At 66.2% G+C, this 56,248-nt stretch carries 54 protein-coding genes, 1 tRNA gene and 1 pseudogene (1 of these 56 cut by a window edge); 20 read left to right on the top strand and 36 right to left on the bottom strand.

Translation table 11 applies throughout. The features are described 5' to 3' along the window. Positions 1 to 1,478: the 5' portion of a penicillin acylase family protein gene (locus ABZ004_RS25215; RefSeq protein ID WP_355683342.1), read on the bottom strand. 1,063 nt of this gene lie to the left of the window's left edge; only the first 1,478 of its 2,541 coding nucleotides appear in the window; the start codon lies at positions 1,476 to 1,478; the stop codon falls past the left edge of the window. A gap of 77 nt (positions 1,479 to 1,555) precedes the next feature. Between ABZ004_RS25215 and ABZ004_RS25210 the strand changes: the two genes are divergently transcribed. Further along, the gene (locus ABZ004_RS25210; protein ID WP_355683340.1) at positions 1,556 to 2,023 is read left to right on the top strand and encodes a DUF1203 domain-containing protein; all 468 of its coding nucleotides are present in this window, start codon (positions 1,556 to 1,558) and stop codon (positions 2,021 to 2,023) included. Here the strand turns inward: ABZ004_RS25210 and ABZ004_RS25205 are convergent. Next, positions 2,012 to 4,225, bottom strand: a complete 2,214-nt coding sequence (locus tag ABZ004_RS25205) for a hypothetical protein (protein WP_355683338.1) — start codon at positions 4,223 to 4,225, stop codon at positions 2,012 to 2,014. The genes ABZ004_RS25210 and ABZ004_RS25205 overlap by 12 nt on opposite strands. Before the next feature lie 241 nt (positions 4,226 to 4,466). On the opposite strand from ABZ004_RS25205, the pseudogene ABZ004_RS25200 reads away from it, so the two are divergent. The 3 genes and pseudogenes from ABZ004_RS25200 to mscL all read left to right on the top strand — a co-directional run. After that, positions 4,467 to 4,745, top strand: a pseudogene (locus tag ABZ004_RS25200) (FmdB family zinc ribbon protein); the annotation flags it as partial. A 149-nt stretch (positions 4,746 to 4,894) separates the two neighbouring features. Further along, the gene (locus ABZ004_RS25195; protein WP_355683336.1) at positions 4,895 to 5,530 is read left to right on the top strand and encodes a hypothetical protein; all 636 of its coding nucleotides are present in this window, start codon (positions 4,895 to 4,897) and stop codon (positions 5,528 to 5,530) included. Positions 5,531 to 5,669: 139 nt separating this feature from the next. Further along, positions 5,670 to 6,089: a large conductance mechanosensitive channel protein MscL gene (mscL, locus tag ABZ004_RS25190; RefSeq protein WP_355683334.1), complete on the top strand. Its 420-nt coding sequence runs from the start codon at positions 5,670 to 5,672 to the stop codon at positions 6,087 to 6,089. A 172-nt stretch (positions 6,090 to 6,261) separates the two neighbouring features. Here mscL and ABZ004_RS25185 read toward each other — a convergent pair whose 3' ends face one another. Both ABZ004_RS25185 and ABZ004_RS25180 read right to left on the bottom strand, forming a co-directional pair. Further along, positions 6,262 to 6,750, bottom strand: coding sequence for a GNAT family N-acetyltransferase (locus tag ABZ004_RS25185; protein ID WP_355683332.1), 489 nt, complete (start codon positions 6,748 to 6,750; stop codon positions 6,262 to 6,264). A gap of 44 nt (positions 6,751 to 6,794) precedes the next feature. After that, entirely contained in the window at positions 6,795 to 6,935 is a 141-nt protein-coding gene (locus ABZ004_RS25180; RefSeq protein ID WP_355683330.1) for a hypothetical protein, read from the bottom strand. A gap of 288 nt (positions 6,936 to 7,223) precedes the next feature. Here ABZ004_RS25180 and ABZ004_RS25175 point away from each other — a divergent pair, with 288 nt between their 5' ends. From ABZ004_RS25175 to ABZ004_RS25155, 5 genes are all read left to right on the top strand, one after another. Further along, positions 7,224 to 7,838: a hypothetical protein gene (locus tag ABZ004_RS25175; RefSeq protein ID WP_355683328.1), complete on the top strand. Its 615-nt coding sequence runs from the start codon at positions 7,224 to 7,226 to the stop codon at positions 7,836 to 7,838. 134 nt (positions 7,839 to 7,972) lie between these two features. Beyond that, positions 7,973 to 9,307, top strand: coding sequence for an alpha/beta fold hydrolase (locus ABZ004_RS25170; protein WP_355683326.1), 1,335 nt, complete (start codon positions 7,973 to 7,975; stop codon positions 9,305 to 9,307). 92 nt (positions 9,308 to 9,399) lie between these two features. After that, positions 9,400 to 9,894 carry a SigE family RNA polymerase sigma factor gene (locus ABZ004_RS25165; RefSeq protein ID WP_355683325.1) on the top strand — a complete coding sequence of 165 codons (495 nt, stop codon included), beginning with the start codon at positions 9,400 to 9,402 and terminating at the stop codon, positions 9,892 to 9,894. Then, on the top strand, positions 9,891 to 10,487 hold the full coding sequence (locus ABZ004_RS25160; protein ID WP_355683323.1) for an META domain-containing protein: 597 nt from the start codon (positions 9,891 to 9,893) through the stop codon (positions 10,485 to 10,487). The genes ABZ004_RS25165 and ABZ004_RS25160 overlap by 4 nt, the downstream gene beginning before the upstream one ends. A gap of 92 nt (positions 10,488 to 10,579) precedes the next feature. Further along, positions 10,580 to 11,872, top strand: a complete 1,293-nt coding sequence (locus ABZ004_RS25155; RefSeq protein ID WP_355683321.1) for a hypothetical protein — start codon at positions 10,580 to 10,582, stop codon at positions 11,870 to 11,872. A 50-nt stretch (positions 11,873 to 11,922) separates the two neighbouring features. On the opposite strand, the gene smpB is transcribed toward ABZ004_RS25155, so the two are convergent. Continuing rightward, positions 11,923 to 12,402, bottom strand: a complete 480-nt coding sequence (gene smpB / locus ABZ004_RS25150) for an SsrA-binding protein SmpB (RefSeq protein WP_355683319.1) — start codon at positions 12,400 to 12,402, stop codon at positions 11,923 to 11,925. 578 nt (positions 12,403 to 12,980) lie between these two features. On the opposite strand from smpB, the gene ABZ004_RS25145 reads away from it, so the two are divergent. Both ABZ004_RS25145 and ABZ004_RS25140 read left to right on the top strand, forming a co-directional pair. Continuing rightward, positions 12,981 to 14,489, top strand: a complete 1,509-nt coding sequence (locus ABZ004_RS25145) for a toll/interleukin-1 receptor domain-containing protein (RefSeq protein ID WP_355683317.1) — start codon at positions 12,981 to 12,983, stop codon at positions 14,487 to 14,489. A gap of 274 nt (positions 14,490 to 14,763) precedes the next feature. Beyond that, positions 14,764 to 15,447, top strand: coding sequence for a hypothetical protein (locus ABZ004_RS25140; RefSeq protein WP_355683316.1), 684 nt, complete (start codon positions 14,764 to 14,766; stop codon positions 15,445 to 15,447). Between the two features lie 151 nt (positions 15,448 to 15,598). Here the strand turns inward: ABZ004_RS25140 and ABZ004_RS25135 are convergent, their stop codons facing one another. The 3 genes from ABZ004_RS25135 to ABZ004_RS25125 all read right to left on the bottom strand — a co-directional run bounded on the left by ABZ004_RS25135 (position 15,599) and on the right by ABZ004_RS25125 (position 16,774). Further along, the gene (locus tag ABZ004_RS25135) at positions 15,599 to 15,883 is read right to left on the bottom strand and encodes a helix-turn-helix transcriptional regulator (protein WP_355683315.1); all 285 of its coding nucleotides are present in this window, start codon (positions 15,881 to 15,883) and stop codon (positions 15,599 to 15,601) included. Between the two features lie 391 nt (positions 15,884 to 16,274). Further along, a complete protein-coding gene (locus ABZ004_RS25130; protein ID WP_355683313.1) occupies positions 16,275 to 16,535 on the bottom strand; it encodes a Txe/YoeB family addiction module toxin in 261 nt (86 codons plus the stop codon). Continuing rightward, the gene (locus tag ABZ004_RS25125) at positions 16,532 to 16,774 is read right to left on the bottom strand and encodes a type II toxin-antitoxin system prevent-host-death family antitoxin (protein WP_355683311.1); all 243 of its coding nucleotides are present in this window, start codon (positions 16,772 to 16,774) and stop codon (positions 16,532 to 16,534) included. The genes ABZ004_RS25130 and ABZ004_RS25125 overlap by 4 nt, the downstream gene beginning before the upstream one ends. Positions 16,775 to 16,984: 210 nt before the next feature. On the opposite strand from ABZ004_RS25125, the gene ABZ004_RS25120 reads away from it, so the two are divergent. Next, complete coding sequence (locus tag ABZ004_RS25120; RefSeq protein WP_355683310.1) at positions 16,985 to 18,028, top strand: M48 family metalloprotease; 1,044 nt, start codon at positions 16,985 to 16,987, stop codon at positions 18,026 to 18,028. 25 nt (positions 18,029 to 18,053) lie between these two features. Here the strand turns inward: ABZ004_RS25120 and ABZ004_RS25115 are convergent, their stop codons facing one another. From ABZ004_RS25115 to ABZ004_RS25095, 5 genes are all read right to left on the bottom strand, one after another. Next, positions 18,054 to 19,100, bottom strand: coding sequence for an ATP-dependent DNA ligase (locus ABZ004_RS25115; protein WP_355683308.1), 1,047 nt, complete (start codon positions 19,098 to 19,100; stop codon positions 18,054 to 18,056). 164 nt (positions 19,101 to 19,264) lie between these two features. Continuing rightward, entirely contained in the window at positions 19,265 to 19,465 is a 201-nt protein-coding gene (locus ABZ004_RS25110) for a hypothetical protein (protein ID WP_355683306.1), read from the bottom strand. Positions 19,466 to 19,634: 169 nt separating this feature from the next. Beyond that, on the bottom strand, positions 19,635 to 20,249 hold the full coding sequence (locus ABZ004_RS25105) for a hypothetical protein (RefSeq protein ID WP_355683304.1): 615 nt from the start codon (positions 20,247 to 20,249) through the stop codon (positions 19,635 to 19,637). Between the two features lie 52 nt (positions 20,250 to 20,301). Further along, entirely contained in the window at positions 20,302 to 20,538 is a 237-nt protein-coding gene (locus ABZ004_RS25100; RefSeq protein ID WP_355683303.1) for a hypothetical protein, read from the bottom strand. Continuing rightward, on the bottom strand, positions 20,538 to 20,879 hold the full coding sequence (locus ABZ004_RS25095; protein ID WP_355683301.1) for a hypothetical protein: 342 nt from the start codon (positions 20,877 to 20,879) through the stop codon (positions 20,538 to 20,540). Before ABZ004_RS25095 ends, ABZ004_RS25100 begins: the two co-directional genes overlap by 1 nt. Before the next feature lie 102 nt (positions 20,880 to 20,981). On the opposite strand from ABZ004_RS25095, the gene ABZ004_RS25090 reads away from it, so the two are divergent. The 3 genes from ABZ004_RS25090 to ABZ004_RS25080 all read left to right on the top strand — a co-directional run bounded on the left by ABZ004_RS25090 (position 20,982) and on the right by ABZ004_RS25080 (position 25,780). Next, positions 20,982 to 24,416 carry an error-prone DNA polymerase gene (locus ABZ004_RS25090; RefSeq protein ID WP_355683299.1) on the top strand — a complete coding sequence of 1,145 codons (3,435 nt, stop codon included), beginning with the start codon at positions 20,982 to 20,984 and terminating at the stop codon, positions 24,414 to 24,416. Positions 24,417 to 24,541: 125 nt separating this feature from the next. Continuing rightward, a complete protein-coding gene (locus ABZ004_RS25085; protein WP_355683297.1) occupies positions 24,542 to 25,282 on the top strand; it encodes a hypothetical protein in 741 nt (246 codons plus the stop codon). Positions 25,283 to 25,354: 72 nt separating this feature from the next. Next, a complete protein-coding gene (locus ABZ004_RS25080; protein ID WP_355683295.1) occupies positions 25,355 to 25,780 on the top strand; it encodes a hypothetical protein in 426 nt (141 codons plus the stop codon). An 88-nt stretch (positions 25,781 to 25,868) separates the two neighbouring features. Here the strand turns inward: ABZ004_RS25080 and ABZ004_RS25075 are convergent, their stop codons facing one another. The 16 genes from ABZ004_RS25075 to ABZ004_RS25000 all read right to left on the bottom strand — a co-directional run bounded on the left by ABZ004_RS25075 (position 25,869) and on the right by ABZ004_RS25000 (position 41,527). Continuing rightward, a complete protein-coding gene (locus ABZ004_RS25075) occupies positions 25,869 to 26,729 on the bottom strand; it encodes a bifunctional DNA primase/polymerase (protein WP_355683484.1) in 861 nt (286 codons plus the stop codon). Between the two features lie 50 nt (positions 26,730 to 26,779). Beyond that, positions 26,780 to 27,010, bottom strand: a complete 231-nt coding sequence (locus ABZ004_RS25070) for a hypothetical protein (protein ID WP_355683294.1) — start codon at positions 27,008 to 27,010, stop codon at positions 26,780 to 26,782. Continuing rightward, a complete protein-coding gene (locus ABZ004_RS25065; RefSeq protein ID WP_355683292.1) occupies positions 27,007 to 27,438 on the bottom strand; it encodes a hypothetical protein in 432 nt (143 codons plus the stop codon). Before ABZ004_RS25065 ends, ABZ004_RS25070 begins: the two co-directional genes overlap by 4 nt. 81 nt (positions 27,439 to 27,519) lie before the next feature. Beyond that, entirely contained in the window at positions 27,520 to 29,244 is a 1,725-nt protein-coding gene (locus tag ABZ004_RS25060) for a DNA cytosine methyltransferase (protein ID WP_355683290.1), read from the bottom strand. 84 nt (positions 29,245 to 29,328) lie between these two features. Next, positions 29,329 to 29,493, bottom strand: coding sequence for a hypothetical protein (locus ABZ004_RS25055; RefSeq protein WP_355683288.1), 165 nt, complete (start codon positions 29,491 to 29,493; stop codon positions 29,329 to 29,331). 8 nt (positions 29,494 to 29,501) lie between these two features. Beyond that, positions 29,502 to 29,678 (bottom strand): hypothetical protein, encoded by a 177-nt coding sequence (locus ABZ004_RS25050; protein ID WP_355683287.1) that lies wholly within the window; start codon positions 29,676 to 29,678, stop codon positions 29,502 to 29,504. A gap of 295 nt (positions 29,679 to 29,973) precedes the next feature. After that, a complete protein-coding gene (locus ABZ004_RS25045) occupies positions 29,974 to 30,405 on the bottom strand; it encodes a hypothetical protein (protein WP_355683285.1) in 432 nt (143 codons plus the stop codon). 25 nt (positions 30,406 to 30,430) lie between these two features. After that, a complete protein-coding gene (gene mobF, locus ABZ004_RS25040) occupies positions 30,431 to 35,029 on the bottom strand; it encodes a MobF family relaxase (RefSeq protein WP_355683283.1) in 4,599 nt (1,532 codons plus the stop codon). Positions 35,030 to 35,273: 244 nt separating this feature from the next. Further along, positions 35,274 to 36,710, bottom strand: a complete 1,437-nt coding sequence (locus ABZ004_RS25035; protein WP_355683281.1) for a DUF2637 domain-containing protein — start codon at positions 36,708 to 36,710, stop codon at positions 35,274 to 35,276. Beyond that, positions 36,707 to 37,414, bottom strand: coding sequence for a hypothetical protein (locus ABZ004_RS25030; RefSeq protein WP_355683279.1), 708 nt, complete (start codon positions 37,412 to 37,414; stop codon positions 36,707 to 36,709). Before ABZ004_RS25030 ends, ABZ004_RS25035 begins: the two co-directional genes overlap by 4 nt. Then, a complete protein-coding gene (locus ABZ004_RS25025; protein ID WP_355683278.1) occupies positions 37,414 to 37,650 on the bottom strand; it encodes a hypothetical protein in 237 nt (78 codons plus the stop codon). Before ABZ004_RS25025 ends, ABZ004_RS25030 begins: the two co-directional genes overlap by 1 nt. After that, positions 37,647 to 40,028 carry a TraM recognition domain-containing protein gene (locus ABZ004_RS25020; protein ID WP_355683276.1) on the bottom strand — a complete coding sequence of 794 codons (2,382 nt, stop codon included), beginning with the start codon at positions 40,026 to 40,028 and terminating at the stop codon, positions 37,647 to 37,649. Before ABZ004_RS25020 ends, ABZ004_RS25025 begins: the two co-directional genes overlap by 4 nt. Beyond that, positions 40,028 to 40,273 (bottom strand): hypothetical protein, encoded by a 246-nt coding sequence (locus tag ABZ004_RS25015; RefSeq protein ID WP_355683274.1) that lies wholly within the window; start codon positions 40,271 to 40,273, stop codon positions 40,028 to 40,030. The genes ABZ004_RS25020 and ABZ004_RS25015 overlap by 1 nt, the downstream gene beginning before the upstream one ends. Further along, entirely contained in the window at positions 40,270 to 40,779 is a 510-nt protein-coding gene (locus ABZ004_RS25010; protein WP_355683272.1) for a Pycsar system effector family protein, read from the bottom strand. The genes ABZ004_RS25015 and ABZ004_RS25010 overlap by 4 nt, the downstream gene beginning before the upstream one ends. Next, positions 40,776 to 41,174, bottom strand: coding sequence for a hypothetical protein (locus tag ABZ004_RS25005; protein ID WP_355683270.1), 399 nt, complete (start codon positions 41,172 to 41,174; stop codon positions 40,776 to 40,778). The genes ABZ004_RS25010 and ABZ004_RS25005 overlap by 4 nt, the downstream gene beginning before the upstream one ends. Positions 41,175 to 41,281: 107 nt before the next feature. Beyond that, positions 41,282 to 41,527, bottom strand: a complete 246-nt coding sequence (locus tag ABZ004_RS25000; RefSeq protein ID WP_355683268.1) for an excisionase family DNA-binding protein — start codon at positions 41,525 to 41,527, stop codon at positions 41,282 to 41,284. Positions 41,528 to 41,663: 136 nt separating this feature from the next. Between ABZ004_RS25000 and ABZ004_RS24995 the strand changes: the two genes are divergently transcribed. Together ABZ004_RS24995 and ABZ004_RS24990 are read left to right on the top strand one after the other, a co-directional pair. Then, on the top strand, positions 41,664 to 42,041 hold the full coding sequence (locus ABZ004_RS24995) for a winged helix-turn-helix domain-containing protein (protein ID WP_355683266.1): 378 nt from the start codon (positions 41,664 to 41,666) through the stop codon (positions 42,039 to 42,041). 168 nt (positions 42,042 to 42,209) lie between these two features. Then, positions 42,210 to 43,706 (top strand): helix-turn-helix transcriptional regulator, encoded by a 1,497-nt coding sequence (locus tag ABZ004_RS24990; RefSeq protein WP_355683264.1) that lies wholly within the window; start codon positions 42,210 to 42,212, stop codon positions 43,704 to 43,706. Between the two features lie 86 nt (positions 43,707 to 43,792). Here the strand turns inward: ABZ004_RS24990 and ABZ004_RS24985 are convergent, their stop codons facing one another. From ABZ004_RS24985 to ABZ004_RS24975, 3 genes are all read right to left on the bottom strand, one after another. After that, complete coding sequence (locus tag ABZ004_RS24985) at positions 43,793 to 44,935, bottom strand: hypothetical protein (protein WP_355683262.1); 1,143 nt, start codon at positions 44,933 to 44,935, stop codon at positions 43,793 to 43,795. Between the two features lie 137 nt (positions 44,936 to 45,072). Further along, the gene (locus tag ABZ004_RS24980) at positions 45,073 to 46,446 is read right to left on the bottom strand and encodes a hypothetical protein (protein WP_355683261.1); all 1,374 of its coding nucleotides are present in this window, start codon (positions 46,444 to 46,446) and stop codon (positions 45,073 to 45,075) included. 171 nt (positions 46,447 to 46,617) lie between these two features. Beyond that, on the bottom strand, positions 46,618 to 47,808 hold the full coding sequence (locus tag ABZ004_RS24975) for a pentapeptide repeat-containing protein (protein WP_355683259.1): 1,191 nt from the start codon (positions 47,806 to 47,808) through the stop codon (positions 46,618 to 46,620). Positions 47,809 to 48,350: 542 nt separating this feature from the next. Here ABZ004_RS24975 and ABZ004_RS24970 point away from each other — a divergent pair. Then, complete coding sequence (locus tag ABZ004_RS24970) at positions 48,351 to 49,151, top strand: hypothetical protein (RefSeq protein ID WP_355683257.1); 801 nt, start codon at positions 48,351 to 48,353, stop codon at positions 49,149 to 49,151. 225 nt (positions 49,152 to 49,376) lie between these two features. Here the strand turns inward: ABZ004_RS24970 and ABZ004_RS24965 are convergent, their stop codons facing one another. The 4 genes from ABZ004_RS24965 to ABZ004_RS24950 all read right to left on the bottom strand — a co-directional run bounded on the left by ABZ004_RS24965 (position 49,377) and on the right by ABZ004_RS24950 (position 54,084). Then, the gene (locus ABZ004_RS24965) at positions 49,377 to 50,258 is read right to left on the bottom strand and encodes a hypothetical protein (protein ID WP_355683255.1); all 882 of its coding nucleotides are present in this window, start codon (positions 50,256 to 50,258) and stop codon (positions 49,377 to 49,379) included. A gap of 1,447 nt (positions 50,259 to 51,705) precedes the next feature. Beyond that, positions 51,706 to 53,046, bottom strand: a complete 1,341-nt coding sequence (locus ABZ004_RS24960; protein WP_355683253.1) for a tyrosine-type recombinase/integrase — start codon at positions 53,044 to 53,046, stop codon at positions 51,706 to 51,708. Between the two features lie 158 nt (positions 53,047 to 53,204). Beyond that, a tRNA-Arg gene (locus tag ABZ004_RS24955) sits at positions 53,205 to 53,277 on the bottom strand. 258 nt (positions 53,278 to 53,535) lie between these two features. Continuing rightward, positions 53,536 to 54,084: a hypothetical protein gene (locus tag ABZ004_RS24950; protein WP_355683252.1), complete on the bottom strand. Its 549-nt coding sequence runs from the start codon at positions 54,082 to 54,084 to the stop codon at positions 53,536 to 53,538. A 317-nt stretch (positions 54,085 to 54,401) separates the two neighbouring features. On the opposite strand from ABZ004_RS24950, the gene ABZ004_RS24945 reads away from it, so the two are divergent. Both ABZ004_RS24945 and ABZ004_RS24940 read left to right on the top strand, forming a co-directional pair. Continuing rightward, positions 54,402 to 55,289: a hypothetical protein gene (locus ABZ004_RS24945; RefSeq protein WP_355683251.1), complete on the top strand. Its 888-nt coding sequence runs from the start codon at positions 54,402 to 54,404 to the stop codon at positions 55,287 to 55,289. Positions 55,290 to 55,372: 83 nt separating this feature from the next. After that, entirely contained in the window at positions 55,373 to 56,095 is a 723-nt protein-coding gene (locus ABZ004_RS24940; protein ID WP_355683249.1) for a DUF2993 domain-containing protein, read from the top strand. The last annotated feature ends 153 nt before the right edge of the window (positions 56,096 to 56,248 follow it).

Below are 56,248 nucleotides of genomic sequence, written 5' to 3'. Positions count from 1 at the left end.
GCCTGGTAACCGATGTGGCCCTCGCGGTCGGCGTACACGAGGTTCTGGGACGGGACCTCGAACATGCTCGCGGCGGTCCGGAACGCGGTCCAGCTCTGCGCCCGGTCGATGGCGAAGATCGCGTCCGCGCTGCGGCCCGGGGTCAGCGCCGTCCAGCGCAGCGCGACGGCCAGCGGGACCGGGCTCTTGCCCTTCGCGGCGAGTTCACCGGTCTCCCGCTCGTCGTCGCCGACGTCGGAGATGATCGGGCCGTGCCGGGACTCCCGGACGGTGATCTTCTCCTCCTCGTCCTGGCCGGCCACCTTGAAGGTCTCCACCCGGGTCTTCAGCGGCTCGAGTTTGCCGTTGTAGAGCGCGGACTCGCCGTCCAGCCGTTCGAGGTACAGGTCCATCACATCGGGGTCGAGGTTCGTGAAACCCCAGGAGATCGCGCTGTTGTGGCCGATCACCACACCGGGCAGGCCGGAGAAGCTGAAGCCGGACACGTCGAACGGGCACTGCGGGCTGAACTTGCGGCAGTGCAGCCCGACCTGGGTCCAGATGCCCGGCATCGTCGCGCCCAGGTGCGGGTCGTTGGCCAGCAACGGCTTGCCGGTGGTGGTGTGCTCACCGGAGACCACCCACGAGTTGGAGCCGATCCCGTCGCCGCGGCCGATCAGCTGCGGCAGGCCCTTGGCCACCTTCTCGACGGTGTCCAGCGACTTCAGGAAGCCCTTGCCGAGCATCCCGCGACGGGCTTCGTTCTCCACCGGCGCGCTGGTGAACTTGCCGTCCGCGCCGACCGAGGCGGTGGAGATGATCGGCGCGTTGCGATCGTACGGGTAGGCCGGGTAGAGGCTGTTGATATTGCGCTGCGGGAGCGTCGCCGCGAGCTTGGTCCGGTCGATCTCGTCGGACATGTTGCCGCCGAGGTCCCAGGCCATCGCCTTCAGCCAGGCGAGCGAGTCGGCGGCCGTCCACGGCTCCGGGCGGTAGTCACCGTTGTTGATCGACAGTACGGCGTACTCGAGGCTGAGCCCTGAGCCGGAGTGCTTGTCCAGGTACGCGTTGACGCCGCGCGCGTAGTCGTCCAGGTATTGCCGGGTGGAGGGGCTGAGCAGCCCGAGCTCCTTCTCGGCGACCCGGCGCCAGCCCAGCGTCCGGACGAACTTGTCCGTCTCCAGCGCGTCCTTGCCGACCAGCTCCGCCAGCCGCCCGGCGGTGACGTGGCGGCGGAAGTCCATCTCGTAGAACCGATCCTGAGCGGCCACGTAGCCCTGGGCGGCGAACAGGTCGGCCGGTGTGTCGGCGTAGATCTGCGGGATGCCGTTGTCGTCGCGGACCACCTCCACGTCCGCGTCCAGCCCGGTCAGTTCGACCGACCCGTCGTAGCTCGGGAAGGAGTGGCGGACGATGAAGATGCCGGTACCGGCCACCACAAGCAGCAGTGTGGCAAACCCGATACCGCCGAAGATGAGGACTCGAAGCAGGCGACGCACGGACCCAACCGTAGAGAATGCCGGGGCGCACCCCAAATGCTGCCTCACAAGTTCAGCACCGTGACCGTTCTACGGGCATGAACAGCGACCTCGAATATCTCCCCGTCCCGGCGGCCGGCCTCGACCGGATCCGCTGCAACGGCCATGACGACTACGGCAACCCGGTGGTGGCCCGGACCGCCGACGCCGGTACGCCGCTGCGCTGCTGCCTGCGCCTGTCTGCTGCTGGTGAGCAGATCGCGTTGATCGCCTTCCAGCCGTCGGCCCTGGGCGGACCGTACGCCGAGATCGGCCCGGTGTTCATTCATGTGGACGAGTGCCCGGGTCCGGTCGACGACGGGTTCCCGGCGGACTTCTTGGACCGGCGGGCGATCCTGCGGCCGTATGACGCCAGTGGGTCGATGCTGGACGGCGTACTGGCTGAGCCGGGGATGAGCGAGGGTGAGCTCAAGCGGCTCTTCGACGACCCTCAGGTGCAGGTGGTGCAGGTGCGGAACGTCATCGCGGGCTGCTGGAACTTCTCCGTACGCCGCTCAGCTAGCTGACTTGGTTGGTGCCGGCAGCTCGTAGACCTGGACCGTGCCTTTGCTGAACCGCCAGTGGGACCGGAGTTGCTCCGGCGGGCTCTGGATTTTGGTGTCGTAGACCAGCCAGCGCACGCCGTACTCCGTCCGCAGGCGGTCCAGCTTTGTCGGGTCCCGGAACGCCTCGTCGTTCAGGGCGAGGAGTTCCGGGTCCCAGAACGGGCCGTTGGTCGCGTTCTTGCTGCTCTGCGCGGTCGGTGTGTAGGCCCAGCCCTCGACGAGCACCCTGCGTTCGGCGTACGCGGACAGCCAGAAGTTGCGCGTGTCACAGCGGGCCGGGTCGTACGCGGGCATGCAGTGCGAGTTGGTGGCGAGCCGGTCGGTGACAGCGGAGTGATCGCGGATGTAGCGAGCAGCTTCGGCGCCGCCGTCGGGAATCTGCCTTCTCGTGTGCCTGCAGTCTGGTTTCTCGGGGCCGGAGACGCAGACCTTGTCGCCTGCTGTGGTCACTACGGTCTCCGGCAGAGCAATGCAAACCACGCCGAGGATGACTGACACGCCTAGGCCTCCAGATCTCCAGGTTTCCGGTGCTCTGTGCAGCAGGAGGGTGATGATCGCTGCGACGAGTAGGACGGTCAGCCAAGGCGCGATGACCTGCAGGCTGACCATTGCGATGCCCTGAGTCCTGAGTGGTCTGTCTGGAGTCGCTGCGCTGAGGACCTTGGCCAGTACCGCGCCTGCCGCTGCCGCCAGGAGCATGCGGGGCAGGGCGACCTTGTCGAAGAGAAGGGTGAGGCCCCAGGCCGAGCCTGCGATGGCGAAGGGGAAGGCTGCGCGGACGAAGTACAGCTGGCTGAAGCCTGGATGGCGTAGAAGGGCGCCAGCTGCTAGGCCGGCAACTAGGAAGCCGATCAAGAAGATCGCTACTGGGTCCTGCCATCTGCGCTTCTGCAGGAAGGCGAGCATGCCGATGCCGGAGATCGCCCAGGACACCACGAGCGTGGCGCCCGTAGTACCGAGAACTACTACTGCCGCTGCGTGACTGCGGTAGTGACTGCTGAAGCCCACCTGGGTTGCTAGTGCTCGGAAGCTCTGGCCTGGCTCAAGGCCGATACCTGATGAGCTTGCACTGAACAACGCGACTTGGGCGATACCTAGAGCGAGCAGGCCGACCACCGTCAGGCCGACTTGAGTCCGGTCTGGTTTGCGGCCTGTGACCAGTTGAAGTACGACCACCAGCACCATCGCGGCGACCAGCATAGGGACGAAGGACGCCTTCGCTCCTGCCAGCGCTGCGATGCCTACTGCGAACAGGATCCAGTTTCCCTTTCGGCTGTCGTGCCGGAGGAGGCAGACGATCAGCCAGACGACTGGGAAGGCCAGGACGACCGCGAAGGCGTGGGTGAGGCTGTACATGAGCACTGCCGTGGCGAACGGGGCCTGGCTGATCAGCTCGCGTCCGCCCCAGCCGTAGACGTCGAAGCTGCTGACGAGCAGGAGGAGCCAGGCGGCTAGCGGACCTGCCCAGGAGCGCTTGGCGAGTCTTGTGGCGAGGGCTGCGACCGAGAGGATCGGTAGGAGAGCACAGAGCATCGGGAAGAGCCTGCGGAGCAACAGGTCCATGTCGATGCCGGTCTGCCAGCTAGTGGCGGCGACCTCGGCGTGCAGGAACCAGTGGTAGTTCAGGGACTGGCCGATGACGTATGGGATCTCTCCCGGCATGTGGTTCTTCAGCTCACCGGCGAGAGCGAGTTGGTAGGACATGTCGCTGTACTGGAACGCGGCGTCCGGGAAGGCGATCGGCTCGATCGCTAGGCCGTTGCGGGTGATGACCCAGAGTCCGAGCACCGCGGCTGCCGATACCGACCAGGCCCACCAGGGTCTTGCCGGAGCACGCTGGGTCCGCCAGTTGGTTCGTAGTACGGGCACTGCCAGGAAGGCGACCAGGGTGGCGGCGGGGACGACGAGAGGCAGCAGCGGTACGCCGATGGCGCGGCCGGGGATGTAGGTCAGGATCGAGAGCGCCAGGCCGGTGCCCGTGCCGAAGGCGAAGTCGGCCGCGAAACCGTCGACGTTACCGCGCAGCCACCGCCAGATCAGGACTCCGGGGAGCGAGATGCCGGCACCGAGGTAGAGCGAGAACAGCAGGATGGCGCCCCACGGGGTGCCGTAGCCGGCCAGCAGCAGGCAGGCTGCCGCCCAGATCAGTGCCCCCGGCGTCACTCTCAGTATCCGCCCCAGTGGTCCCACACGGGGAAGACGTTCTGAGCCTTGCTCTGGGTTGCAGGATTTGCCGGTTCTTGCAAAAACTGGTCCATACCGGCAAGCCTGCCCGGTCCGCCGGGCAGGGTCCGGCGCCCGATCGGGTGGCGCGGAATCTGGGGACAAATTGGAATACTTCGGGCCCGTGGCGCATTATTAGCAGTCGAGTAGTAGGAGTGCTAGCGGCCTGAAGGGAATCAACGTGCCGACGTACCAGTACCAGTGCACCGAGTGCGGCAACTCGCTCGAGGTCCGGCAGAGCTTCACGGACAGTGCGTTGACGGTCTGCCCGGAATGCGACGGCGTGCTGCGCAAGGTCTTCAACGCGGTGGGCGTAGTCTTCAAGGGCTCCGGCTTCTACCGGAACGACAGCCGTTCGACCGGCACCAGCACGGTGCCCGCCAAGAGCGATTCCTCTTCCTCTTCGTCCTCCACTTCCTCGGCGCCGCCGTCCTCGTCCTCGTCGTCGGACTCGGGGTCGTCGTCTTCGAACGGCTCGTCGTCCAACGGGTCGTCGTCCTCGTCTTCGACGGGCTCCTCCTCGAGCAAGACGAGCGCTGCCTGATCCGCTCTCCGGCCCCTGTGGACAACCGGGGCTGACCAGCCGGCGAAACTCGTACTTTCTCTGGCATGAACCGCTCACACTCGTTTCTCCGCAACCTCCGCAAAGCGGTCCGCTGGCATCGCCGGTTACTCGCCGGCGTGTCCGCGGCCGCTGCCGTCTACTTCGCCCTGGCCGCCGTCTCGCCCGAGCCGCCGCAGACCGTCGCGGTGCTGGCCGCATCCCGCGATCTCCCCGGCGGAGCTGTGCCTTCGTCCGGTGATCTCCGGACTCTCCACCTGCCACGCGACCTCGTGCCGACCGGCGTACTCCGCCCAGGTTCTGACCTCGCTCGACGGATCCTCGCCACCCCGGTGCGCTCCGGCGAACCGCTCACGGATGCCCGGTTCCTCTCCCCCGGCACGCTCGGCGCCGACCTGGTCGCGTACCCACTCCGCCTCGACGACGCCGACATCGCGGCCCTCCTCCGCGTCGGCGACCAGATCGCCATCTACGGCGCGACCAGCACCGCCACGCCAGCAGCCAGTCTGTTGGCCGAGGACGTCCGAGTCATCACCCTCCCCAACCCTCGAGCCTCTCCCACCAACGCGGCCGGTGCTCTGATAGTCGTTGCCGTCTCCTCCGAAACAGCCGCCCGGTTGGCCCAGGCAACGACCAACTCCCGTCTCACCATCGCCCTCACCGCACCCCCGAAAGCCCCATAACCCCGGCCCGGTCGACCCCGTTCTCTCTGCGGACACATCTCGACGCGATCCACCGCGTCCGGCGCGGGCTCTCGCCTGCACCGCCCGATGGTCCTACGTTTTGCGGGTAAGAACCGCCGCAGGCAGTCAGGTCCCGATCGTGGAGGCAGCGAAAATGCTCAAGGGCTTCAAAGAATTCATCATGCGCGGCAACATCCTCGACCTCGCCATCGCGTTCGTGATCGGCAGCGCGTTCGCGACCGTCGTCAAGACCGTGGTCGACAACCTGGTCGCCCCGCTGATCGCCTCGATCGGCGGCAGCAACGTCAACGGGCTCGCCTTCCACATCGTGGATGGCAACGAGAAGTCGCTCGTCGACATCGGCGCGATCATCAACGCCCTGATCGTGTTCGTCCTCACCGCCGCCGTCGTCTACTTCGTACTGGTCGTGCCGATGAAGAAGATCCAGGACCGTCGCGCCGCGGCAGCCGCCGCCGGCGTGGAGCCGGAGCCCGAGCCGCTGACCACCGACCAGCAGCTGCTCGTCGACATCCGCGACGCCCTCCGCGCCCGCCCCTGATCCCTCGCACCGGCGAGGCGTGCCACATCGGACGCCTCGCCCCTCGATCGGACAAGCCCGGCGCAAACCGACCGCACGCCTCGCTCCCGACCACACAAGCCCGGCGCAGCCCGACCCCTCGGCCGGGTGGGACTAGCCCTCGCCCGATCTGCCGGACCGGCGGCAGGAACTACTACTCCTGTTTCTTGGTCGGATATTGGAGCCAGGTGTAGTCGATCGGCTGTGGTTCATTCCATTCGGCAGCCAGCTGAGCATCGACCGGCTGGAAGCCCACTCGTAGATAGGTCTTGATCGCACGCTCGTTGTCCGGACGAACCCGCAGAAAGACGTCCGCGTACCCGGCTGCAAGAGCAGGTTGCAGTAACGCCTGGACGAACGCAGTGCCGATCCCACGCCCCCGGAGACTCGGCGCAACGATGATGCGGGCGAGTTCAACCTCATCTTCCTCGTCGTCCAGCCACAACTCGCCATACCCGACCGGCTCCGCACCATCGAAGTACAGGTACGCGCTGATGTCGTCCGCGACCTTCCGCCAGCCGCCAACCAACTCCGCCGGAAACGGGAACTCCTCCCGCCCGCACAGCAGCGCAACCTCCTGAGTACTACTCGCCCATCCAGCGACCACCGCCGTCTGCGATTCCTCGAACCGCTTCAGCTCCATACCCAACCCCCTCCGACCTCTACCCGCGAAGCAAAGGGTTCTGGTCATCCGTGATGCGGCGGAACCTCGCGCAGAATGCGTTCGTCATCGTCATCGCTCTGCGGGTTCTCGCCCCAGGTCCGAGGGTCGTCGTCCCGCGTCTGCTCCGGCAGCAACGGATCGTCGTCTTCGTACGGGCTACTCATACCCCCAGATTACGCGAGCCAACGACATCCCCACCCCGCAGTATGTGAGCCGCAAGCTCATCCGCCTCGGAGTATGTGAGCCGGCAGGCTCATCCGCCCGGGAGCCGGCGTCGGGATCCAGACCGGCGCGAGCACCCCGAACAGGGCGCAGAGGTTACAGGTCTGCTGCGTTTGACACTCGATCCGGCTCGTGACCGGATAGACGCCGCGCCGTGACAGGAACTACACGGCCAGTGAGATGCGCGTCGAGCATCATGGGACTCCTTGCCAACCCGGAAGGACCGAGTCGTGAGTGCATCAAGGACACGGGGCCTCATCGGAGCATCGATCGTCGTCGCCGTCCTCGGAGTCACCGCCGCCTGCGGTACCGAAGACAGCGCGAGTCCCGGTGCCCAGCCCACCCAAACGCCGACCACCACCGGCACACCGACGCAGCCCAGCACCACCCCGCCCACCCCCAGCGGAACGCCGAGCATGGACTGCCCCGACACCATCGCCGCGGTGAAAGCCGCCACGGACAAGGCGATCTGGGGCAAGGGCGCGGCCAAGTCAGCCTTCCACCCGGTCAGTGTGACCATCTGCCAGTACGATCCAACGGCAACTGGCCAGGCCTACGCAACAGTCAAGACCCAGCGGATGGCAGCGAAGGCGACCGCGCTGTTCGACCTGGTCAACAGCGCGAAGCCGGTACCCAAGAAGCCGAACATGTGCACCAAGGAACTCGGCCCGACCTACGTGCTGCGGTTCACCGACAACGATCGCGGCGTGCTCTCCTACACAGCCGAGGTCTTCGGCTGCCGCAGACTGGTGGCGACTTCTCTGGAAGGCCAGGGCAAGCCCGGCGAACTCGCGGCGCCACGGCAGGTCTCCCCCGAACTGGTCAAGTCGCTCGGCCTGCGCTGACCCTCCCTCGGACGCGCCCCCCGAAGCCGTCCGGGCCTGGGTCACCGCCCGGCTTGCGGGTCGCCCACGACGGCGACCCGCAAGCCGGGTGCCAGAGTCTTGTCAGGGATTGTTGGTGACTGCACGCTGACCGCATGCGGCTGATCGTCATCCTGTTCCTGCTCTGCACGGCCGCCTGCTCCAGTTCACCAGCGCAGCAGCAATCCTGCGCAGGCGTCGAAGGCTTCACCTGTACGACGTTGCGCGTGCCTCTCGATCACCGACAGCCGACCGGCAAGAGCCTCGACCTCGCCGTCGTCGCAGCGGACAACGTCGACGCACCCCGTGGCGTACTCCTGATCCTCACCGGCGGTCCCGGCCAACCAGGAGTCGGCCTACTACGACGCGTCCACACATCTGTTGATCCATCGTTGCTTGATCAATATCGACTAGTAATGATGGATCAACGTGGCACAGGTGAATCAGGCATCAATTGCCCATCCCTGCAGACCGCTATCGGTGGCTCCGACTTCCTCACTCCACCGACCAGTGCCGAACAAGACTGCGCCCGCCGGCTAGGCCAGGCCCGCGATTACTACGGCACACCCGACACCGTCGAGGACATCGAGCTCCTCCGCCAGTCGCTCAACCAGGATCGCCTGACGCTCAACGGCACGTCGTACGGGAGCTTCACCGCGGCGCAGTACGGACTGAAGTATCCGAACCACGTCCGCTCGATCGTGCTGGACTCCGTCGTGCCACACGGCGGCATCAACCCGTTCGGCCTCGACCTGATGGCCGCGACCGGCCCGATCCTCGCCGCGACCTGCCGGCAAGACCCCGCCTGTACTACGGATCCCGTGGCTGACCTGGCCTGGTTGGTGCAGCACGGCAAGGTCAGCGGCGTCGACATGCTCGAGTCGCTCTCAGTCCTCAGCCTCAACGCGGTGAACCCATCACTCAAAGGCATCCCCGCGACGCTGCATGCAGCCCGAGATGGTGACGACGCCGGCCTCAAAGAGCTCCTCCAACAGGCAACCAGCCGCAACATGGCGTACGACGATCTGTCGGCCGGGCTGCACCTCGCGACCTTCTGTTCAGACCTCCGCTTCCCGTGGGGAACCTCCGCAACGCCGATCGCAGAGCGCCCTGCAGCACTGAAGACGGCATTAGCCCGTTTGAATCCAGCCCAGCTCTACCCGTACGACGTGGCGACCGTGCGGAACCAGCTGATGGTCGACGGCTGTCTGAGATGGCCGCCCGCACGCGCCTCGGCGTACCCGGCCAGTCAGACGCTGCTCCCCCGCACCTTGATCCTGCAGGGCAGCAACGACCTCTTCTGCCCGGCGGCCTGGGCTACCTGGGAGCGGGACCATGCGCGGGACGCCCGACTGGTCGTAGTACCGGGGAACGGGCACGGCGTACAAGGCAGCCGGAGCGATCCGACCGGGCGGAACGCGGTGCGCGAGTTCCTGCTCTCCGACGGGTGAGACGCAACTGTGTGTGAAAGGTTGCAGCACCCTGGGTAGCTCACTGCGTCTAATAGGTGTGAGGTGTTGTACGCCCGAGCTGGGAGTTGCGAGTGGATTTCGAGGAGTACGCGTCCGCGCGCGGACAGGAACTGGTGCGTCTCGGCTTCACCGTCTCCGGCGACTACCAGCGGGCGGAGGATCTGGCCCAGATCGCGCTGATGCAGGCGTTCCGGTCCTGGCGGAAGGTGGAGCGGGCCGACGACCCGCACAACTACGTCCGGCGGATCCTGATCAATTCGTACCTGTCGATGACGCGTCGCCGGTCCTTCACCGAGGCCCCGGCGGCCGAGATCGACACCGACCACACGGTGCCCGACCCCGCCACCGACATCGTGAACTCCGACCACCTCTGGCGAGCCCTCGCCACGTTGTCGGCCCGGGAAAGGGTCGTCCTGGTCCTGCGCTACTACCAGGACATGGACGACCGGACGATCGCCGACCTGCTCGGCATCAAACCGTCCTCCGTGCGAGCGACCGCCAGCCGGGCGCTCGCAACGCTGCGGAGAGCGAAGCAGTCCCACCGTGTTGATGAGAGGTTGCCGTGAGCAAGACCGAACTCGAGGAAGACCTGCGCGCCACGTTCGAGCGTGCGGCTGCTTCCGTCCCGCTGGCTCCTGATCTAGCCGGCCGCGCGACCACCGGCGTACGGCAGGCCCAGCGCCGTACCTGGATCGCGTCCGGCGCTGCCGCCGCCGCGATCGCCGTGGTCGCCGGTGTCGGCTTCAGCCTCAACCACGGCAGCACCGCCACGCCACCGGCCCCAGCGGCCAGCAAACCGGCGCCGGTCACGGCCGCCGTCATCCCCGCCGCCCAGGCACTCCCCGGCACCTGGCGACCGGTGAAGCTGAGCGGTTTCAGCACGCTCAAGGAAGGCCGGCCCGAGGATCCGACCCTGACTTTCCGCACCGACGGCACCTGGATCGGCTCGGACGGCTGCAACAGCCTCGGCGGGACCTTCACGATCGGACAGCGCGGCGAGTTCACCAGCCACGCGAAGGGTCAGCGGCTGGTCGAATGCGGCAATGTGCCGCACACCACAGTTCTTGCCACGGCCCGGCGGATCACCGCCGACCAGTCGACGCTGACCTTCTACGCCGGCGACGGGCGTGAAGTTGCGACTTACGCTCGCGCACGGTAGTCAAATTTGCTTGCGGACGGTGATCGGCTATTGACTATGGGTCGTCCGGACCCGGACCATTCACGGAGGCCGTCCACCGATTGGGGAGCTTAGTGCGACTCTCAGCTACCGTCCCGCTGCTCGCGCTCTGCTCGCTGTCACTCACTGTCGCCTCGGTGTCGACGCTGCCCACCTCCGCCTCGACGGCAGCTCCGGCCACCTGTTCGCATGCGGATCCGACCACCACGTCGCAGAACGCGGCCCGGCTCTCCCAGCCGACCAGCGCCAACGACGCGCGCCCGCTCGGCCAGGCGCTCGGCGAAGGCGTCTCGGCCGCCGTCCGCTCGATCGAGCCGCTGACCAACACCGGCCGGCCCACCTCGGGCCTGCCGTACGGGTTGAGCCAGGGCATCGTCGGCATCCTCGGCTCGCCCGAGACCGGCTACAAGGTCGTCCTCGACGACTCGGTCACCGACGATTCGAAGTACAAGGCCGCCGTGAGCCGGAAGGTTCCGGAGCCCGGGCTGAAGATGCTCACCGTCGAGCGTAGTTGCCGCTCCGCCCGCTCGATCGCCGCCGCGTGGAACAAGATCGGCGCCCGCAACTGGTCCCCGGACGCCGCGAAGACCTCGTTCACAGCAGACCTCGACCCGGCCAGCGAGAACATCCTGGTCGAGTACGACAAGGCCACCACCTCGGCCGCGAGCATCGCCGGCCTGCGCGCCATCGACGGCGTCTCGATCGTCGCCGGCAGCCCGCAGCGGACGACGCGGCTCAGCGACACTGCGACCGGCGGCCACTGGGGTGGCGCCCGGATCACCTCGACCACGAAGAACTGCAGCGCCGGATTCTCGGTCGTCATCCAGGCCAGCAACACCCGCGGTACGGTCACGGCCGGCCACTGCGGAGGCGTCGGCACTATCTGGCACTCCGGCTCGAACTACTACGGCACCACGACGGTCCGGACCAACTACCCCGACTACGACCAGTCCCTGCTGTCCGGTAGCTCGTACGGCGCCAAGATCTGGACCGACGGCCCCGGCGACAGCGTCGACACCCGCACGGTGACCGGCGGCGGCGACCCGGCGGTCGGCACGAAGATCTGCCAGTCCGGCTCCTTCAGCACCTCGCTGTGCAACATCACGGTCCGTTCCACCAGCGCGAAGTACTGCGACGCCGACGGCTGCACCACCTACGTCATCCGCGCCACCCGAGGCGGCCTGGTCACCATCGTCAGCGGCGACTCCGGCGGCCCCATCTACACCCGCCCCAGCGCGACCACCGCCACCATCCGCGGCCTGGCCTTCGCCGGCTCCGGCTGCACCGCCGGCCGCTGCACTACCCTGTACGCCGAACGCTACGACTCCATAGCCGGCCACCTCAACGTCCGAGCCCTAGTCGGCTAAGCAACCTCACACCTCGCTCCCCCACCTCGCCGAAGGCCCGTGCCGATCGGTCAGTCCGAGCGGCCCTTCAGCCGACGGCTCACAGCTCGCTCGGCCTCGCGGTTCGCCTCGCGCTCGGCGAGCACCTGCCGCTTGTCCCACGTCTTCTTGCCGCGAGCCAGCGCAATCTCGACCTTTGCCCGACCGTCCTTGAAGTACAGAAGCACCGGGACGATCGTCAGCCCGCTCTCGTTGACCTTGCGCTCGATCTTGTCGATCTGCGCCCGATGCAACAGCAACTTTCGCTTACGCCGCGAACCGCCCTCGAACCACCGCGATTGCGAGTATTGCGGAATGTGCACGCCGTGCAGCCAGATCTCCCGCTCCTCGACCATCGCGAAGCCGCCGACCAGAGAAGCCCGCCCAGCCCGAAGCGCCTTCACCTCCGGCCCCTGCAACACGATCCCGGCTTCCCACGACTCCCCCAACTGATACTCATGGGCAGCCTTCCGGTTCCGCGCAACCACCGGCTCAGCCTCAGGCTTCTTCACCGGCAGCTCTCCCTCAACCCTCAACCCCGCGGCCAGACGCCCACCGACGCAACCGCCGACCCGCAATTCCGTAGGTGCCCCCGGCAGGATTCGAACCTGCGGCACATGGTTTAGGAAGCCGTTGGACCGCATGAACTGCGCTCAACAGGGCCATCCCTGGCCAACTCTGCTACGCCCGGAAATCACTCTGGTCGCGTCCACTTGACCGGAGTTTATCCCCAGAAGCATCCCCAGGGGGCAGGCCTATCGCCTCGATCTCACGGTGTCAGATCGGATCAGATCGTTTGGCTTGGCTCCTCGCTCTGCCGCGGCGCGGCCGATCTACTACTTGCCTTGTCCCATGCTCATCCCTCAGGTGATGAGCGCAGACGTCGGGACCGGAGGTGCGCACTGCGCCCGATCGTGAGAATCGCCGGGGACGGAACTGGAAGACCGGCCAGTGGCCGTCGCTCGTGGCCGGCGGGGAAAGCCGGACGCCGGCGCGAGGACCGGACGGGCGTCAACAGAGCTGTCTGAATCAGTGACTACAGGTTCGCTTGCAAGGCATCAGTTGGCGTCCGCGACCTAGACTGCCAGGCATGAGCCGCGACGAGGGCAAGCACGTCTTTGTGTCATATGTGCACGAGGACAGTACTGAGGTAGACAAGCTCTGCACGGTGCTGGAAGCGGCGAAGGTCCCCTACTGGCGAGACCGGAACTCGTTGGGTCCGGGCGACGCCTGGAAGGCGAAGATCCGGGAAGCCATCAGAGGCGGTTCGCTGGTGTTCCTGGCGTGCTTCTCGGACAACTCCCGCGGCAAGGGCAAGTCCTACATGAACGAGGAGCTGACTCTCGCGGTCGAGGAGTACCGGAAGCTGCCTCCGGGGCGTACGTGGCTCATCCCGGTCCGCTTCGACTCGGGCGCCGTCCCGGAATGGGACCTGGGCGCGGGTAGGACCCTCAGCGATCTCAACTACTCCGATCTGTTTGGAGACGGCTACGCCGCCCAGGCTGCGTCGCTGGTGACCACGATCCATGGCGTGATGGGTGACAAGCAGCTCGGGTCCGCCGCTGCGCTTGAAGCAGTTGAGCAGGCAACCTCCGCCGATCGCGCCGACCTGCTCAAGAAGCTCACCAAGGAGATGTTGGTCGACCCCACGCGGCGCATCGAGCTCGACGACCTGGTCTCGCAGGAGGTTCAGCGGGTCTTAGGTGCACTCAGCGATCCTGACCACGTGAGTGGGCCGCTCGGTGGGAGCAGCGACGAACAGGTGATCCGGCTCGCCACGGAGGCGCAGCAGTTGTGGGAACTCACCAAGCCGTTCTGCGGGTCGCTACAGGTGGCTGCACGGTGGGGGACGCCCGATTTGCTGGGCCCATGGTCCAGCGGGTTGAGAGCGTTCGTCCAGGCGCCGCTCAAGATTCAGGGCGGCGTACAGGCGCTGCTGGCGCTTCGACACCTCCCAGGCATGGTGGCGTTGATGACTGCTGGGCTGGCAGCTGGATCGGCTCGGAGGTGGGAGAACCTAAAGGCACTCCTAGTTGATCCCTCGGTGCGGGATCGTCACGAGTCCAGGCCACAAGCTTTGCTGGAGGCAACGAACCCGTGGGCGCCGTTCGACGGCAACGACTGGCTCCCCAACATCCTCGCCAGGAGTGAACTGAAAGAGAAGCCGTTCGATGATGCTCTTGCAGACTTCACCGAGAATCGCGCCACCAAGTACTACACGCCCACTGCAGAGTGGCTCCACGCTATCCTGCGGCCCATCTTTCTAGATCAGTGGCCGGACGATGAGGCCTACGCGGCCGAGTTCGACCGAGCGGAAGCCATGCTTGGGGTGCTGGCGCAGGACGCTGTCAACGTCCGTATCGCTGCTGCTGGCGACGGACGAGCCTGGGGTCGGTCGCGTTGGTTCGGACGCTCGACCTGGCGGGCCGCGCACTTTCACGGGAACCCAGTGGAGGACATGCAGCATGAGTTCGGGACTGAAGGCTCCATGTGGGGACCACTGCGCGGTGAGCTCTTCGGCGGCGACGTCGGCCGCGCCAAAGCGGCCCTAGACAGATACGCAGCGGACTTTGCGGCGCAAGTGGGACAGCGCTTCTGAAAGTTGCAGGTCAGCCACCGCGATGGTCACCTGTCGACGGGCTTCGTGCTTGGCGGCCGGAAGGTCCCCGAGCGGGTATGTCCCACACGGGCCGGCGAGACGTTAACCGATCGATGAAGGGTGGGAGTGGTAGCCCGCAGGATGCTGCGAACTGTTTCGTGCTAGCGCCTGACGCCGGTTGCGTGTGGACACGCGGTACGCCGTACCCAACGTGTTCCTGTCTGGACACAATGGCCTGACTTGCGCAGCTGACGTCAGGGGTGGGGAGACGCCGATGCCGGATTCAGCAGGATTCGCGTCCTGGTCGACTGTTGTCTCGATCGCCTTCGGTTCTTCCGTCCTGGGAACGCTCGCGGGCAAACTGCTCGACCGGGGCGGTGCTCGCAGTGAGACCATCCGTGACGGGTACGCCGACGCGGTGAAGGCCATGAATGCGTGGGGGCAGTTCCCGCTGCGGGTTTATCGGCGGGTTGACGATAGTGCCCAGACGCTCGTGCGGCTGGAGGCTCTTGCTGCGGATAGCAAAGAGGCGTTGGCTTACGCCACTGGCTGGGTGAGTGGTGAAAGCGTTGAACTGGGCCGCGTCTATAACGCGCTGGTCCAACTGCTGCGCGCCGAGGTCACCATCGCCGCACGATTGGCGTGGTCAAGTCCGCCTGTCTCAACAGGGAATGGCATGAACATCGGCGCCATCGCAGAGGCGGATGACCGAGCCGCCCCAGACGCCGGCCAGATGCCTGCAGAGTGGATGATCTTGCAAGAATTCTCCAGCCTCATCCAGTACCGGATCGGCTGGCGCCGCTACTTGTGGACCCGGCCCCTACTTCGCCGCAGGATCGCTCAGCGGCGAATCATCGAGCGGGCCAAGGCAGAGTTCGCGAACCACTCTGCCCGTCTGCTCAACATGCGCCTGGTGATGGCAGCACAAGAACGCGGCGAGGCTGTAGATCGAGGCTGACGTTGACGGAGATCCTCTGATCCATCGCTGGCCCAGCAGCCGATCCAGTGGCTACTCTTCGCCAGAGGTGCCAGTGGTCCCCGGCGAACTCGCTTCCCACGGCCTGCCTAGCCCGCGTGGCGCCTGAACCCCGCGTCGCGCTAGTCGGGCGTCACCCCCGTCGGCGGTCGAGCCCCAGCACGCGTAGATCCTCCTCATCCACGCCGCGCAGCAGCTCGCGGAGGTCGACCTCAAGAACGCGGCACAGCTTGATCATGTCCGCCATCGTCACGCGCCGGCGGCCATTCTCCAGATCACCCACCACCGGCGGGGACCAGCCGAGATCGGCCGCAAGATCGGCCTGACGCTCCTGTCGTCGGGCGCGGATGGCGCGCACGTTAGCCGCGATCAGCGCATCGACCGGCTCGGGCTTGGCAGGCACATCCTCATCGTTCACAATCCTTCTCCCGTTAGCGACTCGCCAATACCGCCATCTGATAGCTCTGAACAGATAGAGAACGCTTATGCTTTCATCAACAAGACATTAGCGTTCTCTAAGCGGTAAATCCGCTCTATCGATCGGGGAGACGAACTTGAGACGTGGAGCCGAGCTGCCATGACTCCGAAGCACACTGACTCTGAGTACTATTCGGATGCGCAGTGGGAGTCCATGTGGATCGCGGAACATCGTGGGCACAAGGTGGACCTCGGCACCGGGAATCACCTCGTGTGTAGCACCTGCGGCGCCCTTCTGAACGTGACCACGCGACCATTGACCGAGGCTTTCGAGGCAGTCTGCCGCTAGCTTGCCTGGGCCGCCTTGGGGCCCAGTCAAGAAGGGCAAGGCTCTACTTGCCGTAATGAAACCTCGCCTGAAGTACAACCAGGTCGTCGCCATCGACCAGGTACACGAGTCTGTGTTCCTGGTCGATGCGCCGCGACCATGCGCCTTGAAGTACATGCTTCAGCGGCTCCGGCTTCCCAATGCCGCTGGTCGGGTCACGCAGGGCGTCTTCGATCAGGCGATTGATCCGCTTGACCTGGGCGCGATCGCTGGTCTGCCAGAAGGTGTAGTCCTCCCAGCCGTTGGGGGTGAAGACGAGCCTCACGTCAGCGGGTGCTCCTCGCGTTGGCCAGCCTTGGCCTGATTCAGGCTCTCCAGCAGCCGCTGCGCGTTCGCGGGCGACCGCAGAAGGTAGGCCGTCTCCTCCAAGGCGGTGTAATCGGACAGCGACATCAGCACCGCATTGCCAGCCTTCGACGTGATCTCCACTGGAGTGTGGTCGTCGTTGACTTGCTCGATCAGCGGGAACAGCTCCCGCCGTGCTGTGGATGCGTTGATCGCCATGAGGGTTGCCTCCGTCAGAGAGTGGTGACCCGTTGACCCGTTGACCCGTTGGCGCGAGTCGTACCAAAAACGGTACCACTTGACGAGAGGTGAGGCAATCCGGTGCTCGGCACCCCAGCCCAAGTCAGCGGCCTCAGTCAAGAGGGACATGGTTGCAACAAGGTGCAAATCGCTGGGCTGGATCGGTTGATCGTGCCTACCCTGCGTTGCATGACTGGGGCCGACAGCAACAATCCGGAGCGCGCGCCGATCAACCTCCCGCAGCCTGTCTCGCAGCCGCTACCCGCGCGGCCTGCAACGTTCGCCGCTAGAGCCGCCGCACCGCCTGCACTGGCGCGCCGGCCGCGACACGTTGGGGCCTGGACCGATGCCCTGCTCGCTGGGCCGTGGATCGTCTGGTCGTTCCTCGCCGTGGTCTTCTTCTTCGGTTGGTTCGTGGACTTCGACGACGGGCCGGGCTTTTGGATCGTCATGGGCGTCTGGATCGGCTCCGGGCTCGCGACGCTGCACCCGGCCACCGAGGACTTGATAGCCCGCTACGTCTACCGGCTCCGGGACCTGAACAACGCTGAGCACAACCGGATCGGGCTCGTCTGGTACAACGTGTGCGCGGCGGCCGGGGTGAACCCGAGCGCGTTCCGGATCTGGATCTGCGACGCCGACCAGATCACCGCGCCGGCCACCAGCGGCCACACCATCGCCTTGACCCGCTGGTCGCTCTACACCCTCGACCTGCCCCGCCTCCGCGCTGTCCTCGCCCACGAGCTGGCCCACCATCTCGGCACGACGCCGCGCCTGTCCGCCCTGGTCGCCTGGTACGCGATCCCGGCCCAGGCCGCCGCCGTCGTGATCCGGCGCGTCTGGCCGGTACTACGCCGCCACCCCGTCCTGCTCTTCGCGATCCTCGCGTTCTGGACCATGGCGCTCGCCGGCCTCGTGCTCCGCGGACTCGTCTTCGGGTTCTCCCCGATGGACTTCATCTGGTTCACGCCGCTCGCGGCGCCGTTCGTCCTGGGGATCGCCGGGAAGGCTGCCGAGCGGTACGCCGACCGGCAGGCCGCCGACCTCGGTTTCGGCCCCGAGCTCGCGGACGTGTTCCAGGGCTGGCAGACCCAGGCCGCGCACGACCAGGCCGTCTACAAGCGGGCCCGGATCACCTCGGCCGACCCGACCGTCGCCACCCGGCTCCGAGCCTTAGAGAAGCACCTCGGCCGAGGCAGAACTTCCCTAGGCACTACGCCCGGCCGGTACTGAGCAAGAGCGAGGCCGCGGGCAACCCCTAGGGAGGATCAGGAAGGGGCGGGAGGTCCTCTGGACGCAACTCCGCGCGTAGGCGGACGAAGCGCATCCCATGGCGTATCTGGCCGGCCTGGGTCGCGGCATCGGCACTGACCTCGGCGACGACGACAGGGTTGACCTTGATGAGCGGCTTCTTGCTGTCACGGCCGCCCCAGCGGTACGACGTGATCTCGTCCGGCCACGGATGCCCGGGCCCGGCGGGCTCCAGGACTGCGGCCAGCTGCCGGGATTGATCAGGTTTGAGCGCAACGGTCCGCCCAACGACGGTCAGCTCGCCTTCGCTGGTGTAGAGACCGGCGATAACAACTTCGGGGTGTGTGATCGAGCCGAGGACTCCGCCGACGAGGACCTCTCGGGTCTCGCGGTGCTTCACTTTCAACCACGCATCCCTGCGACCGGGCGTGTAGCGGCTGGCCGCCCCCTTGCACACCAGTCCTTCGATACCCATCGCCGCAGGTAGGACGTCGAACCATTCGCGGGCCTCTTCGAAGTCGTCCGTGGCGGGCGTCACCTGCAACGGCGGCGCCCACTCGGCGGCGATCTGCTCCAAGCGGCGTCGGCGGACGGCGTACCGCTGGCCGCGCAGATCGACGCCGCCGGTGGCGAGGAGGTCGAACGCGGCAAAGGCGGCAGGCAGCTCCGCTGCCTTCGCGCGAGCTCGGCTCGGCGCGGTCACGAGCCGCTGCTGCAGCGCGTCGAAACTGAGCCGTCCGTCGGGGCCGAGGATCACCAGCTCGCCGTCCAGAACGGTCCCGTCGGCGAGCTGCCGTGTCGCGGCGGCGACGATGTCGGGGAACCGGTCGCTGATGTCGTTCTTGTTGCGGGTCCACAGCCGCGCCGACGCGCCGTGGCGGACGGTGACGACGCGGTAGCCGTCCCATTTCACTTCGTACCTGGTGCCGCCGGGCAGCTCGCTCGGGCCGGGGATCTGCTCGACCGATTTCGCGAGCGCGACCTCCACCGGGCCGGTCAGCCCTGCCGGGATCCGGACCGGGCCTGGGTCAGTCCCGCGGCGACCGGTCGGCATCACGCCTCCCGTACCCGGAAGGTGGCCATACGGCCGCGACGATGCGTTTCACGGTGAGGCGCGGGTCGCGCTGGGGGCAGAACCGGTGGTGCTCCGGAACGTTCGCTCCGTCGCATTTCCCGCACCGCCAACGGCCGGCCACGACACCAGCATGCGCCGAGAAGTCAGCTCATGTCGCCGTACGGCGACCGATTCGGCGGAGACAGCGAGATCCCTTCGGCCCGAGCCTTGGACCGGATCGCATCCTCGGTCCGGTTCAGCCTTATCGACATCACCCCGACCGGAGTGTTGCCGCCGGCCAACTCTCGCAGCTGCTGGACCTCTTCGTCGGTCCACGCGTCGCCGCTGTGCGCCGTGTCCGGCATGATCTGCTCCCTTCACCGTCGCGCGGGGTTTGTTGCCCATGGCCCCGGTACCCCAGCAGGCGGTTCCGGAATCGCGCCTCGGCAAGTCACTGCCCGCAGGCATCGGGGTGCGTACGTACGGTCGCCATCCGCGCAGCCGGGTCGGCGTTGCGGCCTGCTGAGCTGAGGACTAGGGACCGGGTTGTCGACGGGCGGCGACCGCATCCCAGGCTTTCCGGACCAGCGCGACCTGATCCTGCCGGAACCAGTACCTGCCCGAGTTGTCCTTCCACGTCGGCAGGCGGCCGTCTGTGGCCAGCTGACGCACACGGCTCTCGCTGCGCCCAAGGATCCGCGCCGCGGCAGCCGTATCGACAAAGCCTGTTGGCGGCTGCCCTGGCCTCGATCGCGGTGGCGGCAGCCCGAGGGCGTGGACGAGCTTGTCCACATCTGATCGGTACACCGGCCGCCGTGCCCTGGCCGCGGTGATCAGCCGGCCGGCAGCGATGTGTTGGCGGACTTCGGCGATCGTGCAGTGGAGAAAGCGAGCGGCCTCGCGAAGGGTGATCTGCTCGCCCAGATCGCGAAGGCGCTTCACGTCGGATAACAGGAGCTGTCGCGTCGTTCCTGGCCGGCCGTGCTTGGGCAGGCGCCCGAGATCCATGAGCCGGTGCACCTGCCAGACCTCAAGGCCGAGGATCGCTGCGGCTTGGGCAGGTGTGATTCGAGGATCGGGAACCAGCCACTGCTCCGGCGACCCGCTCTCGCCTGACTCGTCAGCTTGATCGGCCTCGTCCGCCAGCATACGAGCAAGCCTCGCATGCGACAGCGCGATCAGGTCGGTAGCGGCCCCGCGCCTAAGTGACGGCTCCTCGGTCGGGGAGCAGGTCAGGGTGGCAGTTGACGCCGCGCCATTGCCAGACGTGTCCGGCGGTCGGTCGTTGGTAGCCGAGTGCCCAGCCGGCGTGGTCGGGTTTGGTGCGACCCATCCGTTGAGCGGCGCGGATACGTTCGAGGAAGTCTTCTTCGTAGAACTGTTGCCCGTCGCCGGGGCCGCCGTTCAGCCGGATCACCGGTCCACGGTTCTCGGCCATTACTGGTCCTCGATCCGCCGGAGGTCGGTGTGCGGGATCCAGGTGTATTCGCCGTCGTGGCGGCGGACCCGGCCGATCCATTCACCGTTCTCGCGGACCCAGGCATCGAGGCGGCCGGCGGGCTGGAAGACCTCGACCGGGACGGGCGGGTCGACGGTACGGACGGTCGCTTTGTCGCGGTAGCCGTGTGCGTCGTACTGCAGCTCCAGGTCGGCGGCCTCCTGCGCGGCCTGCTGTTTGGTCAGGCCGGAGCCGCGCTGGCCGTTGGCGGCGTTGTCCCAGATCAGCCAGTCGTGGTCGCCGCCGCCGTCGGGCAGTCGTGGGTTGAATCGTCCGACCATGACCCCAGAATGCCACACATTCGAAAGCATGTTCTACTAGCGGTGGGTCGACAGATCGCACCGCCTACGGGTGGTGCACGGGGTGTGGTGGAGGTGTTGGCGGTGGGTTACCAGAATCCGCCGATCAAGTGGTCGGAGCTAGAGCAGAAGCTGTCGGACCGGTCCCGGCCGGCGTCGAACGGTGGCCGTCCGGTCACCGCGGACGGCGGCGACTCGCCAGCTTGGTCGCAGCACCGCGGCCCCTACGTGCCGCCGGTCGAAGACCAACCACGCCGCCCGGACGGGCCGGTGACGCCGTACGCGGAGCTGCATGCGCATTCGAACTTCAGTTTCCTGGATGGCGCCTCGTCGCCGGAGCACCTGGTCGAGCAGTCGGTGCGGCTCGGGCTGCACGCGATCGCGCTCACCGACCACGACGGCTTCTACGGTGCGGCGCGGTTCGCGGAGACTGCCGCGACCTACGACGTGACCACCGTGTTCGGCGCCGAACTGTCGCTGGACCTGCCGGCGCCGCAGAACGGGGTCGCCGACCCTGAAGGTTCCCACCTGTTGGTGCTGGCGGAGCGGCAGGAGGGGTATCACCGGTTGTCCGGGGCGATCACCGAGGCCCATCTCGCGGGTGAGGAGAAGGGCCGCCCGCTGTACGACCTGGAAGAGCTCGCCGCCCGCGGCCGAGACCACTGGCTGGTCCTGACCGGCTGCCGCAAAGGCCCCGTCCGCCAAGCCCTCGCTGCCGGCGGCCTCGCGGAGGGGCCGGCGGCTGCGGCACGGGAGCTGGACCAGCTGGTGGCGTTGTTCGGGCGGGACCGGGTCGTGGTCGAGCTGATCGACCACGGACTGCCGCTGTCGTCGACCGAGAACCGGATCCTCGCCGATCTCGCGAAACAGGCCAGGCTAGCGACGGTTGCTACCGGCAACGTGCACTACGCGGCCACCCGCGACTTCAAGCTCGCCTCGGCGGTCGCGGCTGTGCGGGCGAGGCGGAGCCTGGACGAGATCGACGGCTGGCTGCCCGCCGCGGCGACTGCGTTTCTGCACTCCGGCGCCGAGATGGCCTACCGGTTCCGACACTTCCCCGGCGCTGTCGCACGGTCGGTGCAGCTGGCCGACCAGCTGGCGTTCAACCTGCGCGCCGCGAAACCGAAGCTGCCGAAGATCGACGTCCCGGCCGGGCACACCCAGATGTCGTGGCTGCGGCACCTCGTGTTCGACGGCGCTCTGGAACGCTACGGGACCAGGGAGCTCCGCCCGGACGCCTACCAGCGACTCGAACGCGAACTCGACGTGATCGAGGAACGCGACTTCCCCGGCTACTTCCTGATCGTGTGGGACATGGTCCGCTACGCCCGCGACAACCGGATCCTGTGCCAAGGCCGCGGGTCGGCCGCGAACTCCGCGGTCGTGTTCTGCCTCGGCATCACCGCGGTCGACAGCATCTTGTACGGGTTGCCGTTCGAGCGGTTCCTGGCCGCGACCCGGACCGAGGAACCCGACATCGACGTCGACTTCGACTCCGACCGGCGCGAAGAAGTCATCCAGTACGTCTACGACAAATACGGGAGACGCAACGCCGCCCAGGTCGCCAACGTCATCACCTACCGCCCCAAAATGGCCGTCCGGGACATGGCCAAGGCCCTTGGCTACTCCACCGGCCAGCAAGACGCCTGGTCCAAACAAGTCGACGGCTGGTCCCCTGAGGTCACCTCCACCGACCACGACATCCCACCCATGGTCATCACCCTCGCCACCGAACTCTTGAAAGCGCCGCGCCATCTGGGGATCCACTCCGGCGGGATGGTGCTGACCGAACGGCCGGTCGGTGAGGTGGTGCCGATCGAGCACGCCCGGATGGACAAACGCACCGTCCTGCAATGGGACAAAGACGACTGCGCCTACATGGGTCTGGTCAAGTTCGACATGCTCGGCCTCGGCATGCTCGCCGCCCTCCAATACACCATCGACCTCGTCGAAACCCGGCTCGGCGAAGCCTGGGAACTCCACACCATCCCCAAAGAAGAACAAGGCGTCTACGACCAGCTGTGCCGCGCCGACTCCGTCGGGGTGTTCCAGGTCGAGTCCCGCGCCCAGATGGCCACCCTCCCCCGGCTCCGCCCCCGCCGCTTCTACGATCTCGCCTGCGAGATCGCGCTCATCCGCCCCGGCCCGATCCAGGGCGGTGCGGTGCACCCGTTCGTGCGGCGGATGACCGGCCAGGAACCGATCACCTACCCGCACCCGCTGTTGGTGCCGGTGCTGGAGCGCACCAAAGGGGTGCCGCTGTTCCAGGAACAGTTGATGCAGATGGCGATGGCAATCGGCGGCATCGACGGCGACGAAGCCGACCTGCTGCGCCGCGCCATGGGCTCCAAACGCGGCATCGAGAAAATCTCCTCCCTCAAGGAGAAGCTGTACGCCGGCATGGCGAGCAACAGCATCACCGGCGACACCGCCGACGCCATCTACGCCCGCATCGAAGCCTTCGCGAACTTCGGGTTCGCCGAATCCCACTCCATCAGCTTCGCCCTCCTCGTCTACGCCTCCACCTGGTTCCGCCTCCACTACCCCGCAGCCTTCCTCGCCGCCCTCCTCCGCGCCCAACCCATGGGCTTCTACTCACCCCAATCCCTCGTCGCCGACGCCAAACGCCACGGCGTCGAAGTCCGCCGCCCCGACCTCCACCGCTCCAGCGCCGACGCCGCACTCGAGAACCTCACCGACCGACAGGCACCAGTCGTGACGGGGATGGCCGCTTGCCTGGCCGATCCGCAGCCACCGATCGGGCCGTTCGATCCCGACGCTCCGGACCTCTGCACGCAGCATCGGCGCGACGGCGCCTTTGCTGTCCGGCTCGGATTGGCCGAGGTGAAGACCATCGGAGACGATGTCGCCCGCGCCATCGTGGAAGAACGCGACCAGCACGGCCCGTACGCGAGCATGGCCGACCTCGTACGGCGTACCGGGATCACCGCGCCGCAGGTAGAGGCGCTTGCTACGGCCGGGGTGTTCGACTGCTTCGGGCTCACCCGACGGCAAGCACTCTGGGAAGCCGGCCGCGCTGCGGAAGAGCGGCCCGAACGCTTCGCCGGTGTCACAACCGTCGGCCCACCACCCACCCTGCCCGGCATGAGCGACGACGAGATCACGATCGCCGATCTTTGGGCGACCGGTATCACTACCGGCAAACATCCCATCGAGCACCTCCGCGAACGACTCGCCGCCGACGGGATCCTGTCCGCGAAGGAGCTCCGCTCGGCCCCGGCAAACACCCGGGTCCGCGTCGCCGGTGTCGTCACCCACCGCCAGAGGCCGGCCACCGCTTCCGGCATCACCTTCATGAACCTCGAAGACGAAACCGGCATGATCAACGTCATCATCTCCGTCGGCTGCTGGAACAGACACCGCAAAACCGCCAGAGACTCCGCCGCACTCATCATCCGCGGCCGACTCGAACGTGCCAACAACGTCACCAACCTGGTCGCTGAACACCTCCAACGACTCCCCCTCACCGCCCCCACTCGCTCCAGAGACTTCCGGTAGCTCGTCGGTCACAGCTCAGAACGCATGAGACAAGCAGCGCATTGATCGCATGCTGGGCGTACAGCGACCCAGACAGTCAGGCGAGCCTGCCGATCGCCGGGAGGGCATCAGCCTACGTTGTCTCCATGGCGTTCGATTGGCTATATGGCCCGAAACGAGACGAGCTGGGAACTCAGATCTACATGCGCTCGCTCGTGCTCGAACCAGACACCGTCCGAGACATCGCCAGGCTAGTCGAAGAGCACTACAACGAGGTCAAAGTGCGGTGGCATCCAGTCGACCCGAGAATGCAACTGGTCGGAGGACCAGATACCCCACCCGCCGAGCCGTTCGATCTGGCTCAGATCGCCAAACGCCCAGACTGGGAGATCCGCAAGTTGGCGATTCACGGCCCTCTCTTCAACGTCGACCTACGTGAAGGTCACCGGCCGTCCATCACAAGGGAACCAAACCAGGAGGGCGCGGCAGCTCTTGCCGAGCGGATCTTCGAGAAGCTCTACGCTGAAGGTCGGCCTCGCATCATGTGGAAGCCGCTGCTCGCTCGGGGTCCGTTCTTGCTGATCGCTCTCATGGTTGTTACCTGGATCTGGTATCTGATCGACAAGACGCCGCCCCTCAGTCTCGGGGTTGCCGGCTCGCTGATAACACTCTGTGCGGGCGCGGCCAGTGTGAACCTCGTCCTGGAACACGCTCGCAAGGTGGCCGGATACGCTGGCTACCCCGGCCACCGGATCCGGACAGTCGACCGCGAGGAATTGCGCAAGCGCCGCGCCGATCGTTGGGCGAACCTCAGGGTTGCCCTGATCTCCGGGGGCGCAGTGGCCATCCTCAGTGCGATCCTCATCGGCTTCTTCAAGCTCTACTGACCGTCGGGCCGCGAGTCGGGCCTGGAACGCGTGACCTAGAAAGTGTCGGCTGTGTCTGGGATCGTGCGTGGTATGGAGCTGATGGGCAGGGATTTTGACCGCGTCAGGCGGGAACACCTGCGCGGGGTGAAGCTGGGGGACTTCGCTCGCCTGTGGCTGACGGCGGAGCGGCGCGCCGACGCGTTGAACGCTCAGGGGCAGGTCGATTGGTACCTGGCCGGCGTGCAGACCACGTGCCGGTGGCTGGCTCACGCAGCTGTACCGCTCGACGGTCACTCTGGTGCTAGCCGCGAGTTGGCCTATGCCCCGATCACTCACACGACGGCTCGCGCGATCGAGGAACTGATCGAGGAAGAGACACAGGCTGCGGAGCGGTGGATTGGCCGGGAGTGGCCGAACTGCCCGGGCTATGTGGAGGGTGTTGTCGCGACGCTGGCTTGGACTTGGCGCCGGTCGGGTGTCCCTCCGATAGAGGTCGAGCACGCGCAAACGGGCTGAGGCATCCCAGTCCGGATCGGAGGGGCCTCAGGAAGCCGTTGTTTGGCTTCCTGAGGCCCTTCGTCGTCGCTGACTGACGCAATCCTGGTCAAGCTGTCCGGGCGCGGGGTTGTCGGGTGCCGGCTGTGAGGCCTGAGTTGATCGTGCGTTCGGCCTCGGTTCGGCCCAGTCCGATCCGGTCTGCCGCTGATACGAGTTCGTCGCGGACGACGGCCTGGTTGAGTAGTTGTGCGCCGACGAGTTGGCCGAGGACGAATGCGGCCCTATTCAGCGCGTGGTTGCGGTGTCCGGTGGTCGCTGCCAGCAGTTTGTCCAGCTCCTTCGTTAGCGCTGCGAGGGCGTAGACGTTGCTGTTGCGCAGTGCGGAAGGGGCGGGTGAACTGCTGACTGTGGTGGGTGTCGCGGTGAGTTCGGTGGTGATCCAGCTGGGCAGTTGTGCTGGTGGCCTTGTGCTGGTGGCGCGGTATTGGCCTTGCCGGGTGATCGATCCGGCGGCGACGACGTAGCCGCCGTGACCGCGGGTGTCGATTTTCCAGCCCAGTCGCCCGGCGGTGTTGCCGAGCTTGTGTTCGGCGGGTTGCCGGAAGTAGAGGTGCTGCCCGGTGGAGGGGGTGGTCACGCTGTAGGTATCTGTCGGTGCGGGGTGTCCTGCGTCGGCGGCGGCCAGGCGGAACACATCGGCGCCGGCGGCGGCCCCGCGGCTGCGCCACGGCTCGGGAGTCTGGTCGTCGGAGTCTTTCGGGAGGTCGAGGTCGATGACCAGAAGTCCGGAGGGCCCCGTGGCGATGCCGATGTTGTAGGGCGCGCGCCGCCAAATTCGGGCGATCTCCAGGTGGTCCATCGTTGCCTGGTGCTTCCAGTCTTCGACTGCGGGTGTCTTACGACCAGGTACGAGCGGAAACACGAACAAACCTCTGTCTGCGTACCAATGTGCAGCACGGCTCAACACCTGCCGCTTGCTGATCGTGCTCGCCGATTTTCGCGGACTCCTGCCCGTGGTCACGGTTCTACCTCGCTCCGGATCGGTTGCTCCGGCTGTACTTGTTCGCTGTGGACCCGGCGGGTCTGCTGCTGGTCGGTCGTACGCAGTTCGAGGTAGACCCGGACGCCGAACGATCCTCGGTTGGGGTAGGCGCGGTCGGCGCCGGCCACCTCGAACTCGCCGCGCAGGTGCTCGACGAGGTGCTGGATCTCATCGGGTTCTCCGGACAGCCGGACCTTGATCGTCATCGGTCCTCCCTTGTGGCGTCGTTGCTGGCGGCGAGGGTGGTGGGGTCGCCGTTGAACAGCACGTACAGCGGTCCTCGCGCGGGCAAGTCTTGGAGGTCGTACAGCGGAGGGATCCCCTCGTCGGGGCATGGGATCGTCCCGGCGTAGCCGTCACCGTCCTCGTCGATGAACAGCATCCACGGCGTGTGGTCCCGATCGAGTACCACGGGCATGGCGTGATCCCACGCAAGGCGGTCGACATCCTCGTAGGTGGTCACGGTGGCGCCGGTCGGAATCGGGCTCGGGGTGTGGTCGGTGCGGGTGCTGTTCGCGCACGGCCACCTGCTACTGCAGTTGCGGCAGGTGACACCATGTCGCGCGGCGTGGCCGTCGGGGTCCATCGCTTTGCCGCGTAGGTAGGGGTCGAACGGGTTTCCTGGGATGCTCATCATGGTCGGTTTCTCCTTGTGTGGTTGATGGTTCGGATGGTGGGAGGGCCGGACATCGGGTCGGCCCTCCCGTGTCGGTGGTTAGTGACCGAGTGGTGCGACGGCGGCGCCGATGATGTCTCTGGCTGCGGGTGGGGTGACGGCGTTGCCGGTCATCTTGATCAGGTCACGTTTGCTGGGTGTCTTGCCTTTTGCGTCGAGTACGTCGAAGCGGTAGCTGGGTGCGAACGCCATACCGGCGGCGGCTTCTTTGGGTGTGAACATGCGGAACAGGCATTCGGAGACCATCTCCTCGGCCTTCTTCAGGTCGTCGGGTGAGACCTTCGGGCGTCCGCCGCGTGGCCCGGCCTGGATCAGTGCCTGGTGCCCACTGGTGGTGAGGGTCCGCAGGTACTCGGTGACCGGTGTGGTCATCTCCGCACCGCCGGTGTTGTTGCGGTGCACCAGCGCGTAGCGATCAACGGTGGTCAGCGTTCCGACGGGTTGATCGACCGGCTTGGCGTGATCTGCGGTCCCGTAGTACGGCGAGACCAGCGCGTACGCCTCACGGGTGGTCAGGGTCCGCAACGCCTCACCCGTGGGCCGCGCGTCGTCGTTCCACGAACCGCCCGACGGCGTGACCAGGCCGTGGTGCTGGCCGCTGGCGCAGAAGGTCGCCGCCGCTTCCATCACCGTCCGTGCGTCCGACCCGCCACCTCGGAGCTCGGCGACGAACGGTGTCACCATCGCGGTCTCGGCCCGGGTCGTCTGGGTCCGCAACGGAACACCCATCGTCTGCGCCTGCTTGCCGTCGCGTCCCTCGACCGGCACCGCCAGTGCCTTCGAGGCGGTGGTGTGCAGGGTGCGGAGTACCTCGTCCATCCCCCATGCCCGGTAGTAGCCGTCAGGATCGCCGTAGCACGGGTGGTTCGGGTCAGTAGCGTCGTAGGAATTGCCCGCAGCCTCCAGGTGGAACGGCGCCCAGTAACGGGCGATCCCGGCAGCGATCCGTGCCCGCGTCTTGGGCTTCAACCGGTCCCCGATCAGTTCACCCCGGATACTCCAGTCGATCGCGGCAGCGGCGGGCAGGTAGCCCGGCTCGACGACCGTCCCGCACGCGGCGTGCACGTAGACGTAGGACTGGCGGTACCGGCCCACGGTCTTGCCCTGCTTCCACGCCTGCTGCGACTCCACCATCTGCGTGCAACGCGTGCAGTACGCCTGCGGGCGCAGGATCTGCTCGAAGTCCGGCGCGGGTGTTCCGTCCAGCCAGCACGCGATGTAGATCCGGTCGCGCGACTGCGGCGCCGGCGGCCCGAACGCCTGAGCGTGCATCGAGTTCAGCGAGATAACCCGGAACCGGTAACCCAGCTTCATCAGGTCCTGGCGCCAGGTGTGCCACGCGAGCCGGTACTTCGGCTGGGTCGCGATATCGACCACGTTCTCGATCACCATCACCCGGTACCGGTGGTACTCGGCGAACTTGAGCACGTCGAACATCAGCAGCCGCGACCGCTGCGCGGCCTCGTTCGACAGCGGGTCCTCGAACAGCCCTTCCTCGATCGCGGGCAGCTGCTTGCCGTTGGCCTGGGACCACTTCGTGCACTCCGGCGATGCCCACAAGATGTCGGTACGAGGGAAGAACCGGGGGTCTTCCTTGTGCAGGTCGGCGGTGGAGTGATCGGTGTTGGGGTGGTTCAGGTTGTGCACGGCAACGGCCAGTGCCCAGTGGTTCGCGGCGATCCGCACGTCGATTCCCGGGATCTGCACCGCACCGGAACTCGATCCACCGGCGCCGCAGAACAGGTCAGTCAAGGTCAAAGTCATGTTATTCAGCTCCTTCCGTGGTGGGCGGGGAGCGCCGCGAGTGTCTGGTGGGCCTTCATCGCTAGCGCTCCCCGGGCCGGTGGGTCAGTTGGTGTCGTCGGGGAACATGTGGTCGAGCAGCTGGGAGTCGGCGTGGTCGGGATCGTCGCCGGTGAACTCACGGCCGCACGAGCAGAGGCTGACGAACTTGCCGTCGATGTAGGGCTGCTCTGCCGGTGTCACGTCTCGGTGCTCGCTCAGGTCAGTCACTGGTTGGCTCACCATCCGGACCGCGTCCAAGCCTTCTTCGCCTTGCGTACCTGGCGTTTCGTCGTCGGCACGGCGTGCAGGTGAGGGCAGCAGATCGGCCCGCCGCACAGGAGGTGGTTCTTCGGGCTGCACCATGACGCGCACGGTGTGGCGGTGCCGGTGATGTGGTTGGTCTTGTTCGTCATCGCTGGTCTCCCCTGGCTGTGTCCGCTGGTGGGCGTTGTGTAGCGGCAGCCCCGTTCTTGGGGGCCTGCCGGCTACTGCCGCAAAGCAGGCGCCTCAAGAGGCTCGCCGTAGAGAGACCGGTGGCCGTTGTCACAGGCTGGACAAGGGCGTTTGGGAGCTTGCGACCGCCCGCCGTACTGCATGTGAGAACTGCCAGCGGTCTCTCTACGGGGAGGGGAGGCGTCTGCTACCCGCCCGCCAACCTCAGCCACAGAAGGGATTACGTCCCGGCCGCAGGCCGGGCTAGTACTTGGTTCAGGCGTCGGTGAGCTGACCGCAAAAGTCCGGCGCCTGGCTATCAATGGCTTGCTCGGCCTTGGCCGATGCGGCGGTGTCGTCGGTGTGCCACCGGTCCAGTTCGGCATCCCGATCTGACTCGGCGGCTGCCGCGTCGGCTTCCTCGCGGATCCGGGCCACATTGGCTTCGGCGCGCCGGATCGCCGCCATGCAAGCGATGCCGTCGATTCGGCCCTCCAGATCGGCGCCGATCTGCATGGTGCTCGCGGCGTCCCCTTCGGCCAGCTCGCGGGCATCGGCCTCGCTGATCCCGCTCTCGATCTCGCGATCGTTGACGTGGTCCCAGACGGTCCACGTCCCGCTGGTGTCACTCGGGTACGCGGTCCGTGCCGCATCCTCGGCCTGGTCGGTGCGAGCGATCAGGCGCTCGCGCGAAAGATTGTCGTTCATTCCCGTTGTCCTTTCGGTTGGGGAGTCAGTCGAGTCCGAGGACGGGCTCGTGCTGTTGCGCGGCCTCGTCGGCGGTGTGGGTGTCTTCTGCGTGCCACCTGGCGAGTTCTTCGGCGCGCTCCTCGGAGTCGGCTGCGGCGCGGCGTTCTTCGGCCTCGCGACGCTGGGCGATTTCGATCAGTGCCCGCTGTGCGCGCCGTACGCTCTCGGCGGACTCCTCGGCGGTCGGGACCCGCGGCGTGTCGGACTCCGCCACCGGCGTCTCGCCGGCGGCGACCTCGCGAATGTCGGCAGGCGCCTGGCGTTCCAGCGCGTCCCGATCTGCTGCCGGAGCCGCCGCCGTTGTGGCGTCGCTGTCGGTCTCAGTGTTGTCGTCGGCAACGACCTGCGCGACCGCGTACTCTCCGGCGTCCAGCACAGGTTCAGTTCCGGCGCTGAGCTGGTCGTCGACCGGTTCGGCCTCGACGAACTCATCGCCTGGCTGGGCGACAGCGAAGTCGTGGGCCCGTGCTTCGGCGACCTCTGCCAGGTCGTGCTCGTCCCTGACCTGCAGGTCGTCTTGGGCCTCGATCTCAGCGAGCCATTCCTCGGAGGTAGGCCCGTCGTCGCTGTTGTCGATGCCACGGGCTTGCAGTTCCATCGCGGCCCGATCGGCTGCGGCCTGGGTGGCGGCGGTGTGGGTGAGCCACAGAGCGCGGGCGTCGTCGGCGATCTGCAGCTCGGCGGCCCGGGCGTCGAGTGCCTGCGCGAGCGCCTTGGCCTGCTCGGCCTCGGTGAGCAGCTGCTGGCGGGCAGTGTCGTCGGCGGTGGCGTCGGCTTCGGCGGCGCGCAGGGCCGCGGTACGTCGTTCGCGATCGGCGGCCTGCCGCGTGCCGGCCAGCTCCTCACCGACGTACGGCGGCGCCCATGCCTTCTCGCGCTCGTAGGCGCGGACCCGGACCCGCAGTTGTCCGGGCGACATCTCGGCTTCGGCGTGGTCGGCCTCGGGGCGGCCGAGGGCACGCCAGGCGGTCCGCCAGGATGCGTATTGCTCGACCTGTCCGGGCTTCGGGGCGGCGCCCAGCGCGTCGTCTGGAGCGTCATGGCCCATCACCTCGCGGTGGGCCGCTACCTGTCCGGCCCGCCGGATCCACTCGTCTCGCTCCGGGCCTTGGTCGGCCGGTGTCTGGCCGAGTGCTTCGGCCCACTGGGGCTGCTCGGTGGCGACCTGTTCACCGAGCTCCGTGACACGCCGGTCGGCTTCGCGGGCGAGGTCGGTCAGGTAGGCCGACCACTGCGGATCGGCGACTTCTGGGAGCCGCTCGGTGTATGTGTCGCCGATCGGGCTGAGACTCAGGCCGCCACGCTTGATCCGTTCCTGCACGACATAGGTCAGCTTGCGGGCGTCGTGCAGGGACCGCTGCCGGATGGCGTCGGCGAGAACCTGGCGTGGGTCGTGCCCGGCCAGCTCGACTGTTCTCAGCAGTGCGCCCAGCGTGCCGGCGCCGTCCTCAGTAGCGAGCGCTGTGCGCTGCTCCGGCGTGAGGGCGCCGGTGTCGGCGAGTTCGTCCAGCCATGCCGCGGTCCGCCCGGCAGTGGCCAGCGTGATCCCGTCGGCCAGTAGCTCCGCGGGTGTGCGGAGCCGGTTCGCTTCCGTGGCGGATTCGGCGGCGGCCTGCAGCGCGGACAGCTGCGGGTCTTCCAGCTCGAACGCTGCGCGCAGCACCGACAGCGCGGACCGTTGCGCGGCCTTGTTGGTCTCGCCGTACTCGGCTTGTCCGGCGAGTGACTGGGTCACGACGTGGGCGGTGTTCGTGGTCCGGCCGCGCGTCATCGCCACATACAGGGCGTAGACGGAGGTGGTCTGGGTGGCGACCACATGGCTGGAGTCCACGGTCATGCCCTGGGAGGAGTGGACGGTTGCGGCGTAGGCGAGGGCAACGTGATCGCGGACGTACTGCGAGGGCAGCACCATCGTTTCGTCCGGTACCGGTTGACGGGTGCCGCGGACGAGCGGCGCGACCCGGAGGGCACCGTCGTAGAGGACTTCGAGGACCTTGAACTCGTCGCGGTTGAACGCGGCCCGCTGATTGCCCTGCCACCCCCTGAGATGCCAGGCGTTCTGCCGGGTCTGGATCACGTCACCTGCGCCCGCCCGGTTGCCGGTCGAGATCAAGGACACGGTCCGTTCGTCGTCTACGTGCCCGTACTCGACCAGCCGCGCGCGCAGCTGCGCGGACAGGTCAGCGGCCTGGGCGTTGCTGTCCACAATCAGCAACGTGTGCAGGCCATTGAGGTGGTCGGCCAGCCACGCGTCGGACGCGGACCGCTGCGCGGCTTCGAGGTGTCCGCCGTCGAGGATCCTGCCCTGCTTGTGATAGTCGGCGAGCACCGTCTCGTCGCCGCTGCGGAGCCGCAGCGACGCGGGGCCTTCCCAGTCAGCCGTGAACCGGCGGGTCTCGACCAACTCGTGGGTGAGCGCATTGCTAGTGACCAGCTCCATGCCGCCGCCGGCGCCGACGGCGGCGAGCTGGCGGTGGTCGCCGACCAGCAGCAGTTTCGCGCCTGCCGCCTCGCAGTGGGCGTGGATCTGGGCGAGGTCGCTGGTGGCGGCCATGGCCGATTCGTCGACCACGACCAGGTCACCCTCACGCAGGCGCCAGGCTTCGTCCTCGCCGCTGGTCAAGGTGCTGCCCGTGAGGCGCTGCTGCTGGTCCAGCCAGCGCGTGATGTTCTTCGCGGTGACACCGTCCGATGCCAGGACTTCGGTGGCGACCTGGGACGCGGCCAGCCCAACCATCCGGTGCTGGACGCCGTTCCACAGCGCCGGGTCTTCCCACGCCTTGGCCAACGCGCCGACGACGCGTGATTTGCCGGTGCCGGCGGGCCCGATCAGGGTCTCGACCTTCGCGCCCGACGACAGAATGCCGCGCACGGCGGCGGCCTGGTCGCTGCCGAGTTCCAGCCCGGCCGCGGCGAGTTCCTTCACGAACGCGGCGGTGTCGGCGGTGGTCATCGCGACCCCGCCGCGGGCGTATCCGGCTCTGGCGAGCTGCCGCTCGGCCCGGAGGTGATCGGGTGTGACGAAGCGCTCCGCGCCCGGCGAGGTGTAGGCCGACGAGCCGTCTCCCCGGCGCAGCTCGTCGGGCAGCTGCCCGGTCTCGCCCATGTGCCGGGTATCGACCTGGCGGGCGAGTGTGAGGCCGCGCTCGGTCAGCTTGTCCAGTAGCCGCGTGATCTTCTCCGGCTTCATGCTGCCGAGGTTGTCCGGGAGTGCGTCGCTGATCGTGCGCGTCAGGTCGGCGGCCCGCCAGGTGGCGTGTTTGGCCTGCACATCGGCCAGTGCCGTCTCGAGCACCTTGGTCTTGTTCACCCGGCCCGGCAGCCACCGGCGCTGCTGCAGGCCGAGCACGTCGTGGGCGACCTTGCCGAGTCCCCCGCGGACCTCGGCACGCAGCTGCGCATCCCACCGCTCCAGGCGTTCCGCGACGGTCTCGCCGTCGTGGGACTTCGCGTTGCGGGTCTTGAGCGTCGCGTCCTGCTGCAGCTGCGCGAGCTGCAGGTTGTTCGGTGCGTGCCCGAACTTCTTCTCGAAAGCGGCGACCAGTACGGCGGTCTTCTTCGTGATCGCCCGGCGCCGCGACGAGAAGAGGTCCATCACGGCCTGGTCGATTCCGACGACCTCGCGGGACTTGCCGTCGGGCCGCATCTTGAACTGCACCCCGAGGCTATTGACGAGGTGCTGTTCCATCACCCGTTCGCCGATCGCGCCGGCGGCGGGCTTGAAGCGGTGCAGCGCCTGCCCGTCGAGCGTGCGCCACTTCCCGTCCGGGCCCTGGACGCGGTTGAGGATCGCGTTGTGGATGTGCAGCTGCGGGTCGTGGTCGCGCGAATCGTGCTGGAAGAACGACGCGACGACCCAGTCATGGGTGTCGGCCCACCGGCCGGCCGCGCCGCCGTGGTGACCGACGCGGGTGTATCCGGCCTTGTCCTGCAGGTAGTTCAGGGCCGCGTTGCTCCCGGCCCAGACCGCGTCCTCGACGGCCTGGCGGTGCCTGCCCCACTGCACCGCCTCGCGCTCCGCGGTGCGCACCGCATCGCGGTAGCGGCGCACCGCTTCCCCGTTACCCGCATGGTGCGCCCGCTCCAGTGCATCGCGAGCCGCCTCGGCTGCACCGAACGCCTGCGCTTCCTGGGCAGCAAAGGCGGTGTGCAGCACCGTCACCGACTTCTGCGGACTGAACGTCGCATCGTGAAACGCCACGTTGCTCCGCACCGATTTACCTGCCTGCACCTGCAGCTCCCTGCGGCGCTCCGCTGTTGCACCGGGCTCGCGGGCCAGCAGATCGGCGTACACCTGCGCTTCCGTCTTGTAGGCGCGGCCTGTGTGTCCGAGCGTCTCAGCCTCGTCCCACCGGACCGGGTCCCGAAACGCCTCGTCGCGCGGGTCGATGAACCGCTCGTACAGCGCGGTCATGTCCTGGGTATCGACCTCACCGGTCAGGCCGAGCGCCTCCGCACCCCGGCCCGACCAGCGGCCCGGCGGCTCGCCCGCCGCGACCGCGCCGGTGTAGTAGTTCTCCCGGCCGGAGGCCACCGAACCCGTCAGGTAGCTCGCGCTGTGACCACTGCGAACGCTCAGCACAGCGCATCACCAGCCACCCGCGAACCCGCCGCGGCAGCGGCCCCGGCCGCCACCGGCGGCCGGTCAGCCGACCGACGACGAACGGAGTCAAGGCTCCACTTGATCGTGATGCATGGGTGTGTATCAACGTTCTTCATCCTGAGGACGACCGCTGAGGGATGGTTGATCGTCGCTGCGTTCTGTGCTGCGGCTGGCTGACTGCTTGCCTTCTGCAGGCAGCTTGTTGTCTGCTGTTCGGGCTTGTTCATCGGCTGTTGCTCATTTCGAGTTCGTGTTCTGCTGCAGGGTTTTCGTCGCGCGCGGTGCTGTCTTCGCTGGTCTCGTCGGGGGTATCCCCGTCGGTGTCGGTCAGCTGGAGCTGGCCCGGGATCTCGCCGGAGGCATCGCCCCCAACCGACGTCGGGTCGGCCGCAGGCTCGACCCACCCAGCCAGCTCGGCGAGCCGCCGGGCCTTCGGGAACCCGCAGTCGAGAACGCGGGTGATCTCCCGCTGGCTCAGCGCCGCACCGCCGTGCTCGGCGTCGGAGACCCGGCGCAGCGCGGCGAGGTCGTCTTCGTCGGAGCGCTTGGTCCGGGCGGCTGCCGGTGCGGCGGCGGTGCTGCCGTGCTCCGCCTCGGTGCGGTGCGGCGGGTGCACCGGTGCGGGTCCGTGCACTGCACCGGTTGGCTGCACTGGTGCAGTGGTTTCGGTGCGGGTGTCTGGCTGCACCGGTGCGGGCCGGAGTGCACCGGCAACCATGCCGACCAACCAGAGCGGCACCGCAGCCTGCTCCGCGCTGTCGTGTTCGCCGGTGGTGCCGGCGGGTGGGGTCAGGCCCAGTGCGGCCGAATCGACCAGCGCCAGCAAGCCGCCTGGGGTGAGCCGGTTGGAGGGAAGCAGAGTCGCCAGCTCGGCGGCTGACAGCAGTCCGTCGCGGATGGTCTGCAGTGCGGCGGTCCGGGCGGCGCGGGCCGAGTCGAGCGGCCAGAGGCGGTGGCTGGGGCAGATCGAGTTCAGCCGCGACGCCATCCGGACGACCTGCTGCACAAGGGCCCGGGCCTCGACCGGGTCATCGGTCCCGGTCCGCGCGAGGTGCAGCCACACGCGGGTGGTGATGATCGGGGAGGTGAACCAGGTCAGCGCGGACAGCTTCGCCCGGGCGGGCTGGGTCAGTTTCAGGTGCAGACGCAGCAGGTGCGCGAGCATCTCAACCAACACCGCGTAGGCCAGCGGCGCCAGCGCATGCGCGAGCGCGTCGGCGATCCCGGTGGCGGTGTCGATGTTCAGCCACACCGTGCCACCGATGAACACATACGTCGTAACCAGCGCACCGGGAATCCGCCAGCCCCTGGTGAGGGCGGCGAGGCGCAGGGATGTGCAGGCGATGATCATGCCGTCGGCAACCAACGGCACCAGCAGGCTGTCGAACCTGGCCGACACGGCACCGAAGGAGCGGGCGCCGCCGATGCCTGCGACTCCGAGCGCGGCAATGATCGCGACCACGATCAGCACCCGACGGCCGGTCCAGCCGCCCCGTTCGATCGATCGGGCGACCGCACGGCCGGTACGGCGGACCAGCAGGGCCGCGCCCACCGCGAGGGCCAGGACGAGGACGAGTCCGGTCAGACCGGCAGCGATCATGGGCCCGGTCAGCTCCGCATCGGACGGGAGCCGACCAGGGAAGGCAGCAAACGCGGTCATCGGTGATCTCCTGCGGTGTCGGGGACGGCGGTCAGGCCGCCGCGACGGCCTGCCCTGATCTGGTCGGGCGTGGGCGCGGGACCGTTGTGGTCGCGGTCGCTGGCCCACCAGGTCACGAACGGGTCGGCATCGGCGGCGAGCGGAACCGCCACGATGGGTTCGCCGGCATCGGTGAGATGGGTCGGCAGATCGCAGCCGGTCGCGTAGAGACCGACCCGGCGCATGACGCCCGGGCGTTGTCGGTCGTGCCAGTCGCCGACGAGCTTGGTCGAGGCCTCCGGGCCTTCGAACGCGAGCGTCCAGGCGTCCATCAGCCACACGAGTTCTTCGACGATGTCGGGGTGCCACAGCCAGCACGGCGGCAATGTCGCCTGCGCGTCGCTGTACCGCAGGTAGACCAGCTGCATCCACGGCAGCAGCTCGGCCAGCACAGCCTCGACCGCTTGACGGTCGTCGGGCAGGGTCAGCCAGGACCGGACCGGTTCGGTCTGCTCCTTGACCTTGCCCGGCGCCGGTTTGCCAAGGGTCTCGGTGAGGCTGTCCACGACCCCCGCCAGGTGAGTCACCGACTGGGCGGTCGCGGCGAGCTTGAGGCCCTTCTTCATCGCCGCCACGTCACGCGCCAGCCCTTCGACGGTCCGGGCCAGGGCGGCGACCGCCGCGATCGCGGCGGTGCCGGGGTCCTGGTGGTCCTCGTGCTTCATCAGTCCTCCCCTTCGCAGTCGTCGGTGTCCTCGTCGTCTTCGGCGTCGGCGATCTCGAAGAAGGCGGCGCCGTCGTCGAACCAGTCGCGCAACTCGGCCGGGTCGATCGCGACCAGTCCGGTCGGGCGGCCTTGCTCGTCGAAGGCCGGGACCGCCCGCAGACCGACCGACTCCAGCTCGCGGCAGCCGTAGTACGCGCGCAGCTCGTCGGCCGCTGAACCGTTCGGCGTCGTCATCGCTTCACCTCGCGGTCCTGCACCCGGCGGGTGCGGTCGCCGAGAGCGGCGCGGGCTTTGCGGGTCGCGGAGTTGAGCCGCAACCGGGCGACCAGCTCGCGCAGCGGGTCGGCAGCTTCCAATCGGGTCAACGCCGCGTCGATGCGACGGGCCAGTCGCCCGCGCGGCGCGCGGCGGTCGGCCGGTGCCGGGTCGATGACCGCTCCCCCGGCGGCGACCTGGGCGTCACCGCTGAGCGGGGCGAGCATCCACGCGCACCGGTCGAGCAACCACTGGCCGACGCCGTCAGCGGCACGTTCGCATGCTGCCGGAAGCCCCTGCGCAGCAGGCAGATTCACGAACCACGCCCGTGCCCGGACGGCGGCCTCGGCGTATCGCTCGGTGCGTACGTCGAGGCGGCGGTAGTGCATCCGGGCCTTGACGATCGCGGGCGGCATGTTGTTGCTGATGACAAGCATCTGCCGGGCCCGCAGCTCGCCGACCTGGCCAGGGGTCAGGACCTGGATCCGGCGTGTCGTCTCCGAACGCGAACCGGTCGCCCGGTCCCGGGTGATCGCCGGTTCGTCGCGCTCGCCGGCCAGCGTCGCCCAGTAGCGCAGGTCGTCATCGTCACCGGTGCCACCGAAGACGATCTTCGTAGCGGTATTGGTCAGCAGTGTGCCGGTGGCGGCGTCGCCGAACCGCTGCCGCATCTGCGCGCGGGACTGGGCCGCGATGTGCAGGCAGATCCCGCGCGAGCCGAAGTCGCCGCTCCACCGGTCGAGGGGGATCAGGCAGATCAGCGCGGCCTCGTCGAGCACCATGGTCAGGAACGGGTCCAACTTGCCGTCCGGCATGCCGGAGGCGATCGCTTCCGCCCGGCGGGCCAGGTCCGCAGTCAGCGCGGTCACCAGGGGCGAGACCTTCTTGTCGTCCTTGCCCAGCAGATACACCGTGCCGTTGTCGGCGAGCAGCTGCTCGACATCGAACTGCTGACCACCCCGGCTCGCCGAAGCGGCGGCGGTCGGGACCGACAGCCAGCTCAGTGCCGGCATGATGCCGGTGCTGATCGACGACTGCGTGTTCGGGTTGTTCTTGAAGAACTGAGTAGCCTCTTGCACCATGCCCGCAGCCGCAGGCCCTGCCATCTTCAGCTCGAACACGACCGTCCGCATCGCTTCCTCGGACGGATGCGCGACCCACTGCTGAACGTCGTACATCGAGTAACCGCCGAGTGCGGCGGCATGGAGCAGCGACTGCAGGGTCTGCTTGGCGAAGCCGTCCCACCGTTCGCCCTCGCTGCCACCGGCGCGGCCGACACCATCGATCAGGTCAGCGGCGCGGTCCATCGCGGTCGCGGCATGCTCGCACCCGTTCAGCGGGTCGAACCGCACGTAGGTGACAGCGTCGTTTGCTTCGAGTTGCCGGGCCAGCTTCGAGCCGGGCTGGATCACACCCGACGGGTCGAAGATCCAGATCGGGTGGCGCTTTGCGCTGCGCCGCCACCACGGGGCACGGCGGATCCGGCGCCGGTAGGTCCGGGCCAGCAGATCGTGCTTGGTCGAGGTCGTGATCAACGCGCCCGGTGCCTCGATGGCGTAGTTCATGATCTGCTGCGTCTTGCCCTTACGCGGGCCACCGAAGGTGATCGTGTGATCCTCAGCTGACGACCACACCCCGAACAGACCGACGCGGGCGATTTTCACGCCCAGCTGCGTCAACGCGACGACCCGGCGCCGCCACCGCGAGACCTCCTGGAGGCTCGGCCGGATCTGCGCGGCCTTGGCGCGCAGCACTCGCGCCGACGCGCCCCGCCACACGTCAAGCGACGACGCCATGCCGTCCGTCTCGCGACCAGCGCGGCCGAGGCGTCGCAGCAGACCCCGGGTACTTGACCGCGTCATCACTACCCGCGCCGCCGTCGCCACCAGCACACCGACGCCGGCCATCAGGGTCAGCCACCAGTAGGCGTGCGCCTCGACCTGCTGCGGCATTGCCTTCAGCAGGAACCCGGCGTAGAGCAGCCACGACGCGAACGTCAGCCCGGCACCGACCGCGCGGTTCAGCGCGACTGCGCCAAGCGAGACCGCCGCCAGCACCGCTGCCGCGATCAGCCAGCCACCCACGCTGCCTGGTGCGCGGGTCGCGGATGCGATCACCCCGGCCAGGCCGAGCCACAACGGCAACGCGATCAGCAGTCCGGAGCCGACCCGCCAGAACAGCAGTGCAGCTGACACCACACCGACACTGCCGACCCCTGCCATCCATGCACCGGCCTGTGTGGCCAGGTCGGACGGCGCCCAATACAGGAGCCCGGCACCGGCCGCGATCGTCGCGGCAGAGCTGGCCGCGAACTTCGGCAGAACAACACCCTCACGGGCACTCGGTCGCCTGTGCATCACCGCGCCTCCTCTTCGTCGCCACCGGAGGTCTGCGCGCCCGATCCGGCGCGATGCTGGTCAACGAGGTCCTTCAAGGACTCCCCGCGCGCGTCAAGATCGGCGATCAGCTCGTCGAAGAACCGTTGCCCCCGGCCCCAATGACCCAGCTCGATCAACTGGCGCCGTGCAGAGGTGTAGGAGATGCCCTCACGGGCCGCGACCTTTCGCGCACCACGGCGGCTGCTCTGATCAGAGCCGCTCATGCCACACCTCCAACCAGCACACCGGCCATCGAGAAAACGGCGCCCAGAATGGCTGCCAGGAACGACACCCGCAGCCACCGGTGCTTCGTCCACGCGATCGCTGCCAGCCGCTTGGCGTGGTGGCTGACGGCCTCCCACGGCTTCGCGACCTCGTACTCGCCGTCAGCGTCGTTGACGATGTGCTGACGCAGCTGCTCGATAGAGCGCAGGCGGACCGCACCGAAGTACAAGAACTCCCCCGGCACCAGTTGGTCTGTCGGCCGGTGCAGACGCGGAATCACGACCAGCAGCGCCGAAGCCAGCGCGACGGCAAGGCCGATCAGCGCCAGGCCGAACAGCACGCGCGCGCCGATCGGCGCGCCATGCGATTGCGTCGTGAGCGTCAACACCACTGCTGCCAGCGCGGTCTCGACCGTCGCCGCGAAACCCGCCTTCGTGTCGGCCTTGTCGATCGCCGAAGCCGCCTGGTCGTGCATCCGCCACGCCAGATCCAGAACGGCGGTCACCGCGACTCACCCGCCCCGACAGCCGCGTCAGGTCGAACGCTGTCGCTATAGGACATGTGCGCCCGGTGGGCTTCCATCGCCTCGTGCGTGATCGCCACGGACTGGACCTCCACCGGGCCGAAACGACGCACAGCGCGGTAGTGACCGAAACCGGTGATCCCGGCCGTCACACCCAGCGACCCTGCTATCTCGTTGACGATCTCAACGTCGGCCGCGTAGTCGTCGCCGCTCGGAAAGATGTTCACCCGCACATCCGGTAACGGCACCTCCGGGTGATCCGCGACAAACGCGGCCAGCTCGAACAAGCCCCGGATCAGTGCCGCTTGGTCAGCCGACACCTCCAACATCCCGAACCGCGGTACCCACTCCGTGCCGGCCTGCACCTCGTCAGTCATGCTGTAGACCTCTCGAACTCGTTGCTGAGTGATGGGAGAACCGGCCCTGTTCTGGTTGGCGCCTCTGCAGGGCCGGTCTGCAATCGTCGAACGCCGCTCTGGCCGGCTCATCCGGTCGCCAGCACTTGCCGCCAGTCGGCGGTATCGATGACGGAACCGCGGTCCACCGCGGCCCCTGCCAGCTCCTCGATCGCGGCCGCTGGGACGCATATGCGTCGGCCCACTCGAACGGCCGGGAACGCGTTCGCAGAGATCGCGCGGTAGATGGTCATTGCCGACAGCCCCAACTCGGCTGCGGTCTCTTCGACCGTGAGCCACGTGCGGGGACGCACCGGCGATGGATCAGTAGCCATGAGGTTCTCCTTGACTCGACTAACTTCGTTCAACCTAGGTCGATCTTGATTAACCTAGGTTAACTTAGATTAACCTAGGTCACTTCTGGAAACAAGGGTCCCCTAGACGCAGACCTAGGTCGATTACGGTTGGGCTATGAATGTGAGCGATGCGGACCCGCGCCCGCCCTACAAGAAGGTCTCCGACGCTCTACGCCAGGCGATCCGCTCAGGGGAGTTGGCGCCAGGTACTCGACTGCCGTCAGGTCGCGAACTGGCCGGCCGATTCGACGTACATGTGATGACCGTGCAGAAGGCCATCGGGGTTCTACAGGACGAGAGTCTGGTCCGCTCAGTCCGGGGCAGCGGGGTGTACGTGACAAGCGAGCAGGAGTGGACTGACAACACAGAAGATGCGCCCCCGGATGACCTTCCGACCCTCAGGGCTGACCTCAGCGCCTTGCAGGATCGAGTAGCGAAGCTGGAGCGACTGCTTGACGCCGCAGAGCATCCCTCGACAGGCAGTCCTGCGTGACAGTCCGGCGTACGCCGCGCTGTCGGTGCCACTCTGCTTCGCCGATTTCTGGTCACAACTAGATTCAACTCAAGTTGCCGTCACTATCCGAGAGCACCTGCGCGGCACGTACTAGGCATCGACTAGGCATCTTCACCAACTGAGCCGAGAACCCCGGAGAATGTCCTCATGGCAGCGGCACGGCAACCAAGCAGACCGAACACCAAGCTCTACAACCTCCGAGATGCGAGGGGGGAGAGTCAGGAAGACGTCGCGGATGCCTTGAACCGACTGGCTGCGGCCCGAGGCCGGACGACCGCGGTTGCCGGAAACCACGTCAGCCGCTGGGAGCGGGGAGCAAACTACCCATCACCTCTCTACAGACAATTGCTCGCCGAGCACTTCGAGGTTGCCGTCGCCGAACTCGGCCTGGTACGGCAGCGATCAGTCGCGACCGGCCGCCCGGGGCCGATGGTGGGCGCAGCCGCCGACTTCCTCGTTTTCAGCGACGGCGAGCCTGACGAAGACCCTGACGTCGTCGCTAGCAAAGAAGAGTGGCTGTTGGCTCGCAAACAGATCAACGCCTTCCACACACCGTTAATGCACGCGGCAGCGCAGCTCTATCCGGAAGCCGTACGCGTCGGCTCGACCGGACTCCTCGCAGACCCAACCTGGATCATCGACGGCCCACTAATCGACCTAGCCGAAGTAAAGATCGATATCGACGACACTGCCGCCCTGCCCCTCATCGACGGCACCGGCGCAGAGTCACTTGCGGTCCGGCCGCTTCGGTCGGCGAGCGAACGTTACGAGCGCTACAGCCAAGCTGTCCGCGATGTAGCTCGCCCTCGCCTGTTCGAGAATCGACCATCCTGGCGACTGACGGCGGCCACGTTCGACGAAGGAGCCGCGCGACTGTCCTTCGGGGATATGACCTACTTCGACGCGATGGATGTTTGTGAGGCGATCGCTCACGAGACTGCTGCCGGCTTAGTGGTTAACGGGACTTCCGTCGCCGCGCCGACGATGCGGGGCCTTAAGCTCCGTCAGGCTGTCGGTGACCCGTTTGACCTCACCCGGCGCGCGCAGATCATGTCTATCAACACGCTCACCATCCGCCTGGATAAGGCGGGCGTCGGCACCGTCATCCTTCACAATCGGAGCGCCGCGAACGTTGCCACGTCCGGCGGCATCGTCGGCGTCATGCCTGCCGGAGTGTTCCAGCCGTCCACGGTTCGCGGCGGACTGCGCGGCAACGACTTCGACCTCTGGCGCAACATCATGCGCGAGTATTCCGAGGAGTACCTCGGCAACGCCGAACATGCTGGCGACGGCTACGGCGCCGACTACACGACCGAGCCTTTCTTGTCGCTTGAGCAAGCCCGGGCGGAAGGCACCCTCCGAATCTTCTGCGCCGGCCTGGCTCTGGGCGCTCTCGATCTCTGGGCCGGACTTGAAACGATCGCCGTCATCGACGCCGAGGTCTTCGACTCAATCTTTGCCGGCATGGTCGACGCCAACGACGAGGGCACAGTCATGCGGATCGGCGCGGCCGTCCCGACAGTGCATGTCCCCTTCACTGAGCAAGTGATCGACGAGCTGGACGCAACAGGTCGGCTGGCGCCCGAGACGACGTTTAGCTTGAGAACAGCATGGGCGCACCGATCACAACTACTGACACGGTGATCGCCAGCAGTTACGACAGCGGCGGCGATCTGCGACGGCAGCAGGCCGCTCCGACCGCCGCCTAACAGTGCTCTGGACCGGCTTGATCACGTCGCCGGGCGAGAGCCACTAGCAGCGTCGATCAGCTCATCCCACCACGCGAGTAGGGCTCCGCGGGCGATGTACTCGAACGTCGAAAGCAGCATCGGCGTTTCCTTGGCGGCCCAAATAGCGCCGTTGCTCCCGCTGTTCAGACCATAGGGAACCTCTTGGATCGCGTTCGGTCCCTCGATGCCCGGACGCTCGCACATCGGCATCGGGAACGGCTTCCCGGCATGTAGAGCCTGAGACCGGTGCTCATAGATCTTCCCGGCGTGTTGGCGGATCTTGGTCCAGTCCAGTGGCGAGAACTGCGGGCGTATTTCCGGAGGCTCTGGCGCGCAGTCAGCCAGGAAGTCCCTGAACGCTCTGGCCGCCCTTATCTGCGGTGCTAGGAGATATGCGACGCTCTGCCTGACGGGATCATCAGCTGGCTCGATCGCAGTCCACAGCTCCTCCCAGACATCCTTGAGCAGGGCCACCGCGTCCACCTCGGACAACTGGCGGGCTTTCGCCGCTATCTCGACGGCGGTGACCAGTTGGAGCCAGGCGAGGTTTGGGTCCTCGTTCGCCCACCACAGCCCACTCGCGTAAGAGCGAGCTGCTCGGACTAGTTCGACCTGAGCGCCCTCCGCAAGCGACGGGAAAGACACCAATCGGTCCAGATCGTCGAGATTGGTCGAACGTTGGACTGCTGCAGGAATCAGATCATCGCCTCGACCAGGACGGGTCAGACGCGGCACCTCAAAGAGCATGGGAAGGCGGCCCGGGTCATCGTCAGGCTGGTGAATCCCGGACAGGCGGGCCGTGCCCGCGACTCTCAACCTGACTCCCATGATGAGGGACACAAGAGCGGCGACCTCGTCACTCATCGTTCCCCCGTGATAAGCGGTGGAGTCAGGCTTTGCCAGCTTCCCGTTAATAACAACGTCTGGAATCAGACTGACGTGCACCCCTCCGTGGAGCACCAGCGCCAGTCCAACATCTTGGGTCGCAGGCACCTCTCGATGGACTGCCGACAGTCTAAAAGGACCGAAGTCCCTCGCTCCCCCGGCGAATTCGACATCGGAATGCAGTTCATCGTCGTAGTTCTCGCCCTCGGGTTCACCCGCATCGAACCCCTGCCAGTTCTTCCAAGCGTCAGTGCCCATGCTCGGATCATGCAACATAGGCGCGACCGCGCGACACCTCGGACGTCAACGGCTTGATCACGCGTGCCGAAAGGGCCGAGTCTCGGCCTCTACTTCGTGCCAGGCCTCCTACCTGTAAACCTCCGCCGTCAGCTCGCCTAACGAGTCGGCAAAGTTAGCCCATCCCAGTCCGGGGGCCATGATCGTGCCGGATCCGCGGTCCAGGCAACAGCCTCTCGCAGGCCCTGACGAACGATGTCCTCGATTGCCTGCACGAACTCGACCAGCGACACGACCGAGCCACAGACGACGAGATCGCTGGACTTCGGCGATTCGCCATGAACGATCTTGCTTCGAACGTTGTAGGCGGACCTCATAGTCTCGAAGACATCCCGACGGCCCATCCCAAGCTGCTCGGGCTTGCAGAATGCGGCAGCCCGAAGGGCGAGGCGGAAGCTCAGCTCGTTGTACCCAGCGTCGGAAAGATAGAGCGCTTCGGCCGCCACCAGGACATCCACCAGTTCGTCCTCAAGGCGTTCACGCCCAGCCTGGTAACTCAGACGGCGCAGGGCCAGCGCCAACGCCTTGTTCAGGTTGGGGCGACTCAGGCGCAGCCAGACGTCACGCAGCTCAGCCGTCTTTGTACCGTCCAGACACAAGCTACGCGAAACCTGTGCCCGCGTGACATCAGCCGGGGAATAGCTGGTCCATCCCCCAAGCGGGTTGTGTGTCTCGCGGCTCAACCGGCCGGCGACTGCAACGGGCTCAGGGAAGAGCAGCGCAAGGGTGTTCTGCAATCTCTCTGCGTGCACGCGCAATCGATGTTCCAACTCGTTGTGTTGCTCAGCCGACTGCATCGCGCCGCCAACGATCTTCGGCACGCGATAGCGATGACGCATGCACGCCGACCTAGTGTCCTCGTCGGTCAGGATCTGAGTACGCCCAAAGGACAACGGAACGAGACCACCTTCTAATGCCGCGGTGAGCTCCTCGTCCGACATCAAGTCGAGCTCCAGATCTTGCTCCAATGTGATCGGGAAGAGATCACTCCACAGACCCGGAACCGGCCACACGACCGATTGCTCCAGTTCGGTCGCCGCTAGAAAGTCGTCAAGTTTCTGATAACGCCGTGCAAATGCGGCGTCGAAGTCCTCGACCTCATCGGGTCGAGGTAAAACGAGGCGCCCAGCACGCTCGCTGTCGAAGCGTGTAAAGCCCATCGGGGTTCCGACCAAGGCGTTCAGCTGACATAGCAGCCGATCATCTTGTTTGAACGCCGACTCGACGGCACGCCAGGTCGCAGTGCGCATCAGTTGATTGACGGCGTCGTGGCCCCAGACCCGAACCGCGTGATCACCGTGCCGGAATATGCCGTCGTCACCACGCTTCCACCGTCTGGGATCAATCGAGTCCTCGGGCCGAGTGCCGGAAAGACTTGCGATCGCCTGGCTCGCCCAGTCATAGAAGGCGGCGCGCAGTCCAGGGAAAGCTTCATCCCCGTTCGCTGCGTCAGCGGTTGATTTCTCGGCCATGTCCGATCTCCCCCACAGTCACACGTTCCCTCGTCCGCAGCAAGCGTAGACCGGTCGTGACACGGCTCGTGAGACGAACTGGCATCAACCAGCGCTGATAGCCGCTGTCATGGAAACCTCAACCGATACCGCTGACGACTGAAAGGCCCGGTGAGACCGCAGCATCCAGCCTCACGCCGGTGCGCCCGACCCAGCTGACGAGCTTGTTGGCGGGGTCGGACCCCAGACCACGTTCTCAGGTTTCGCGAACTCTGCGGCACCAACGGCGGTGCTCACGTCGGCAAAGCTGGCGTTACGAAAGCTTGTCACGTTGCTGGAGAACCTTGCATGCCGAAAGTCGGTTTCGTCAGTAAAATTGGCATCATCAAAGTTGGTCTCCTTGCTAGAGAACCTCGCCCGTTCAAAGGTGGCGGTGCCGGAGATCTTGACCGCCGCGAAACTGGTGCGCTTGCCTCCGAATCTCGCGCCACAGAAATCCGCCTCGGGGCCGGCGAACCTGGCACCCGCGAAACTAATGGTCGCGCAGCGTGAGAACCTGGCACCCGCAAAGCTGGTGGAACCAGAAAACATCGCTTCATCGAAGTTCGTACTGCCGGCACGGAATCTCGCGCCCTCGAAAGACGTATACCGCCCGTGGAACTCTGCCCCCCAGAAGTTGGTTCCCGGCCCAACGAACGTCGCATAGGCGAAACTGGTAGCCATACCCGCGAATCTTGCACCGTCATACGACACGTCGGGCAGCGTGGCGCCAGTGAAGTCAAAGGTCAGATCACTCCAGCTAACCTGCGCGTCCGGTACGAGATGTCCGCGAATAGTCCAGCTGATCATGCTCCGGACCTGCCTCTCTCCTGAGCGAAATGTTGTGGTCCGGGTGCGCTGTACTCTTCCCTCCGCATATTGCCGTTGTTCGACGAGCGTCTGGGCGTATCCAGAGTCTGGCTCGCCAGCGTAGGGCAGACGAAGATAGCCACACAGGACGTCGATACATTGCTGCCGCTGGGCCTCCCACTCATCCGCCAGGGCGGCCATGGCATAGACGCCGGCGAGGCGGACCGCAGCCTGTTCTCCACCGAGCTGGGCTGCGGCGGCTCCAAAGCGCTCGGTAAATAGACGGACCTGGTCGCGGCGACCAGCCTCATCGCGCTCCAAGTGCTGCTGCCTGCGATAGTTCACCACCAACGCGACCGCGGCACCGATGGCCGCGACCACTGCCAAAGCGACTTTCAGGACATCGACCTGGGACGCGGCATCACCGAAATGATCCCACGGCCAGCGCCTCGCCAGCACCCAGGCAACTCCTGTCCAGGCAAGTCCGGCCAGCAACAAGAGCGACACGGTGGTGAAGGCTGTCCAGAGCGGCAATCCGCGACTGTGCCTGGGTCTCTGCGCCCCCCTCGCATGACGGCGCCCTCGAAGAGTGACCTCACGCCATCGTTTCCCAGTCATACATCCCCCCGCCGATCGGATCTCCTGTACCCACCACATCGGTGTATGGGCGACCAGCGTTAGCTTGGAACCCCATCGAGGAGATCTCACCCTCGGCAGGGTGGCGCGCGCTCAGCGCTGACAGGCCGCTTTGCAGCTTGGTCCGCACAAGGGGCTTGGGGTGGCGCTCGATTCGTCGATAGCCGGATCGATCGAACTCACCAAGGCAAGCGCAAGCTCCCGCGCCCTCGCTGACCTTCTTGACTACCGCGTAGGGCGCCAAGCGCGCAGCCGATCGGGTCGAAGTGCATCCGGGCGCCCTACGCCCCCACCCGCTCAGAGCGGTCGCCGGGTCGTCCGCCCGAACGGCAGCTCCCCATGACACCTCAACGGGCGTAGGTCGTGCGCGCTAGCCAGCGTCTCGCAACTCGCGAGGCCAATAGCGGCGCGACCGACGTCGCGAGGTCTAGCCTTCGACGGTGAAGAACTTCGTCAACAGGCGCGCTACGAGCATCAACGTGCTGTTGGGCGCGGCTGTCGTGTTCGTGGTACTCCGCACCTGGCTGCTGCATACGCCTGAGGTGTTCTCCTACGGGTCTGAAATCAGCGAGGTCGTCTACGACGCGTGCCTGGCTTACGCCACCGCCTGGCTGTTTCAGTGGCTGGTCATCGTGCGGCCCGAAGGACGCGAGCGCGAGCGACTACATGAAGTCATTGCGCCGCGGATCGACCACGTTGTGAAGCTTGGCATCGAACTCGGGTCAGTGATCAGAACACAAGGGGGACTGGCGCCAGCATTCCCAGTGCCTCGGCCTGAAGTGGAGTCCATCCTTACGGCGACCAACCCACGAGACGACGCCCCGGGCTGGCTCGCAGATTGGCATCAAGTCCTCGATGAGCTCTCGGCAGAGGCCGCCGTCCAGCGGTCGGCTCTCAAGCCCTTCTACGCAAAACTGGACCACCGGTTGCTCACCCTACTGGAGCTAGAGGAAGCCCGGATGGCGCTGCTTGCCCGCGTGGGACGAGCGAGCGCGGTAGTAACCTGGGAAAGCATGGAGCGGTTCGTAGCCCCAGTGGCGGACTGGCTGGATGCTGCCGAGGCTCTGCGTCAGTACCGGATTACAGACCTAGCACCTAAGCGGCCTACTCCAGAACTCGACTCGAGCAGGTTCGAGTTCCAGCGTGTGCCAATTAGTGAGATGGCAAAGATGCGGCGCGACATCGACGAACTAGTCGGTGGCCTCACCGACGAGGATCCGACGTCTGGACGGAACGCCTGAGGTTGCTCCAACCCGCGATCTGTGAGCACCGTATCGCGTCGAACCCGCCGACACAGAGACGGCTCTGATGCGCCCACGTCCGCTGACGCCGGAACGAGAGATGCGCGGTGAGCGCAGGCGACACTCTTGGCCACAAGCTCACCGTCTCCAACCGATCGCCCAGCGAATTCCAGCTCAAGCCCAAGACCAGATAGTTTCCAAGCGGCCCACCGAACGGGCGTAGAGCTACCTCTCACCGATAGTCGTAAAATAGACCTGGAGCTCGCGGTGTCGGAACTGGGTTGCGGTTCCAGACAGACGAACCAGTCCGGCATCATATGCCCAATCGAGAAAACGAGCCGGGCGCAGCGGAAATTGCTTCCTTCGCGCGAGATAGAGAACTGCAAGGGCGTAATAGATGAGCCACGGCCGAGCCACACTCAGCAGGAATACGATAAGGCCAACAAAGGCCGCGATGATCACGCTACTCAGCAGCCCGAGAAACACGGCTTCCAGCGGGCCCCTCGTGTGGTAGACCAGCGTAAGGATGCAAAAAAGTAGCGCCACGGCGAGTCCAATGATCACTCCTCGCCGAATGGATTTGCGGATTGGTTGACCAAACGCCTCGCTGGGTACTGATACCCAGTCGCGCGTGACCGAAAGTTCTGTGACCGCGAGGGCCGTACCAGCCAACACGCCGAACGCGATCGACGCCCCAAGCGAGGCACCCTTAACGGGATCGGGTGCGTCGCGGTTCATCCAGCGGAACACTGCCAATAGAACTACTGGGAATGCAAAGCCTCCACAGAACGTGGCAACCGTCCGCCCAAGTCCGCGCCATGTAGAGAGCGCTTTGAACTCCACGCGAGTCAGGGGCGACGACTTTGCGATCCACTGCCGGATGCCAAGAATCGACCAGGAAACTAGGACGACTGAGGCGATACCCAAGACCAAAAGCGCGTTCAGAGGGTGCGGCTCAAACAAGGCAGGAACGCATAGCGGTAATCCGATTAACAGCGACAAGATCGCCGCAACTTGCAGATGAATCGTACGCCCAGGACGGCGTCCAATAGTGCGCCAAAGGTCGTGCAGGTAGAAGTCAGTGCCAGAGCGGCCAGAATTGGCCATGCGAGAAAGATGACAACCCAGAGTGTGCAGCCATGCCGCAACCTCTGCCGCATTGTATCGCGACTGCTCTGGTAATGCATGATGCGAAATCACAGCTGGGACGAGCTGAGTCAGGAGGTGGTCATGGAGTGATCGGCGGTCCATAGCACATAGCTCCGATGGCCCGCTATCGGGATCCGCATATACGGTGACAGCCAGGTATAGATTTAAGGGAGAAGTGAGGCACCCGGCCAGCCTGCCATTTGGACGGTCGCGAAGAGTGGACGCTACCCTATGCCACCTTCTTTGCAATCCGCCAGTCTGTGACTCGTCCGGGAATCGATGTGTCAACCAAGCGATGACAGCTTCTATCTCAAGAGCATTGACCGAAACGACGGTTGCGTCCTGAAGTGGCTCCGTCGACTGAATTGGGCGCTTGTAATGGTAGGTGCGACAGACAAGGATGAGCGGCGGCGGTACGGCCCCGACCGGAAGATTCAGTGCAGCAATGACCTGCCGTGCCCGGGTCGCGCTACTAGGATCAGTGTCCATCTCATCCAAGCCGTCGAGCACTGGAAGGATCCAACCGCCACCAAGCAGCGCCGTAGCTACCGACTTTTCAACGCCATAGACGTCGACCAACTGTCGGACGATCCAGGCGTCTAGGTCCGCTCGAACTCCTAGAGGTGCATGGGCCTCTGTCGTAAACGCGGGGAGACTAAGCCTCACCGGAACCCGAATCGCCGCCCGCCTGCTTGAGTCATGCGCATTCAGCATTGCACACGAGGCGAGGTCGAGCAGTAGGCGCAGAGCGAGGACTGTCTTGCCGGCGCCCGGTTCTCCAACTATGACTAGGCGCCCTCTGTGCAGGCTTGCATAGTACGTCTCGATGGTGCTTAGCGAACCGGCCTCCGACCCCTGGTCGCTGCGCCATGTAAGCGCTGCAGCCTCCTTGCGCCCGAAGCCAAGATCCGCGGGTCGTGGTTCCCCAGTATCTCCAAGCAACTGGAGCAGGGCCCGAGCCGTCGACGTAGTGACCAGGCCCGAGATATCCCGAGCGCTTCTTTCAAGGGCGGCCTCATCGAGAGCCTTGGGTTTATGGCGAACGCCGAGAACCCCGATTACAGTTCCGATGACGGTGAAGGGCAATGCCATGACATTTGCGATCCCGGCGCCATCATCCTTGCTTGTCTTCCCAAGCAGCCAGAAGGTCGTCATCGCTAGACCTAGCAAGACCAACGTAACTCCGCCGACGACCAAGATGGTCCGCCGCCAAGACGAGAATTGGGAGCTCAAGACTTACTCGTCCTCTCGACTCGCGGTCGGCACACGATACCCTCTGAGCGCGGGAGCGAGATGACGCCGATCAAGGCTGGTGCAGCCATCGCAGTGGCCACAGATTCGAGTGCCGCGGCCGAGTGATCGTACTGGGCGCTCAGGCGCCGCGGTAGAGGGTTGCCTCCGCCACCTACACCACAGATGCTCGCTTGCCGCGGCTTGCCTCTACCAGGCCGTCGGCCTTGAGCATAGCTATGGCTCGGTTGACGGTCCCGGCCGAAACCTTGTGCCTCTCGGCCAGCTGGGTGGTCGTGGGCAACGGGTCACCGGATGAGTACGTTCCATTCGAGATCGCGGCGCGGAGCTCGGCCGCCAGGACCTCGTAAGGACTTTGCGGGGTGCGCAGGTTGGGGTTGGGACGCGGTATCAAGTCGGCGAGGACGCCGGCTGCGGCCTTGTCGACCTTTTCTGACCACGCGGAGTAGAAACGAAGTGTGGTCGCTCCGCCGCTGCCGTGCCCCAATCGACCCGAGACGATCCTGAGGTCTACACCACTGTTCAGTAGTTCGGTCGCCGAATAGTGGCGGATGGAGTGGAGGCGTCTGCTCCTGAGGTTGTTGCGGATCGCCGCTCGGCGGTAGCGACTGGTCACGCTGTCTGGTCGCATCGGGCGGGAGAAGTCCGGCGTTGTCGAGAAGACGAAACTTGAGGGTTGCAGCTCCGTTCCCAGTGCCTTGCACTGCTCACTCGCCGCCTGCTGGTGTGCCTGCAGTATCTCCACGGTGAACGGGTCTAGGCCGATCTTCCTCTTCTGGCCCGACTTCGTGCCCTTCTCCTCGATCTCCCCGTCCTCGTTCTCGTCAGCGGCGCGCTCGATCATTACCGTGCCGCGTGCGAGATCGACATCCGACCATCGCAGTACACACACCTCGCCGCGCCGGGCGCCGGTGATCATGACGAGCCAGAGCAGGGCACCCCATGCCAGGTCTCGCCAGGCGTCATTGAGCACCGCTGCGATTTCTTCAGGCGACGGCGGGTCAGGCTCTGGCCGTTTGAAGCTTGGTGGCTGCGCGAGCGCTGCAACGTTCACGTGTACGTAGTTGTAGCGCACGGCTACATCGGTCGCTGCGCGAAGCATGAAGTGCATAGAGCGGATCGAGCTGTTCGAAAGGCCCTTGCATTCGTGGTCTTTGGACCCTCCGTTGCAGAGCTTCTTACATCGTCGCAGCGCGGCGTAGAACCTCTCCAGGTCTTCGGCGGTCAGCTTGCTCAGCTGTGTTGAGCCGAACTTCGGGTCGAGGTAGTCGCGTAGCAACTGCATCAGCCGCTTACGGGTGGAGCGCTCATGCTCGGCGACCTCGAACCACTTGTCGATGGTTTGCCGCACGGTGATCGAGCTGCGCGGCTGGCGCTGTTCGTCCACTTGGTTGAGGAGCTTGGTGACCAGCTTCTCGGCCTCCTTCTCGGAGGCTGCGGCTTCGCGCAGGTACCTGGGCTTGCCTGTGAAGGTGTCCTTGCCGGCGTAGACCACAGCCCGGAAGGTGCCACCCGGGCGGGGTTCAACGTATCCCCGTGCTCGTCTCTGCCGCGCCATGAATCGAATCCTAGAACCGATTCATCCCCGAAAGCATCCCCAGCGGCCTTTCGGCACCCCACCCTCGAAACCTATTTCCGCAGGTCAGGAAGGGGTGCCCCCGGCAGGATTCGAACCTGCGGCACATGGTTTAGGAAACCACTGCTCTATCCCCTGAGCTACGGGGGCGCAACCCGCCGAAGCATAGCGTAATCGGACCTCGAGCGACGCCTGATGAGGGGGCCGTGGGGTCGCGGGAGGCGGTCGACAGCTGCAGGGTTTGAGGGTGATATCAGCAGCGGCCAGGCGGACGATTGAAGGCGCACTCCCACCAGCGCAACACTCCGCGAGCGTCTCGATAGTGCTCCCACGCCACCCTGGATTCGGTTCAAGCGCGGGAACCGTCAAAGGGCTCGAGGTCGGGCACGCCGTAGTGTGCCCGACCTATCAGACCTTGGCTCGCCTTGGACGACTTCTCTTGGCGGGCTGCCTTGGAGCTTTGGCCTCGACAACTTCAGGTGGTTCGCCGGCCTTGAGATGAACGACCAGATCGTTCTGGTGTTCAGTTTTCGCAGTGAGCATGAGCCGCGCGAGGTCGGAGGGCCGAACCTTGGTCCCTGCTTGGACGAGCTGAGAGACCCGCTGGTGGGATACGCCGAGGAGCTTGCTCACGTCTCGGACCGGCACCTTCGCATCCGCCAAAGCCGAGGCGAATTCACGCGCCAGATCTGCGACAAGCTCCTCGAGCTGCTTCGCATGTCTGCGGAGTTCGTCGACGAGCACCATCGTCTCGAGCACGTCCTGGCCAGCCACCTCGATCGTAGAAATCGAGACAGCCACCTGCGAGAGAGGGACATCGAGCGTCACCGCGATGTATTCACGCGCCATCTTCTCCACCTCATCGAGGCGGCGCGCTTGGGTCAGGCCGTCCAGCTCAGGAACCTCGATCATCCACCAGCGCCCCTCGCGGGCAACCCTCACCTCATAGCTCTTCATCAGTCCTTCCCCTCACGCTCAGCAAGCGCGTTGCTGACCTTCCGCACAACGCCGGCCGAGATAGTCCTGTGCCCGTCGGGCAATCTGAACGAGTGATGACCGCAGGAACACTCGCAGACGCTGTGTGATCCCTCCGTGCGGACTCGCCTCCAGCCAGCATCCTTGAAGGGCTTGACGACTGGGCGGGGACGTCGGGGTGAATTCGCGGAAAGATATCGCCGGAATCTGCTTGCTGGTGTTTGCATAGTGACGGATTCCGAAGCGTTGACGGGGGTATTTGGGGTTCGGATAATGCGCGGCAGGGGGAAGGGGAACAAATGGCGGAGAACGCGCCACTGCGGTGGCGGCGGTCGAAGATGTTCTGGAAGGATCCGCGACAGGCCTGGATCGAGGCGGAGATCGCCGAACTCCGGCTGGAGGTCGAGCGGGACGGCGACCGGTCGGCCGCCCGGTCGCTCATCAAGCAAGCAGAAAAGGCGTGTGAGCGGCTCGACATGGAGACCGCCTGGCACCACTTCCACTGCGCCCAGCAGGAGCTGATCGCGGAGTACGGGCTCGACGAATTGAAACTGCACGCCACTTTGCTGCTGGCCGAGATCGACGAACCGGGCCGGCTACCACAATGGCGGGTGAAGGCGGTCAAACAAGCGTTGCCTGATTCTGCGTCGTCCTGGCGGGAATCGGAGCTGGCGTCGCTGCGTGAGTCGGTCGGTGCGGCGATGAAGATCCGGAACGAAGGAATCTCAAACGATTACTGGCGGCTGGCGATCGTCCGGCATTATCAGCAATTGCTGATCCTCATCGGAGGTCCGGTGCTGCTCGCCGTGATCGTGATCCTGGCGACGTACTCCGGCCGGATCGGCACCAAGGAATGGGCCGCCGGCCCGTTCCTCTGCATCCTGTCGGCGCTGCTCGGCGTACTGGGAGCGGTGATCAGCGCGGCCAAGCGATCGACGGGAATTATGCCTGAGCATGTGCTGGCGCAGCTCGGTTCCAATGTCTCGTCGTTGTCGAGGATTCCGATCGGTGGGGTGGCCGGGTTGACTGTGTGGCTGTTCTCGATCGCGACGGCGGAGACGGCGAGTGTCAATGCGGCGAACTTGCTGCTGGCGGCGTTCGGTGCTGGGTTCGCTGAGCGGTTGATCGTCCAGGGGCAGCCGAGCGAGGCGAGCGATCAGGACTCACGGCGTACCGCCATCAAATAGGAGCTGAGCGTTGCTGGATAGGCTCACGCCATGACGACTGCCTGCCGCCTGGATCTGCCGACGCCGATGCCCGGGAGATCCAGATGAGCCCCAAGAAGCGTCACCGGGGGCTGAAGGCGCTCCTGATCATCGTGGTGCTGCTGGCCGGGGTGCTGATCGTCGTGGATCGCGTGGGCGAGTCGCTGGCGGAGGATCAGCTGGCGAAGGTGGCGGCGACAGAGGCCGCCCGGTACGACGTACGCTCGTCCGACACGTCGGCGGAGATCGGCGGGTTCGCCTTCTTGCCGCAGGTCGTCAGAGGCGATTTCTCCAAGATCACGGTGACGATGCAGCGGCCGTCGTTCTCGTCGGTCGTGGCCGAGGATCTCACCGCGGACATGAGCGGAATCCATGTCCCGCGCGAGTTGCTGACCGGTGGGAGTGGGGTCGTCACCGTCGACACCACCGACGTACGGCTTCGGATGTCGCCGGCCGCGCTCACGAAGTTGACCGCGCGGGCCAGCGGGATCGAAGGGTTGTCGCTGAAGATCTCCGCAGGAAAGTTGCTGGCGAATCTGCAGGTGCGTGGTGTCGACGCGACTGCGACCGTGCGGCCGCAGGTGGCGGCCGGCCGGATCCGGCTGGTGGTCGAGCAACTTCCGGACGAAGTACCGTCGGTGATCCGCCGGGCGGTGACCTCATCGCTGGCGCAGGGCATCGCTCTCCCCCGCCTCCCCTTCGGCGCCACCCTGAAGGAAGCCGGCATCGAGGGCCAGTCGATCGTCCTCATCGCCACCGCGTCCAACCTCCGCCTCAACGAACGCTGAACCAAGCGCACGTACGAGGATCAATACCAGCGGGCGCGGCAGGCCGTTTATGTCGTTCGGCCGGCCAGGGCGTTGATGGTGGTGGCTACCTGGGTGGGGGCTGAGATGAGGGTCAGATGTCCGGCGTTGGGGATGAGGGTGGGGGGTGGGGCG

The sequence above is a fragment of the Kribbella sp. NPDC006257 genome, from assembly GCF_040613535.1.
GTDB lineage: Bacteria > Actinomycetota > Actinomycetes > Propionibacteriales > Kribbellaceae > Kribbella.
The sequence above is the reverse complement of the archived record's forward strand: the minus strand, read 5'-3'. Positions and strand labels throughout refer to the sequence as shown.

Bases quoted from the DNA above. Each gene is read 5' to 3' on its own strand.
- ABZ004_RS24990 (WP_355683264.1), top strand. From the start codon at position 42,210: ATGGCAGCGGCACGGCAACCAAGCAGACCGAACACCAAGCTCTACAAC.
- ABZ004_RS25140 (WP_355683316.1), top strand. From the start codon at position 14,764: ATGCCGGATTCAGCAGGATTCGCGTCCTGGTCGACTGTTGTCTCGATC.
- ABZ004_RS24950 (WP_355683252.1), bottom strand. From the start codon at position 54,084: ATGAAGAGCTATGAGGTGAGGGTTGCCCGCGAGGGGCGCTGGTGGATG.
- ABZ004_RS25125 (WP_355683311.1), bottom strand. From the start codon at position 16,774: ATGGCGATCAACGCATCCACAGCACGGCGGGAGCTGTTCCCGCTGATC.
- ABZ004_RS25120 (WP_355683310.1), top strand. From the start codon at position 16,985: ATGACTGGGGCCGACAGCAACAATCCGGAGCGCGCGCCGATCAACCTC.
- ABZ004_RS25085 (WP_355683297.1), top strand. From the start codon at position 24,542: ATGGCGTTCGATTGGCTATATGGCCCGAAACGAGACGAGCTGGGAACT.
- ABZ004_RS24945 (WP_355683251.1), top strand. From the start codon at position 54,402: ATGGCGGAGAACGCGCCACTGCGGTGGCGGCGGTCGAAGATGTTCTGG.
- ABZ004_RS25035 (WP_355683281.1), bottom strand. From the start codon at position 36,710: ATGACCGCGTTTGCTGCCTTCCCTGGTCGGCTCCCGTCCGATGCGGAG.
- ABZ004_RS25020 (WP_355683276.1), bottom strand. From the start codon at position 40,028: ATGCACAGGCGACCGAGTGCCCGTGAGGGTGTTGTTCTGCCGAAGTTC.
- ABZ004_RS25050 (WP_355683287.1), bottom strand. From the start codon at position 29,678: ATGACGAACAAGACCAACCACATCACCGGCACCGCCACACCGTGCGCG.
- ABZ004_RS25060 (WP_355683290.1), bottom strand. From the start codon at position 29,244: ATGACTTTGACCTTGACTGACCTGTTCTGCGGCGCCGGTGGATCGAGT.
- ABZ004_RS24995 (WP_355683266.1), top strand. From the start codon at position 41,664: ATGAATGTGAGCGATGCGGACCCGCGCCCGCCCTACAAGAAGGTCTCC.
- ABZ004_RS25030 (WP_355683279.1), bottom strand. From the start codon at position 37,414: ATGAAGCACGAGGACCACCAGGACCCCGGCACCGCCGCGATCGCGGCG.
- ABZ004_RS25110 (WP_355683306.1), bottom strand. From the start codon at position 19,465: ATGCCGGACACGGCGCACAGCGGCGACGCGTGGACCGACGAAGAGGTC.
- ABZ004_RS25000 (WP_355683268.1), bottom strand. From the start codon at position 41,527: ATGGCTACTGATCCATCGCCGGTGCGTCCCCGCACGTGGCTCACGGTC.
- ABZ004_RS25015 (WP_355683274.1), bottom strand. From the start codon at position 40,273: ATGAGCGGCTCTGATCAGAGCAGCCGCCGTGGTGCGCGAAAGGTCGCG.
- ABZ004_RS24940 (WP_355683249.1), top strand. From the start codon at position 55,373: ATGAGCCCCAAGAAGCGTCACCGGGGGCTGAAGGCGCTCCTGATCATC.
- ABZ004_RS25005 (WP_355683270.1), bottom strand. From the start codon at position 41,174: ATGACTGACGAGGTGCAGGCCGGCACGGAGTGGGTACCGCGGTTCGGG.
- ABZ004_RS24980 (WP_355683261.1), bottom strand. From the start codon at position 46,446: ATGGCCGAGAAATCAACCGCTGACGCAGCGAACGGGGATGAAGCTTTC.
- ABZ004_RS24965 (WP_355683255.1), bottom strand. From the start codon at position 50,258: ATGGCCAATTCTGGCCGCTCTGGCACTGACTTCTACCTGCACGACCTT.
- ABZ004_RS25170 (WP_355683326.1), top strand. From the start codon at position 7,973: ATGCGGCTGATCGTCATCCTGTTCCTGCTCTGCACGGCCGCCTGCTCC.
- ABZ004_RS25180 (WP_355683330.1), bottom strand. From the start codon at position 6,935: ATGAGTAGCCCGTACGAAGACGACGATCCGTTGCTGCCGGAGCAGACG.
- ABZ004_RS25045 (WP_355683285.1), bottom strand. From the start codon at position 30,405: ATGAACGACAATCTTTCGCGCGAGCGCCTGATCGCTCGCACCGACCAG.
- ABZ004_RS25070 (WP_355683294.1), bottom strand. From the start codon at position 27,010: ATGACGATCAAGGTCCGGCTGTCCGGAGAACCCGATGAGATCCAGCAC.
- ABZ004_RS25025 (WP_355683278.1), bottom strand. From the start codon at position 37,650: ATGACGACGCCGAACGGTTCAGCGGCCGACGAGCTGCGCGCGTACTAC.
- ABZ004_RS25145 (WP_355683317.1), top strand. From the start codon at position 12,981: ATGAGCCGCGACGAGGGCAAGCACGTCTTTGTGTCATATGTGCACGAG.
- ABZ004_RS25210 (WP_355683340.1), top strand. From the start codon at position 1,556: ATGAACAGCGACCTCGAATATCTCCCCGTCCCGGCGGCCGGCCTCGAC.
- ABZ004_RS25105 (WP_355683304.1), bottom strand. From the start codon at position 20,249: ATGCTGGCGGACGAGGCCGATCAAGCTGACGAGTCAGGCGAGAGCGGG.
- ABZ004_RS25195 (WP_355683336.1), top strand. From the start codon at position 4,895: ATGAACCGCTCACACTCGTTTCTCCGCAACCTCCGCAAAGCGGTCCGC.
- ABZ004_RS25095 (WP_355683301.1), bottom strand. From the start codon at position 20,879: ATGGTCGGACGATTCAACCCACGACTGCCCGACGGCGGCGGCGACCAC.
- ABZ004_RS25185 (WP_355683332.1), bottom strand. From the start codon at position 6,750: ATGGAGCTGAAGCGGTTCGAGGAATCGCAGACGGCGGTGGTCGCTGGA.
- ABZ004_RS25115 (WP_355683308.1), bottom strand. From the start codon at position 19,100: ATGCCGACCGGTCGCCGCGGGACTGACCCAGGCCCGGTCCGGATCCCG.
- ABZ004_RS24985 (WP_355683262.1), bottom strand. From the start codon at position 44,935: ATGGGCACTGACGCTTGGAAGAACTGGCAGGGGTTCGATGCGGGTGAA.
- ABZ004_RS25080 (WP_355683295.1), top strand. From the start codon at position 25,355: ATGGAGCTGATGGGCAGGGATTTTGACCGCGTCAGGCGGGAACACCTG.
- ABZ004_RS25065 (WP_355683292.1), bottom strand. From the start codon at position 27,438: ATGAGCATCCCAGGAAACCCGTTCGACCCCTACCTACGCGGCAAAGCG.
- ABZ004_RS25100 (WP_355683303.1), bottom strand. From the start codon at position 20,538: ATGGCCGAGAACCGTGGACCGGTGATCCGGCTGAACGGCGGCCCCGGC.